At 70.7% G+C, this 56,518-nt stretch carries 52 protein-coding genes and 1 pseudogene (2 of these 53 running past the window's edge); 9 read left to right on the top strand and 44 right to left on the bottom strand.

The genetic code is table 11. The features are described from left to right. The 8 genes from ACNYS0_RS32405 to infC form a co-directional block, all read right to left on the bottom strand. On the bottom strand, window positions 1–1,071 hold the 5' portion of the coding sequence (locus ACNYS0_RS32405; RefSeq protein ID WP_422478661.1) for a PP2C family protein-serine/threonine phosphatase. It extends 15 nt beyond the left edge of the window; only the first 1,071 of its 1,086 coding nucleotides appear in the window; it begins with the start codon at window positions 1,069–1,071; the stop codon falls past the left edge of the window. A gap of 189 nt (window positions 1,072–1,260) precedes the next feature. Then, a complete protein-coding gene (gene pheT / locus ACNYS0_RS32400; protein ID WP_422478659.1) occupies window positions 1,261–3,762 on the bottom strand; it encodes a phenylalanine--tRNA ligase subunit beta in 2,502 nt (833 codons plus the stop codon). Next, window positions 3,762–4,892 carry a phenylalanine--tRNA ligase subunit alpha gene (pheS, locus tag ACNYS0_RS32395; protein WP_422478657.1) on the bottom strand — a complete coding sequence of 377 codons (1,131 nt, stop codon included), beginning with the start codon at window positions 4,890–4,892 and terminating at the stop codon, window positions 3,762–3,764. Before pheS ends, pheT begins: the two co-directional genes overlap by 1 nt. 152 nt (window positions 4,893–5,044) lie before the next feature. Continuing rightward, on the bottom strand, window positions 5,045–6,160 hold the full coding sequence (locus ACNYS0_RS32390) for a sensor histidine kinase (RefSeq protein WP_422478655.1): 1,116 nt from the start codon (window positions 6,158–6,160) through the stop codon (window positions 5,045–5,047). Between the two features lie 46 nt (window positions 6,161–6,206). Next, window positions 6,207–7,049, bottom strand: a complete 843-nt coding sequence (locus ACNYS0_RS32385; protein ID WP_422478653.1) for a TrmH family RNA methyltransferase — start codon at window positions 7,047–7,049, stop codon at window positions 6,207–6,209. A 247-nt stretch (window positions 7,050–7,296) separates the two neighbouring features. After that, a complete protein-coding gene (rplT, locus tag ACNYS0_RS32380; RefSeq protein WP_266721589.1) occupies window positions 7,297–7,680 on the bottom strand; it encodes a 50S ribosomal protein L20 in 384 nt (127 codons plus the stop codon). 99 nt (window positions 7,681–7,779) lie between these two features. Continuing rightward, window positions 7,780–7,974 carry a 50S ribosomal protein L35 gene (rpmI, locus tag ACNYS0_RS32375; RefSeq protein WP_004933563.1) on the bottom strand — a complete coding sequence of 65 codons (195 nt, stop codon included), beginning with the start codon at window positions 7,972–7,974 and terminating at the stop codon, window positions 7,780–7,782. Between the two features lie 124 nt (window positions 7,975–8,098). Beyond that, on the bottom strand, window positions 8,099–8,782 hold the full coding sequence (gene infC, locus ACNYS0_RS32370) for a translation initiation factor IF-3 (RefSeq protein WP_385759876.1): 684 nt from the start codon (window positions 8,780–8,782) through the stop codon (window positions 8,099–8,101). A 354-nt stretch (window positions 8,783–9,136) separates the two neighbouring features. On the opposite strand from infC, the gene ACNYS0_RS32365 reads away from it, so the two are divergent. After that, window positions 9,137–9,499 (top strand): DUF1844 domain-containing protein, encoded by a 363-nt coding sequence (locus ACNYS0_RS32365; RefSeq protein ID WP_385759727.1) that lies wholly within the window; start codon window positions 9,137–9,139, stop codon window positions 9,497–9,499. Window positions 9,500–9,539: 40 nt separating this feature from the next. Here the strand turns inward: ACNYS0_RS32365 and ACNYS0_RS32360 are convergent, their stop codons facing one another. After that, window positions 9,540–10,271: an SseB family protein gene (locus ACNYS0_RS32360; RefSeq protein ID WP_422478651.1), complete on the bottom strand. Its 732-nt coding sequence runs from the start codon at window positions 10,269–10,271 to the stop codon at window positions 9,540–9,542. A gap of 70 nt (window positions 10,272–10,341) precedes the next feature. Here ACNYS0_RS32360 and ACNYS0_RS32355 point away from each other — a divergent pair, with 70 nt between their 5' ends. After that, window positions 10,342–11,076: a serine hydrolase gene (locus ACNYS0_RS32355; protein ID WP_422478649.1), complete on the top strand. Its 735-nt coding sequence runs from the start codon at window positions 10,342–10,344 to the stop codon at window positions 11,074–11,076. Here the strand turns inward: ACNYS0_RS32355 and mycP are convergent. Then, entirely contained in the window at window positions 11,060–12,220 is a 1,161-nt protein-coding gene (gene mycP, locus ACNYS0_RS32350; RefSeq protein WP_422478647.1) for a type VII secretion-associated serine protease mycosin, read from the bottom strand. The genes ACNYS0_RS32355 and mycP overlap by 17 nt on opposite strands. A 5-nt stretch (window positions 12,221–12,225) precedes the next feature. Beyond that, entirely contained in the window at window positions 12,226–13,392 is a 1,167-nt protein-coding gene (locus ACNYS0_RS32345; protein ID WP_422478645.1) for a hypothetical protein, read from the bottom strand. A gap of 409 nt (window positions 13,393–13,801) precedes the next feature. Here ACNYS0_RS32345 and ACNYS0_RS32340 point away from each other — a divergent pair, with 409 nt between their 5' ends. Further along, window positions 13,802–15,004 carry an amino acid deaminase/aldolase gene (locus ACNYS0_RS32340; RefSeq protein ID WP_422478643.1) on the top strand — a complete coding sequence of 401 codons (1,203 nt, stop codon included), beginning with the start codon at window positions 13,802–13,804 and terminating at the stop codon, window positions 15,002–15,004. Between the two features lie 22 nt (window positions 15,005–15,026). On the opposite strand, the gene ACNYS0_RS32335 is transcribed toward ACNYS0_RS32340, so the two are convergent. The 4 genes from ACNYS0_RS32335 to ACNYS0_RS32320 are packed head-to-tail and all read right to left on the bottom strand — an operon-like array spanning window position 15,027 to window position 19,878. Then, window positions 15,027–16,313, bottom strand: coding sequence for a haloacid dehalogenase-like hydrolase (locus tag ACNYS0_RS32335; protein ID WP_422478641.1), 1,287 nt, complete (start codon window positions 16,311–16,313; stop codon window positions 15,027–15,029). 43 nt (window positions 16,314–16,356) lie between these two features. Continuing rightward, window positions 16,357–17,139 carry a 3-oxoacyl-ACP reductase gene (locus tag ACNYS0_RS32330; protein WP_422478639.1) on the bottom strand — a complete coding sequence of 261 codons (783 nt, stop codon included), beginning with the start codon at window positions 17,137–17,139 and terminating at the stop codon, window positions 16,357–16,359. 7 nt (window positions 17,140–17,146) lie between these two features. Further along, on the bottom strand, window positions 17,147–18,502 hold the full coding sequence (locus tag ACNYS0_RS32325; RefSeq protein ID WP_422478637.1) for an aldehyde dehydrogenase family protein: 1,356 nt from the start codon (window positions 18,500–18,502) through the stop codon (window positions 17,147–17,149). An 11-nt stretch (window positions 18,503–18,513) separates the two neighbouring features. Then, window positions 18,514–19,878, bottom strand: coding sequence for a glutamine synthetase family protein (locus tag ACNYS0_RS32320; RefSeq protein ID WP_422478635.1), 1,365 nt, complete (start codon window positions 19,876–19,878; stop codon window positions 18,514–18,516). Between the two features lie 191 nt (window positions 19,879–20,069). On the opposite strand from ACNYS0_RS32320, the gene ACNYS0_RS32315 reads away from it, so the two are divergent. Further along, entirely contained in the window at window positions 20,070–20,768 is a 699-nt protein-coding gene (locus tag ACNYS0_RS32315) for a gamma-glutamyl-gamma-aminobutyrate hydrolase family protein (protein WP_422482837.1), read from the top strand. Here ACNYS0_RS32315 and ACNYS0_RS32310 read toward each other — a convergent pair. Both ACNYS0_RS32310 and ACNYS0_RS32305 read right to left on the bottom strand, forming a co-directional pair. Further along, the gene (locus ACNYS0_RS32310; RefSeq protein ID WP_422478633.1) at window positions 20,722–21,708 is read right to left on the bottom strand and encodes an aminoglycoside phosphotransferase family protein; all 987 of its coding nucleotides are present in this window, start codon (window positions 21,706–21,708) and stop codon (window positions 20,722–20,724) included. The two genes, ACNYS0_RS32315 and ACNYS0_RS32310, sit on opposite strands and share 47 nt — an antisense overlap. A 229-nt stretch (window positions 21,709–21,937) precedes the next feature. After that, window positions 21,938–22,873: a LysR family transcriptional regulator gene (locus ACNYS0_RS32305; RefSeq protein ID WP_422478631.1), complete on the bottom strand. Its 936-nt coding sequence runs from the start codon at window positions 22,871–22,873 to the stop codon at window positions 21,938–21,940. 70 nt (window positions 22,874–22,943) lie between these two features. Between ACNYS0_RS32305 and ACNYS0_RS32300 the strand changes: the two genes are divergently transcribed. Further along, a complete protein-coding gene (locus ACNYS0_RS32300; protein WP_422478629.1) occupies window positions 22,944–24,107 on the top strand; it encodes a TDT family transporter in 1,164 nt (387 codons plus the stop codon). Here the strand turns inward: ACNYS0_RS32300 and ACNYS0_RS32295 are convergent. The 4 genes from ACNYS0_RS32295 to ACNYS0_RS32280 all read right to left on the bottom strand — a co-directional run bounded on the left by ACNYS0_RS32295 (window position 24,034) and on the right by ACNYS0_RS32280 (window position 29,288). Beyond that, window positions 24,034–24,750, bottom strand: coding sequence for a helical backbone metal receptor (locus tag ACNYS0_RS32295; protein WP_422478627.1), 717 nt, complete (start codon window positions 24,748–24,750; stop codon window positions 24,034–24,036). The genes ACNYS0_RS32300 and ACNYS0_RS32295 overlap by 74 nt on opposite strands. A gap of 11 nt (window positions 24,751–24,761) precedes the next feature. After that, window positions 24,762–25,349: a helix-turn-helix domain-containing protein gene (locus ACNYS0_RS32290; RefSeq protein WP_422406218.1), complete on the bottom strand. Its 588-nt coding sequence runs from the start codon at window positions 25,347–25,349 to the stop codon at window positions 24,762–24,764. Between the two features lie 194 nt (window positions 25,350–25,543). After that, the gene (locus tag ACNYS0_RS32285) at window positions 25,544–28,153 is read right to left on the bottom strand and encodes an ABC transporter permease/substrate binding protein (protein WP_422478625.1); all 2,610 of its coding nucleotides are present in this window, start codon (window positions 28,151–28,153) and stop codon (window positions 25,544–25,546) included. Beyond that, entirely contained in the window at window positions 28,146–29,288 is a 1,143-nt protein-coding gene (locus tag ACNYS0_RS32280; RefSeq protein ID WP_422478623.1) for a quaternary amine ABC transporter ATP-binding protein, read from the bottom strand. The genes ACNYS0_RS32285 and ACNYS0_RS32280 overlap by 8 nt, the downstream gene beginning before the upstream one ends. Window positions 29,289–29,582: 294 nt before the next feature. On the opposite strand from ACNYS0_RS32280, the gene ACNYS0_RS32275 reads away from it, so the two are divergent. The 3 genes from ACNYS0_RS32275 to ACNYS0_RS32265 are packed head-to-tail and all read left to right on the top strand — an operon-like array spanning window position 29,583 to window position 32,380. After that, window positions 29,583–30,491, top strand: a complete 909-nt coding sequence (locus ACNYS0_RS32275; RefSeq protein ID WP_422482836.1) for a 5'-3' exonuclease — start codon at window positions 29,583–29,585, stop codon at window positions 30,489–30,491. Window positions 30,492–30,541: 50 nt separating this feature from the next. Next, entirely contained in the window at window positions 30,542–31,375 is an 834-nt protein-coding gene (locus ACNYS0_RS32270; protein ID WP_422478621.1) for a siderophore-interacting protein, read from the top strand. A gap of 33 nt (window positions 31,376–31,408) precedes the next feature. Beyond that, window positions 31,409–32,380, top strand: a complete 972-nt coding sequence (locus ACNYS0_RS32265; RefSeq protein WP_422478619.1) for a pseudouridine synthase — start codon at window positions 31,409–31,411, stop codon at window positions 32,378–32,380. A 9-nt stretch (window positions 32,381–32,389) separates the two neighbouring features. Here the strand turns inward: ACNYS0_RS32265 and ACNYS0_RS32260 are convergent, their stop codons facing one another. The 17 genes from ACNYS0_RS32260 to ACNYS0_RS32180 form a co-directional block, all read right to left on the bottom strand. Further along, window positions 32,390–33,916 carry a cytochrome P450 family protein gene (locus ACNYS0_RS32260; protein ID WP_422478617.1) on the bottom strand — a complete coding sequence of 509 codons (1,527 nt, stop codon included), beginning with the start codon at window positions 33,914–33,916 and terminating at the stop codon, window positions 32,390–32,392. Window positions 33,917–33,991: 75 nt separating this feature from the next. After that, on the bottom strand, window positions 33,992–34,639 hold the full coding sequence (locus ACNYS0_RS32255) for a GTP-binding protein (protein WP_422406224.1): 648 nt from the start codon (window positions 34,637–34,639) through the stop codon (window positions 33,992–33,994). Then, window positions 34,620–35,027 carry a DUF742 domain-containing protein gene (locus ACNYS0_RS32250; RefSeq protein WP_422478615.1) on the bottom strand — a complete coding sequence of 136 codons (408 nt, stop codon included), beginning with the start codon at window positions 35,025–35,027 and terminating at the stop codon, window positions 34,620–34,622. Before ACNYS0_RS32250 ends, ACNYS0_RS32255 begins: the two co-directional genes overlap by 20 nt. After that, on the bottom strand, window positions 35,024–35,431 hold the full coding sequence (locus ACNYS0_RS32245) for a roadblock/LC7 domain-containing protein (RefSeq protein WP_266721521.1): 408 nt from the start codon (window positions 35,429–35,431) through the stop codon (window positions 35,024–35,026). Before ACNYS0_RS32245 ends, ACNYS0_RS32250 begins: the two co-directional genes overlap by 4 nt. Then, window positions 35,428–37,125: an ATP-binding protein gene (locus ACNYS0_RS32240; RefSeq protein ID WP_422478613.1), complete on the bottom strand. Its 1,698-nt coding sequence runs from the start codon at window positions 37,123–37,125 to the stop codon at window positions 35,428–35,430. Before ACNYS0_RS32240 ends, ACNYS0_RS32245 begins: the two co-directional genes overlap by 4 nt. A 359-nt stretch (window positions 37,126–37,484) precedes the next feature. Beyond that, entirely contained in the window at window positions 37,485–40,295 is a 2,811-nt protein-coding gene (locus ACNYS0_RS32235; RefSeq protein ID WP_422478611.1) for a DEAD/DEAH box helicase, read from the bottom strand. Window positions 40,296–40,338: 43 nt separating this feature from the next. Beyond that, the gene (locus ACNYS0_RS32230; protein WP_422478609.1) at window positions 40,339–41,253 is read right to left on the bottom strand and encodes a diacylglycerol kinase; all 915 of its coding nucleotides are present in this window, start codon (window positions 41,251–41,253) and stop codon (window positions 40,339–40,341) included. A gap of 42 nt (window positions 41,254–41,295) precedes the next feature. Beyond that, window positions 41,296–42,270, bottom strand: coding sequence for a twin-arginine translocase subunit TatC (gene tatC, locus ACNYS0_RS32225; protein ID WP_422478607.1), 975 nt, complete (start codon window positions 42,268–42,270; stop codon window positions 41,296–41,298). Window positions 42,271–42,321: 51 nt separating this feature from the next. Further along, a complete protein-coding gene (gene tatA, locus ACNYS0_RS32220) occupies window positions 42,322–42,615 on the bottom strand; it encodes a Sec-independent protein translocase subunit TatA (protein WP_327664193.1) in 294 nt (97 codons plus the stop codon). Window positions 42,616–42,875: 260 nt separating this feature from the next. Continuing rightward, a complete protein-coding gene (locus tag ACNYS0_RS32215; protein WP_422478604.1) occupies window positions 42,876–43,073 on the bottom strand; it encodes a G protein-coupled receptor family protein in 198 nt (65 codons plus the stop codon). A 9-nt stretch (window positions 43,074–43,082) separates the two neighbouring features. After that, window positions 43,083–43,328, bottom strand: coding sequence for a hypothetical protein (locus ACNYS0_RS32210; protein WP_422406232.1), 246 nt, complete (start codon window positions 43,326–43,328; stop codon window positions 43,083–43,085). A gap of 118 nt (window positions 43,329–43,446) precedes the next feature. Next, a complete protein-coding gene (locus ACNYS0_RS32205; RefSeq protein ID WP_422406233.1) occupies window positions 43,447–44,403 on the bottom strand; it encodes a helix-turn-helix transcriptional regulator in 957 nt (318 codons plus the stop codon). Between the two features lie 18 nt (window positions 44,404–44,421). Further along, window positions 44,422–45,375, bottom strand: coding sequence for a helix-turn-helix transcriptional regulator (locus tag ACNYS0_RS32200; RefSeq protein WP_422478602.1), 954 nt, complete (start codon window positions 45,373–45,375; stop codon window positions 44,422–44,424). Between the two features lie 129 nt (window positions 45,376–45,504). Further along, window positions 45,505–45,879, bottom strand: coding sequence for an FKBP-type peptidyl-prolyl cis-trans isomerase (locus ACNYS0_RS32195; protein WP_422478600.1), 375 nt, complete (start codon window positions 45,877–45,879; stop codon window positions 45,505–45,507). A gap of 75 nt (window positions 45,880–45,954) precedes the next feature. Further along, the gene (locus tag ACNYS0_RS32190) at window positions 45,955–46,965 is read right to left on the bottom strand and encodes an FKBP-type peptidyl-prolyl cis-trans isomerase (protein WP_422406236.1); all 1,011 of its coding nucleotides are present in this window, start codon (window positions 46,963–46,965) and stop codon (window positions 45,955–45,957) included. 155 nt (window positions 46,966–47,120) lie between these two features. Continuing rightward, window positions 47,121–48,482 (bottom strand): Pup--protein ligase, encoded by a 1,362-nt coding sequence (pafA, locus tag ACNYS0_RS32185; protein WP_385759633.1) that lies wholly within the window; start codon window positions 48,480–48,482, stop codon window positions 47,121–47,123. Between the two features lie 9 nt (window positions 48,483–48,491). Next, window positions 48,492–49,751 (bottom strand): MFS transporter, encoded by a 1,260-nt coding sequence (locus ACNYS0_RS32180; protein ID WP_422478598.1) that lies wholly within the window; start codon window positions 49,749–49,751, stop codon window positions 48,492–48,494. Between the two features lie 121 nt (window positions 49,752–49,872). On the opposite strand from ACNYS0_RS32180, the gene ACNYS0_RS32175 reads away from it, so the two are divergent. After that, window positions 49,873–50,919, top strand: a complete 1,047-nt coding sequence (locus ACNYS0_RS32175) for a LacI family DNA-binding transcriptional regulator (RefSeq protein ID WP_422478596.1) — start codon at window positions 49,873–49,875, stop codon at window positions 50,917–50,919. A gap of 84 nt (window positions 50,920–51,003) precedes the next feature. Here the strand turns inward: ACNYS0_RS32175 and prcA are convergent, their stop codons facing one another. The 6 genes and pseudogenes from prcA to arc form a co-directional block, all read right to left on the bottom strand. Then, window positions 51,004–51,774 (bottom strand): proteasome subunit alpha, encoded by a 771-nt coding sequence (gene prcA, locus ACNYS0_RS32170; RefSeq protein ID WP_422478594.1) that lies wholly within the window; start codon window positions 51,772–51,774, stop codon window positions 51,004–51,006. A 61-nt stretch (window positions 51,775–51,835) separates the two neighbouring features. Beyond that, window positions 51,836–52,681, bottom strand: a complete 846-nt coding sequence (gene prcB, locus ACNYS0_RS32165) for a proteasome subunit beta (RefSeq protein WP_422478592.1) — start codon at window positions 52,679–52,681, stop codon at window positions 51,836–51,838. Beyond that, a pseudogene (locus ACNYS0_RS32160) lies at window positions 52,633–52,821 on the bottom strand (endonuclease domain-containing protein); the annotation flags it as partial. The gene prcB and the pseudogene ACNYS0_RS32160, both read right to left, overlap by 49 nt. A gap of 95 nt (window positions 52,822–52,916) precedes the next feature. Next, on the bottom strand, window positions 52,917–53,135 hold the full coding sequence (locus ACNYS0_RS32155) for a ubiquitin-like protein Pup (RefSeq protein ID WP_327664184.1): 219 nt from the start codon (window positions 53,133–53,135) through the stop codon (window positions 52,917–52,919). A gap of 202 nt (window positions 53,136–53,337) precedes the next feature. Further along, window positions 53,338–54,849 carry a depupylase/deamidase Dop gene (gene dop, locus ACNYS0_RS32150; RefSeq protein ID WP_422478590.1) on the bottom strand — a complete coding sequence of 504 codons (1,512 nt, stop codon included), beginning with the start codon at window positions 54,847–54,849 and terminating at the stop codon, window positions 53,338–53,340. Window positions 54,850–55,129: 280 nt separating this feature from the next. Continuing rightward, on the bottom strand, window positions 55,130–56,518 hold the 3' portion of the coding sequence (gene arc / locus ACNYS0_RS32145) for a proteasome ATPase (RefSeq protein WP_422478588.1). It continues 378 nt past the right edge of the window; 1,389 of the gene's 1,767 nt are visible here — the last part of the coding sequence; the start codon falls outside the window, past its right edge — the gene reads right to left on this strand; its stop codon occupies window positions 55,130–55,132.

Raw genomic sequence — 56,518 nt, 5'->3', positions numbered from 1 at the left:
GGCGGTGCGCACCACGGGACCGGTGTGCTGCGCGGGCACCCTGCTCCGGTCGTTGCGCAGCACGAGCAGCGCGGCGTCGTCGCCGAGCCGGCCGCCGACGTGGCACAGGAGCCGGCTGTAGACGGCATGGATGACGGCCTGCGGGATGACAGGGCCGCGGCGCACGGCCGCGTCGAGCGTGGACCGCAGCGGGAAGAACCGGCCACGCGGATCGCGGGCGTCCTCAAGGCCGTCGGTGTGCAGCAGGAGCCCCTCGCCCGGCCGGATCCGCCCGCAGGGCACGGACGGCAGCTCGGCGGGCAGCGGGAAGGGGCCGAGCGGCGGCATCGGATCGCCCCCGCTCATCGGCTCCACACTGCGCACGGCGCCGGGGCGCAGGAGATACGGCCACGGATGCCCGCAGTTGAGCGCGTGCACCGCGCCGTCCCGCCGGATCTCCAGGAGCAGCACCGTCACGAACTCCTCGGCGAGCGGGTTCTCCGGCTCGCCTCCGCCCGCGGAGGGGTGCTCGTCGGGGGCGCGCTGGCGCAGGTAGCGGGCGTGCGCGCGCTCCAGCCGCCGCAGCAGCGCCCCGAGTTCGTCCTCGTCGTGCGCGGCCTCGCGGAAGCTGCCGAGGACGGCGCCGACGGTGCCGAGCGCGGCGATCCCGTGCCCTCGTACGTCGCCCATGACCACGCGGACGCCGTGGTCGGTGGCGACGACGTCGTACAGGTCGCCGCCGATGCGGGCGCCGGGGTCGGCCGAGAGCTGTCCCGCGGCGAGCGCGAGACCGTCGAGCCGGGGCGGCAGTGGGCGCAGCAGCGCGGACTGCGCGGCGTCGGCGACGGCCCGCGCCTCGCTCAACTCGCGTAGCAGCATGTGGCGTACACGTAATATGAGCCCGGTGCCGACGGCGAAGAAGACCGCGCTGGTCGCGATCCGCGCCCCCAGACCGTCCAGCTGCGCGAGCGGGCAGACGAACTTGTACGTCATGGCGACCGCGCCCCACACGGTCGGCAGGCCCAGCATCAACGTGCGCCGGGCGCGCCTCGGTTCGAGTCCGGTGGGCGCCCTGGTCTTGATACGGATCATGCCGACGGCTCCCTAGGCCCACTTCAGCGCGCTCGCCGGTCGGCCCGGCGGCCGCAATGATTCTGTCGACCGTCTGCCCGTTCGGGACCGGATCATCGAGAATCCTCACCCGAATGAGTGAGGGGTGCACCCGGTGTCCCGGATGCACCCCTCAGGTGCGGCTGCGCGCGCTGTCACGCGCCGGCGTGGTTACGCGCCGCGCAACACCGCGCCCGTGCGCTCGGCGGCCAGCGCCACCGCGGCGTCGCGGGCGGCCGAGGCCTCGTCGGCCTTCAGCGTGCGGTCGCCGGCCCGGAAGCCCAGGGCGTAGGCGAGCGACTTCTTGTCGTCCCCGAGCTGCTCCGCGTTCTCGTACACGTCGAACAGGCGGATGGACTCGAGGAGTTCACCGGCGCCCTCGCGCAGCGCCTGCTCGACCTCGGCGGCCGGGACCGCCTTGTCGACGACCAGCGCGACGTCCTGCGTGGCGACGGGGAACGTGGAGATCCGCGGCGCCTCGACGATGCCGCTGCCGGCCTGCTCCAGGAGGTCGAGGTCGAGCTCCATCGCGCAGGTGCGCTCGGGCAGGCTCAGCGCCTTGACGACGCGCGGGTGCAGCTCACCGGCGTGGCCGATCAGCTGCTCGCCCGCGTACAGGGCGGCGCAGCGGCCCGGGTGCCACGGCTCGTGCCGGTCGGCGCGGACCGTCAGCTCGACGTGCGCCTCGCGGGCGAGGGTGCGCGCGGCCTCGACGGCGTCCGCCCAGTCGGCCGGACGGCCCTTGCCCCACCAGCCGGCCTGCTCGCGGGCGCCCGCGAGGACGACGGCGGCGCGGCGCGGCTGCGCGGGCAGCGCGGCGTTCAGACCGGCGATCTCCTCGTCGGTCGGGCGGCGGTCGACGGGGAGGCGGACCGGGGCGGTCTCCTCGCCGGTCGGCCGGAACACCAGGCCGGTCTCGAAGAGCGCCAGGTCGTGGCTGCCGCGGCCGTCGTTGCGGCGCAGGGCGTTCAGCAGGCCCGGCAGCAGCGTCGTACGGAGCGCGGGCTCCTCGTCGTTGAGCGGGTTGATCAGCTTGACGACCTTGCGGCGGGCGTCGTCCGCCGCCAGGCCGAGCTGGTCGAAGACGCCCTCGCCCAGGAACGGGTAGTTGAGCGCCTCGACGTACCCGGCACCGGCCAGGGCACGGCCGGCGCGGCGGTGCAGGCGCTGGCGCGCGGTCAGTCCGCGGCCCGCCGGGGGCTTCGGCAGCGTGGAGGGCAGGTTCTCGTAGCCCTCCAGGCGGATGACCTCTTCGGCCAGGTCGTTCGGGTCCGCGAGGTCGGGGCGCCAGGACGGCACGGTCACCGTCAGGGCGTCCTGCCCGTACACGTCGCAGCCGACCTGCTGGAGGCGGCGCACCACGGTCTCGCGGCCGTACGCCACGCCCGCCACCTTGTCCGGGTGGTCGGCCGGGATCGTGATGGTGTGCGGCCCGGACGGGGCGACGACCTCGGTGACACCGGGCTCGACGCGACCGCCGGCGAGCAGTCCGAGCAGGTCGACGGCGCGCTGGGCGGCGGCGGATGCGGCCTGCGGGTCGACGCCGCGCTCGAAGCGCTTGGACGCCTCGGAGGACAGCTTGTGGCGGCGCGCGGTGCGGGCGATGGAGACGGCGTCGAAGTGCGCGGCCTCGATGACGACGTCGGTGGTACCGGCGTCCTCCGCGTGGTCCGCGATCTCCGTGTTGGCGCCGCCCATCACGCCGGCGAGGCCGATCGGGCCGCGCTCGTCGGTGATGACCAGGTCCTCGGCGTCGAGCTTGCGCTTGGTGCCGTCGAGGGTGGTGAGCTGCTCGCCCTGCTCGGCGCGGCGGACGCCGATCGCGCCCTGCACGAGGGAGCGGTCGTAGGCGTGCAGCGGCTGGCCGAGCTCCATCATCACGTAGTTCGTGACGTCGACGGCCAGCGAGATCGGGCGCATGCCGACCTTCTGGAGGCGGCGCTGGAGCCAGATCGGCGAGCGGGCCTCGGGGGCCAGGCCGCCGACCGTGCGCGCGGTGAAGCGGTCGCAGCCGAGGCGGTCGGTGATCTGCACCGGGTAGCCGTCGGCGTTCGGCGTCGGAACGTCGAGGAGCGCCGGGTCGCGCAGCGGCAGACCGTAGGCGATGGCGGCCTCGCGGGCGACGCCGCGGATGGACAGGCAGTCGCCGCGGTTGGCGGTGACGGCGATGTCGAGGACCTCGTCGACGAGTTCGAGGAGCTCGATCGCGTCGGTGCCGACCTCGTGCTCGGGCGGCAGCACGATGATGCCGCCGCTGCCGTCGTCGCCCATGCCCAGCTCGTCGCCGGAGCAGATCATGCCGTGCGAGGTCTTGCCGTACGTCTTGCGCGCGGCGATCGCGAAGTCGCCGGGCAGCACGGCGCCCGGCAGGACCACGACGACCTTGTCGCCGACGGCGAAGTTCCGGGCGCCGCAGACGATCTCCTGCGGCTCGCCCGTGCCGTTGGCCTGACCGACGTCGACCGTGCAGAAGCGGATCGGCTTCTTGAAGCCCTCCAGCTCCTCGATGGTCTTGACCTGACCGACGACGAGGGGGCCCTTGAGGCCGGCGCCGAGCTGCTCGACCGTCTCGACCTCAAGGCCCGCGGAAACGAGCTTGGCCTGCACGTCGCGGCCGGTCTCGGAGGCGGGGAGGTCGACGTACTCCCGCAGCCAGGAAAGCGGGATACGCATCAGATCTCCATCCCGAACGGCCGGGTGAAGCGCACGTCACCCTCGACCATGTCTCGCATGTCTTCGACGTTGTGGCGGAACATCAGCATCCGTTCGATGCCGAACCCGAAGGCGAATCCGCTGTACTTCTCGGGGTCCACACCGCAGGCGACGAGCACCTTCGGGTTGACCATGCCGCAGCCGCCCAGCTCGATCCAGCCCTCGGAGGAGCAGGTGCGGCAGGGGCGGTCCGGGTTGCCGACGGACTCGCCGCGGCAGACGTAGCAGACCATGTCCATCTCGGCGGACGGCTCGGTGAACGGGAAGAAGTTCGGGCGCAGCCGCGTCTTCATGCCCTGGCCGAAGAGCGCCTGGACCATGTGGTCGAGGGTGCCCTTGAGGTCCGCCATGGTCAGGCCCTCGTCGATGGCGAGCAGCTCGACCTGGTTGAACACGGGGGTGTGCGTGGCGTCCAGCTCGTCGGAGCGGTACACACGGCCGGGGCAGATCACGTAGACCGGGGGCTCCCGGTCCAGCATCGAGCGGATCTGCACGGGAGAGGTGTGCGTGCGCAGCACCAGACCCGCCTCGTCCTCGCCCTTCGACTCCTGGGCGCCCTCGACGAAGAAGGTGTCCTGGGTGCCGCGGGCGGGGTGGTCCGGGCCGATGTTGAGCGCGTCGAAGTTGAACCACTCGGCCTCGATCTCCGGGCCCTCGGCGACCTCGTAGCCCATGGCCACGAAGACGTCCTCGATGCGCTCGGAGAGCGTGGTCAGCGGGTGCCGGGCGCCGGCCTGCGCGCGGTCGTAGGGCAGCGTGACGTCCACGGCCTCCTCGACCAGGACGCGCGCGTCGCGCTCGGCCTCCAGCTCGGCCTGGCGGGCGGCGAGGCCCCGGCCGACGGCGGCGCGGGCCTGGCCCACGAGCTTTCCTGCCGCGGCCTTGGCCTGCGGCGGCAGCGCGCCGATCTCGCGGTTGGCGAGCGCCAGCGGCGAGGTGCCGCCGGCGTGCGCGACCTTGGCCTCCTGAAGCGCCTCGAGCGAGTCCGCGGCGGCGAAGGCGGCGAGCGCCTCCTCCTGCACGCGCTCGATCTCTTCCGGTTTCAGTGCCTCGACCTCGACAGGGTCGTACGACTTGTTCGGTGCCGACATCTCTTCCCGTGCTTCCGATTGGCGTGGCTGATGGTCCCGCAGACGCGTTCGACGGCCGTCGAGTGGCGGGGACGCAAACGTGCCAAAGGACGAGTCTAACGGGGGTGAGGTGTGCGGATGCGCCCGTGGTGCCCGACGGCCGGCTGCTTCGGTCAGCTGGTGAGATACGCCGGTGTCGCCACGGGCAACGTAAATCGGAACTCGGCTCCGCCCCCGGGCGCCCGGCCGACGGTGATCGTCCCGCCGTGGGCCTCGACGATGCCCTTCACGATGTAGAGCCCCAGGCCCGTGCCCCCACGCTTGCTGCCCCGCCAGAAGCGGGTGAAGACGCGGTTCATGGACTCCTCCGGGATGCCGGGGCCCTCGTCGGAGACGGTGACCGATGTGCCGGTGGGCGTGGTGGGCTCTACGTCAATGGTGACGGTTCCCTCGCCGTGGCGCACGGCGTTTTCCAGCAGGTTGCTGAGCACCTGGTCGACCTTGTCGGGATCGGCCCACGGATCGGGCAGCGGATGCTTGACGCGCAGCAGGAACCGGTCGGCCGACTGGCCCGAGGCGACGTGCGCCTGGATGTGCCGGGAGACGGCGGCCGCGATGTCGACGGGCTGGCGCCGCAGTTCGAGCCGCCCCGAGTCGATGCGCGAGATGTCGAGGAGCTCGGCGATCAGCCGGGTCACCCGGTTCGCGTCGGCGTCGACGGTCTCCAGCATCAGCCGCTTCTGCTCGTCCGTGAACCGCTCCCACTTGGCGAGCAGCGTCGCGGTGAAGCCCTTGACCGAGGTCAGCGGGGAACGCAGCTCGTGGGCGACGGTGGCGATCAGCTCGGCGTGGCTGCGTTCGGTACGCCGCCGGGCCTCGGTGTCCCGCAGCGACACGACGACGCGGCGCACGGGCCCCCTCGGCCGCACCCGCACGTAACGCGCGGTGACCAGGACCTCCCGGCCGCCCGGCAGCAGCAGGTTCCGCTCCGGCTGTCCGGCCCGGATGGCGAGCCCGCCGTACGGGTCGGTGAGCTGCCACCAGCGGCGGCCTTCGAGATCTTCCAGGGGCAGGACGCGGTCGAGCGGGGCGTCGAGGGCGGTGTCCGCGCGGACCGCGGTGATGCGCTGCGCGGCGACGTTGAAGCAGATGACGCGGCCGCGCTCGTCCGCGACGACGAGGCCGTCGGGCAGATCGTCGGGGTGCACGCCGAGCGCCGCGAGACCTTCGGGACCGGACGCCTCGGAGCCGGTCAGGCCGCGCGAGCCGCTGCCATTGACGACGCTCATCTCCCGCGCTCCCCCTCCCGGCGGTCGATCCGGAAGAGTCACCCTACTAGCCGGGAGTGACGGAGCGGCACCCTCCGGGGGCACGCTGCGCACGCGCTGAGGCGTACAGGCACACGGCCGCGGCCGTCGCGAGGTTGAGGCTCTCGGCCTTGCCGTGGATGGGCACGCGCACGACGGCGTCGGCGAGTGCGCGGGTCTCCTCCGGCAGCCCCCAGGCCTCGTTGCCGAACACCCAGGCGGTCGCGGCGCCCATGGTCCCCTGGTCCAGCTCGGCGTCGAGGTCGTCCTCGCCCGCCCCGTCGGCGGCGAGGATCCTCACCCCCGCCTCCTTGAGCCCGGCGACGGCCTCCTCGACGGGTACGCCGACGGCGACCGGCAGATGGAACAGGGATCCGACGGAGGCCCGCACGGCCTTGGGGTTGTACAGATCCACGGAGGCGTCGGTCAGCACGACGGCCTCGGCGCCGGCGGCGTCGGCGCACCGCAGCACGGTCCCGGCGTTCCCGGGGTCGCGTACGTGCGCGAGGACGGCGACGAGCTGGGGCCGCGCGGCGAGGATCTCCTCGAACGGTGTGTCCAGGAACCGGCACACACCCACGAGCCCCTGCGGGGTGACCGTCGTCGAGATGTCACCGATGACGTCCTCTTCGGCGAGGTGCACGCGGGCGCCCGCGTCCCTGGCCTCCCCGACGATGTCGGCGTAGCGCTCGGCGGCGTCGACGGTCGCGAACAGCTCGACGAGCCCGCCGTGCGCGGCAGCCTCCCGCACGGCCTGCGGCCCCTCCGCGAGGAACAGCCGCTCCTTCCCCCGGAAGTTCCGCTTGGCCAGCCGCCGCGCGGCGCTCACGCGGGGCGACTTGGGTGAGATCAACTCGGGCGTTGCGACCATGCGCCTAACTTTCAGCAGGATGACGGGGTTGGGGCCTGAGGAACTGTTGCGCGGCACCGCCTGGGCCTCAATCGCCGGCGGGGCTTGATGTGGGTCACCTGATCAAGCCCCTGCGGCGATTGAGCAGCCGGGGTCCGGGGCGGGAGCCCCGTGCGGTGCAGCATGCGGCGACGGGGGCCGGAACAACGTGGGACCCGCAAGCCACACGGCTTGCGGGTCCCACGTCACATCCGGCTCAGCGGAGCGTTCACGCAGCCTTGGGCGCGTTCACGTCCGCCGGAAGCGCCTTCTGCGCAACCTCGACGAGGGCGGCGAACGCGTTGATGTCGTTCACGGCCAGCTCGGCCAGCATCTTGCGGTCCACCTCGATGTTGGCGGCCTTCAGACCCTGGATGAGGCGGTTGTACGTCATGCCGTTCTGGCGGGCAGCGGCGTTGATGCGCTGGATCCACAGCTGACGGAAGTCGCCCTTGCGCTTCTTGCGGTCGTTGTAGTTGTAGACGAGGGAGTGGGTGACCTGCTCCTTCGCCTTGCGGTACAGACGCGAACGCTGACCGCGGTAGCCGCTGGCCTGCTCGAGGATCGCCCGACGCTTCTTGTGCGCGTTCACCGCGCGCTTGACGCGTGCCACTGTTAACTCCTTGTAGCGGGGCCGGGGTTGTCTTCACCCGGCCCGAATTCGATTGGGTCCCGGTCTAGCCGACGTACAGGGCGCTGATGCGCCCGTACATCACTTGCCGAGAAGCTTCTTGATCTTCGCGGCGTCGCCCGGGGCCATCTCGGCGTTGCCGGTGAGGCGACGCGTCACGCGGGACGACTTGTGCTCGAGCAGGTGGCGCTTGCCGGCGCGCTCACGGAGCACCTTGCCGGAGCCGGTGACCTTGAAGCGCTTGCTGGCACCGCTGTGCGACTTGTTCTTCGGCATGGCGCCGTTCTCTCCTCGTCAGTGGCATTCCCGGCCGGTCCGTGCGCGAGGCGCGAACCGGCCGTGGTGGAACGTCAGTTGTGTCAGTTGGTATCCGTGACGCACAGGCTGTGCGCCGCACGGATCATGCCTCGGCCGGAGCCTCGGCGGGGGCCTCGGCGACGTCCTCGTCGGCCTGGTCCTCGGCAACGTTCTGCGACTTGCCGGGGTTGGCCTTCGCGTCGGCCTTGCGCGCGGCCTGAGCCTCGCGGGCCTCGGCCATCGCCTCGGTCTTCTTCTTGTGCGGACCGAGGACCATGATCATGTTTCGGCCGTCCTGCTTCGGGTTCGACTCGATGAACCCGAGGTCCTGGACGTCGTTCGCGAGACGCTGGAGCAGTCGGAAGCCGAGCTCCGGCCGGGACTGCTCGCGACCACGGAACATGATCGTGATCTTGACCTTGTCGCCCTGCTTGAGGAACCGGACGACGTGACCCTTCTTGGTGTCATAGTCGTGCGGGTCGATCTTCGGCCGGAGCTTCATCTCCTTGATGACCGTGTGCGCCTGGTTCTTGCGCGCCTCACGGGCCTTCATGGCCGACTCGTACTTGAACTTCCCGTAGTCCATGAGCTTGCAGACGGGCGGGCGGGCGTTCGCCGCCACCTCGACCAGGTCGAGGTCGTACTCCTGAGCAAGCTCAAGGGCCTTGGCAAGCGGAACAATCCCGACCTGCTCGCCGCTAGGACCGACAAGTCGCACTTCGGGAACGCGAATCCGGTCGTTGATGCGGGGCTCGGCGCTGATGGATCCTCCTCGGTAGCACCACACGACGGCCTGGCGGACCGCCGCGTACGTTTGTGACGTAAGTACCAACCGCGCCGAAACACAAAAAATGCCCCGGCCGGTACACAGGCAGGGCTCCGAGAAATACCGGAGCACCACCACGGTGAACCGCGGGGCGCATCGGACGGTTCCGTCGTCCGTACGGAACGACGGTGACCGTCTGACCGGTGACCCACCGCCCTGGTCGGGCGGTCAGGTGGGAGATCGGAGCCTCCACTTGTGGGCCGGTCGCCGCATCCGCGAGTCCATCGAGAACAGGCGCCCGGCCGGTCGTTACACAAGGTTAGCAGGACTTGGGGGGTGCGCCCAATCGAGTGCGCGCGACATATCGTGGGGCCCATGAGTGACGCGACCCCCGCAACCGACAACCCCGACTACGACGCGCTGACCCGCGACATCGCCGAGGTGCCCGCCGTAGAAGTCATCGTGACGGTCGCGGTGAACCTGATGAGCGCCGCCGCGGTGAAGCTCGGCCTCACCGAGGAGGGCGACGCCCACAAGGACCTCGACGAGGCGCGGAAGCTGATCCACGCCCTGGCGGGCCTGCTCGACGGCAGCGCGACGGAGATCAGCTCCTTCCACGCCGCTCCCCTGAAGGACGGCCTGAAGTCGCTCCAGCTCGCGTTCCGCGAGGCGTCCGTCGTGCCGGACGAGCCGGGCAAGGGCCCCGGCGAGAAGTACACGGGCCCCGTGTACGGCTGAGCATCAACCGGCTGCGTATTCGAGTACGTGGCCGACGACATCACTGACGTACGTAGAGGGGCTCGCCCGGTGGCGTCGCCTCGACCGGCAGGATCGCCAGGTCGAGGCCGCGCACCAGGCGGGCCCTCAGTGTTTCGTCGGCGGCGATGCGGGTGGCGACGGCCTGGGCCGTGGCCTGGACGTCGGCGCCCGGGTCGAGGACCAGGGCCAGGATCCCGTCCGACCGGCCGGGGCCCAGGTGGGCGCGGGCCACGGCCGGCTCGGCGGCGACCGCCGCGCGCGCCGCGTCCCTGACGGCCGGGTCGGCGAGCGGGTCGGTGTCGCTGCGGCCCTCCGCGAGGGCGTACAGGGCCGGGCCCGTCAGCTCGTACGGGACGGGGCCCGCCACGTCGAGGACGACGGTGTCGGCCTTCTCGTGGGCGGCGGCCTGGAGCGCCTGGTGCAGCGGGACGGCCACCGGGCGGGCCTCGGGGTCCCAGAGGGCGAGCGACGCGGTCGAGGTGAAGGCGGGGAGCGCCTTGCGGCCCGCGGCCTTCAGGGTCGGGACCGCCATGTCACTGGTCTTCTCGCGGCGCAGCCCGTTCTCGTCCTCCTCGACCTCTCCGAGCACGGCGACCACCGGGACGAGCAGCCGGGTGTCCTTGAGCGCCGCCAGGACCGGGCCGTGGGCCGTGCGGTCCCGGGACCACGCGGCCAGGGCCTCGGTCAGGTGCGGGTCCGCCGTACCGTCGTCGTCGGAGAAGCCGGGGTCGGGAATGTTCTTGTTCGCCACGTTCACCGAGCCTACCGAGCGGGCCCGGCGGGGCTCCCGGCGGACCCGTGGACCGAAAGGGAGGTCGTCCGTGGCCGTGCGCAGGGACGTCGAGCTGGCCGGGGCGGTGGAGGCGGTCGTGCGCGGGCACGCGGGCGGGGTCTCCGTCGCCGTTCTGAACGAGGCCGCCGGGACGACCGCCTCGTACGCCCCGGGGCACGGGACGTACGCCACCGCGAGCATCGTGAAGGTCGACGTCCTCGCCGCGCTGCTGCTGCGGGCGCAGGACGAGGGGCGGGCACTGACCGCGCGGGAGCGTGCGTGCGCCGCCGCGATGATCGAGTGCAGCGACAACGACGCGACGACCGCGCTCTGGGAGCAGCTGGGCGGGGCCGACGGGCTCGACGCGGCGAACGAGCGGCTGGGGCTCACCGCGACCCGTGCGGGCGCCGACGGGCTGTGGGGGCTCACGCAGACCACCGCGGACGATCAACTCGCCCTGCTCGGGCAGGTTTTCGGGGTGGGCGGGGGTCTCGTGCTGGCCGAGGACTCGCGGGCGTACGTGCAGCGGCTCATGGGGAACGTGCGCGGCGATCAGGTGTGGGGCGTGTCCGCCGTGGGTGACGGGGCCGCGCTGAAGAACGGGTGGCTGCCGCGCAGTACCACGGGCCTGTGGGTCGTCAACAGCGTCGGACGGGTCCGGGTGGCCGGGCGCTGGCATCTGCTGGCCGTGGTCTCCCACGGGAGCGCCACCATGGACGCGGGCGTCGCGCTCGTCGAGGACGTGGCGCGGGCCGCCGTGCCGGTGGTCAGCGGCGGCGGATGAGGCGGTGGCCGCGCCACAGGTAACCGGCCGCGCCGAGCAGCAGCACCCCGACGGCGCCCGCGAGCGTCCCCGCCCAGGTGGCGAGCGAGCCGTCGGAGTCGTCGTCGGGCCCTGGGCCGAAGTACTTCCCGCCGTACGAGGCCGGGGTCAGGCGCTGCGGCTTCAGCTTCGCGCCCGCGGTGATCGCGGCGGCCGGGTCGACGAGGCCGAAGCCGCGGGAGTCGTCGCGGCCGCCCGCGGGCGGGTCGTCGGCCGTGTCCTCCATGAGCTTCTTGACCTGCGCGGGGCTCAGGCCCGGGTGGGCGCCGCGCACCAGCGCGACGGCCCCCGACACGAACGCGGAGGCGGCACTCGTCCCCCACGCCGAGTAGTACTTGCGGTCCGGGTCGGCCGTGACGATGCCCCGGCCGGGCGCGGCGACGGATGCGTACCAGCGGCGGGTGGAGAACGAGGCGCGGGCGCCGGTCGGGTCGACGGCCGTGGCGGTGATGACGCCGGGGTACGCGGCCGGGTAGGAGGCGCGGTCGCCCTGCTCGCCGCCGTTGCCCGCGGAGGCGACGACGGAGACGCCCCTCTTCAGCGCGTATTGGACGGCGGCGTCCTCGCTGGCCTCGGGGTGCGCGGTGTTCGAGTCGTCGCCGAGGGAGAGGTTGATGACGTCGGCGCCGTGGTCGGCGGCCCAGCGGATGCCGTCCGCGAGGGCGTTGCCGCGGGACTCGCGGGCCTTCGGTCGGGACGGGTCGCCGTCCTCCAGGATCACCCGGACCGGCAGGATCTTCGCCTCCGGGGCGACGCCCATGACGCCGTCGCCGTCGTCCTTGCCGTGCCCGTGGCCCGCGATGATGCCGGCGATGGCGGTGCCGTGCCGGGCCCAGGGGCGGTCGCCGCGCTCGGCGCCGAAGCCGATGAGGTCCTTTCCGGGCAGCACGTTCCCCTTGAGGTCCGGGTGCTCGTCGTCGACGCCCGTGTCCAGGACGGCGACGGTGACGCCCTTGCCGCGCGTCGTCTTCCAGGCCTCGTCGGTGTGCAGCGCGGTGAGGCCCCACTGCTGGGCGCGGACCGAGTCGGCGTGCGCCGCGGTCGAGGGGAGCAGCGCGAGGACGGCCGCGGTGCCGATCGCGGCGATCGTGTGCTGACGCTTCATGACGGCTACTGCTCCGTGTCCCGGTCCGCGGTCTTCTTGACCGTCTTGCGCAGGTCACGTTCGATCCGGTCGGCGACGCCCTGCGCGTCGTGGCCGAGGCCCGCCTGGGCGGGGGCGCTGGTGGCGCCGGGCTTCATGGCGTCGGCGGCGGGCTGCGGCTCGCTGACGGTGCGGCCGTCGGCGAAGCCGGAGACCGCGTAGACGACGACGGGGGCGTCGGTCAGGATGTCGATCGCCCACGACGCGCGCTGGCGGTCGCCGAAGCCGGCGGCGAGGGTGCCCTTGGCGGCGTAGGGCCGGGGCATGAGGTCGTCGCGCCGGTCCAGGCCCTGCTCCATGAAGCGGGAGCGCAGCGCCTGGGTGGCCTCCGCGTCCGCCTTGGTGAACATCAGGCCGACCGTGGTGACGCTGCTCTGCGTGGCGTCGGCGTACGTGGCGCGCAGCAGGCGCAGGCAGCCGGCCGAGCGCAGCGCCTTGTGCAGCAGCGGGTCGAAGGCGTCCGCGCAGGTCGTGTCGGGGGCGACGGCTATCCGGGTCCAGGTGCGGTCGGCCCGGCCGGGGCCCGCGCCCCCGCCCTTGAGGGTGCGCGGGAACAGCTCGTCGACGGGGACGCCGTGCCAGAGCTGGCCCGCCTCGCGGTACGCGGTCTGCACGGACGGGGGGCCGCTGTCGCCGCCGGTGAGCAGGGAGCCCGTGGCGGCGCCCCCGATGAGGCCGAGGCCGAGCACGAGGCAGGCCGCGATGGCCGCGGTCCGGGGCTTCAGGCGGGCACCGATGGGGCGCAGAAGCGTGGTGCGGTCGTCGTAGTGCTCGGGGGGCGCGAACCGCACGAAGGGCCGTCCGGCGGTTTCCGGGCGGGGGGTGAGGTCGACCGCGCCTATGGGGCGGCGCGGCGGCTGGGGCGGGGGCGGCGGTATGCGCGGCCCCGGCATCGCGGGCGGCGTCGCGGGCGCGGGCGGGCTCGCAGGCGCGGGCGGGCTCGCGGGCGCGGGCGGCACGGGGCGCAGCCGGGTGGTGGATTCGACGGGGGTCTCCCGCGGCGGGCCGGGCGCCTTGGCGGGCGCGGGCGGCGGACCGGGCTTGCTCGCAGGTGCGGGCGCGGGCTGCGGGCCGGGAGCCTGCGGGGGCGCGGGGCGGCGCTGCGCGGGCGGGGTCTCCGGGGGCAGCGGCACGCCGGAGCTCACCGGCGACACGGGCCGGGAGCGACCCTCGTCCGGGGCTCCGGACGAAGCCGTCGGCGTCTTTCCCTTGTCGCTCGGCGGCGGCCCGTCGGGCAGCCGGGAGGACGCGGTGGGCGGCGGGGGCGCGGAGGACGACGCCGCGGACCGCGACGGCGACGGGGATGATGTGGAGGGCAACGGTGGGGCCGTGGGGGGAAGTTCGGTGGGCTGGGGCGGGCCGGCAGGTCGCGGCGGAACGCGTCTGGCTTCCGTGCTCATGCCTCCCCCGTCTCCTTGAGCCAACGTGCGCGTCACTCTAACGGGCCCGACCAGGTCAACGCGTACCGCGCACACGGGATCGACCGATCCATCACCATCCGTCCCCCTACCCTGCGGTAATCCTGTCTGGCAGGCTTCGGCCATGACACCGCGCGCCGCCGATCGGGCCCGGTACGACCGGGCCACCGCTCATCTCGACGCCCCACTGGCGATCGTCGACCTGGACGCCTTCGATGCCAACGCCGACGACCTGGTGCGCCGGGCCGCCGGAAAGCCGATCCGCGTCGCCAGCAAGTCCGTGCGCTCCCGCGCCCTGTTGGAACGGGTCCTTGCGAGGCCGGGCTTCGCCGGGATCATGTCGTTCACCCTCGCCGAGTCGCTGTGGCTCGCGCGTTCCGGGTTCGACGACGTGCTCCTCGCATATCCCTCGGCCGACCGCTCCGGTTTCGCGGAGCTGGCGCACGACCCGAAGCTGGCGGCGGCCGTGACCGTGATGGTCGACGACCCGGCGCAGCTCAGGCTGATCGAGGGTGCGCGGGACGGGGGCCGGGAGGAGATCCGGGTCTGCGTCGAGCTGGACACCTCGTGGCGGACGCTCGGCGGCCGGGTCAGGGTCGGCGCGCTGAGGTCGCCCCTGCGTACGCCCTCCCAACTCGCGGACCTGGCCCGCGTCGTGACCCGCCGCCCGGGCTTCCGGCTCGCGGGGATCATGGCGTACGAGGGTCATGTCGCGGGCGTCGGGGACTCGCTGGCCGGGCGGCCGGTGCGGTCGCGGGCGATCCGGCTCATGCAGGCGGCGGCGCGCAAGGAACTGGCGGTGCGGCGGGCCGAAGTGGTGCGCGCGGTGCGGGCCGTGGCGCCGGACCTGGAGTTCGTCAACGGCGGCGGCACGGGGAGCGTGCAGCACACGGCGGCGGAGGCGGCCGTGACCGAGATCGCGGCGGGCTCCGGGCTGTACGTGCCGCGGCTCTTCGACAACTACACGTCGTTCACGGGGCGTCCTGCCGCGCTGTTCGCGCAGCCCGTGGTGCGCAGGCCGGGCGTCGGGGTCGTCACCGTGCTCGGCGGCGGCTACCCGGCCTCGGGCGCGGCGGGCGGCGACCGGCTTCCGGTGCCGTATCTGCCGGAGGGGCTGCGCTACGACGCGCAGGAGGGTCCCGGCGAGGTGCAGACGCCGCTGCTCGGCTCGGCCGCGGACGACCTGCTCATCGGGGACAAGGTGTGGTTCCGGCACGCGAAGGCCGGGGAGCTGTGCGAGCGGTTCGAGACGCTTCGGCTGGTGTCGGGCGACCGGGTCGTGGAGACCGTGCCGACGTACCGGGGCGAGGGCTACACGTTCCTGTAGCCCCCGCCCGGACACCCGGCCGTTATCCGTGGATGGAGTCGACCTGGTCGGGGACGACCGAACCGTCGTCCCTGAGCAGCGGTCCGAAGCCGCCCTCCGGCTTGTTGTAACCGGCCGTGGAGCACGGGTACGTGCCCGTCTTCTGCGGCAGCGGCTCGATGAACATCGGGTTGGCGACCCAGCGTCCGTCGGCGTTGTCGTAGGCCCGGCACATGATCTCGGGCTTGTTGCGGTTGAGGACGAGGTGCGCGCCGGTCGCGTCGCCGACGAAGGTCACGTCGGTGTCCGCGTCACCGCCGCCGAGCGCGATGCGCTTGTCCCAGCGCTGCTTCTCCCAGGCCGACTTCCCCTTGATGTGGAAGATGTCCTGGTTGATCCAGCAGCGCTTGCCGTCGATGTACGGGATGGCCTCGCCCTGGTTCACGCCGACGCCGCCGCAGCCCTCGTTGTACGTGGTGATGCGGCCCTCGCGGTCGAGGACGGAGCGGATCGCGATGGTGTGCTCGCGGTCGATGCCGACGCCCTTCGACCACACCTCGGTCACCGGCTCGGAACCGGCGGACACGATGTAGACGTCGAAGCCGGCCCGCTGCAACGTACGGATCAGGTCGCGCTGCTGGTCGTAATAGCGCACGTAGCCGGGGATGGTGTGCGTGCCCAGCTTCTGCGTGGAGCCGACGGGCGCGGCGAGCGCCTCGGCGCGGGCAGCGGCGGCGTACGACTCCAGCTCGGGCACGGTGTGGCCCGCGAACAGCTGCGGCACCCAGGCGTACTGGGGCACGGTGCGGCGGTGGTTCCACTCCCCCGCGAAGGCGGCGGCGCCGCTCATCGTCTTGCCGGACTCACGGATGTTGAAGATCTCGTCCGTGCAGTCGGTGTCGGTGGAGGTGGGCAGCGGGGCGCCGACGGGGACGTCCGTGCCGCAGGCGGCGGTGAGCGCCTTGTCGGCGTCGTCGGTCATCCACTTGCTGGTCTTCTTCCAGCTCGCGGGCCGCAGGATCTTGTCGTGCCTGAGCGACCAGGCGATGGTCGCGTCGGTGACGTCGTTCTTGCTGACGGTGTTGTCCCAGTCGAACGCGGCGACGGGACGCGGGCCCTTGTGCCCGCCGCAGCTTCCCCGCTCGTCGATCATGCGCTGGAGCTTGGCCCGGTTCTGGCCGTACCAGGGCAGCTTCGTCGACAGCTGGGGGCACTTGGCGGCGGTGGGCCGTGCGGACGTGGCGGCGGCCGCAGGTGTGGTGAGGCTCGCGGCCGCCATCAGGGCGGCGGCCGCGACCGAGGTCCACGCGGCAACATGTCTGTTACGCATGTGAGTGGACCGTACACGCGTGAGCCCGATGCTCACAGGCTTCTCACACTGGTGTCACGTACGCCCCCGAGATCCCGCCATCGACGAGGAAGTCGGTGGCGTTCACGAACGCCGCGTCGTCGCTGGCGAGGAAGGCGACGGCCGCCGCGATCTCCGTGGCCTCGGCGAACCGGCCGACCGGAATGTGCACCAGGCGGCGCGCCGCCCGCTCCGGATCCTTCGCGAACAGCTCCTGGAGGAGCGGGGTGTTCACCGGGCCGGGGCACAGGGCGTTGACCCGGATGCCCTCCCGCGCGAACTGCACGCCCAGCTCGCGGGACATGGCGAGGACGCCGCCCTTGGACGCGGTGTACGAGATCTGCGAGGTGGCGGCGCCCATCCGGGCCACGAACGAGGCCGTATTGATGATGGAGCCCCTCCCCTGGCGCCGCATGTACGGGATGGCGGCCTTGCAGCACAGGTACACGGACGTCAGGTTGACCTCCTGGACCCGCTTCCAGGCCTCCAGGCCGGTGTCGAGGATCGAGTCGTCGTCCGGCGGCGAGATGCCCGCGTTGTTGAAGGCGATGTCGACGCTGCCGTAGGTGTCGTACGCGGTCCTGAACAGCGCCTCGACCTGCTCGGCGTCGGTGACGTCGACCTGGACGAAGATCCCGCCGACGTCCTCGGCCGCCTTCTTGCCCGCGCCCTCGTCGATGTCGCCGCAGACGACATGCGCGCCCTCGGAGGCGAAACGGCGCGCGGTGGCGAGTCCGATGCCGCTGCCGGCGCCGGTGATCACGGCGGTGCGGCCGACGAGGCGACGGCAGATGATGTCTTCGCTCATGAGTGGTTCAGGCCTCCGTACTGATGAAGACGTTCTTGGTCTCGGTGAAGGCGGCGAGGGCGTCGGGGCCGAGTTCACGGCCGAGCCCGGACTGTCCGTGGCCGCCGAACGGGGTCCAATAGCGCACGGCCGAGTGCGAGTTGACGGACAGGTTCCCGGCGCGGACGGCCCCCGAGACACGCAGCGCGCGGCCCACGTCGCGGGTCCAGATCGAGCCGGAGAGCCCGTAGTCGGTGGCGTTCGCGAGGCGCACGGCGTCCGCCTCGTCGTCGAAGGGGAGGACGACGGCGACCGGGCCGAAGACCTCCTCGACGGCGGCGCGGGCGTCGGGGGCGATGCCGGTGAGGACGGTGGGCGGGAACCAGAAGCCGGGGCCCTGCGGGGCCGCGCCCCTGATCGCGGGCTCGCACAGCGGGACGTAGGACCGCACCCGCTCCAGCTGTGCCTTCGAGATGAGCGGCCCCATCTGCGTCTTCTCGTCGGACGGGTCACCGACGACGACCGATTCAATGGCCGGGGCGAGCAGCTCCAGGTACCGCTCGTACACGGACCGCTGGACGAGGATGCGGGTGCGGGCGCAGCAGTCCTGGCCCGAGTTGTCGAGGAACGACATGGGGGTGGCGAGGGCCGCGGCCTCGACGTCCGCGTCGGCGAACACGATGTTCGGGCTCTTGCCGCCGAGTTCGAGGGTCACGCGCTTCACGCGGTCGGCGCACTTGGCCATGACCTGCTTGCCGACGCGGGCGGAGCCGGTGAACACGATCTTGGCCACGCCCGGATGCTCGACGAGGGCGTCACCGGCGACCGGCCCCTCCCCCGGCAGCACCTGGAACAGGCCCTCGGGAAGCCCGGCCTCCAGGGCCAGCTCGGCCAGGCGCAGGGCGGTCAGCGGGGTCGTCTCTGCGGGCTTGAGGACGACCGCGTTGCCCGCCGCGAGGGCCGGGGCCGTGCCCCAGGCGGCGATCGGCATCGGGAAGTTCCACGGCGCGATGACACCGACGACGCCGAGCGGTTCGAGGAGCGTGACGTCGAGGCCGCCGGCCACCGGGATCTGACGCCCGGTCAACCGCTCGACTCCGCCGGCCGCGTACTCCAGCAGATCGCGTACGTTGCCGGCTTCCCAGCGGGCGTTGCCGATGAGGTGACCGGCCTCGCGGAGCTCCAACTGGGCGAGCTCTTCGAGGTGTTGGTCGACGGTGGCGGCGAAGCGGCGCAGCAGCCGGGCCCGGTCGGCGGGGGCGAGCGCCGCCCAGGCGCGCTGGGCACCGGTGGCGCGGACGACGGCCGTGTCGACGTCCTCGCGGGTGGCGGGCGGGACGGTGGCCACGAGCTCTTCCGTGGCCGGGTTCAGTACGTGCAGCAAAGCGCTCCCTTTCACAGCCTCTCGAATCCCCGGCGGAGTTCCCAGTCGGTGACGGCGGCGTCGTACGCGTCCAGCTCGACGCGCGCCATGTTGCGGTAGTGGTCGACGACCTCGTCCCCGAAGGCGGCCTTGGCGATCGGGCTGTTCTCCCAGAGCTCGGCGGCCTCGCGCAGGGTGGCGGGAACGTGCGCGTAGTCGGCGGTGTAGGCGTTCCCGGCGCAGGCCTCCGGAAGGGACAGCTTGTTCTCGACGCCGTACAGGCCCGCGGCGACGAGTCCGGCGACGGCGAGATACGGGTTCACGTCCCCGCCGGGGAGCCGGTTCTCGAAGCGGGTCGAGCGGCCGTGGCCGACGACGCGCAGCGCGCAGGTGCGGTTGTCGTGCCCCCAGGCGACGGCGGTCGGCGCGAAGGAACTCGGCTGGAACCGCTTGTAGGAGTTGATGTTCGGCGCGTAGAGGAGCGAGAAGTCGCGCAGCGCGGCGAGCTGCCCCGCGAGGAAGTGCCGCATGAGCTCCGACATGCCGTGCCCGCCGGGCCCGGCCATCACGTTCGCACCATCGGCGTCGGCGAGCGAGAGATGGATGTGGCAGGAGTTGCCCTCGCGCTCGTTGTACTTCGCCATGAAGGTGAGCGAGCAGCCCTCCTGCGCGGCGATCTCCTTGGCGCCGGTCTTGTAGATCGCGTGCTGGTCGCAGGTGGCGAGGGCCTCGGTGTAGCGGAAGGCGATCTCGTGCTGGCCGGGGTTGCACTCCCCCTTGGCGGACTCGACCGTGAGGCCCGCGCCCGCCATCTCGTTGCGGATGCGGCGCAGCAGCGGCTCGATGCGGCCGGTGCCGAGGACGGAGTAGTCGATGTTGTACTGATTGGCCGGGGTCAGCCCCCGATAGCCGGCGTCCCAGGCCTGCTCGTACGTGTCCTTGAAGACGATGAACTCGAGTTCGGTGCCGACCTGGGCGGTGAGCCCGAGCTCGGCGAGGCGCTCCAGCTGGCGGCGCAGGATCTGCCGGGGCGCGGCGACGACCGGGGAGCCGTCGTCCCAGGCGAGGTCGGCGGTGAGCATGGCCGTGCCCGCGTTCCACGGGACGCGGCGCAGGGTGGACAGGTCGGGGTGCATGGCGAAGTCGCCGTAGCCGCGGTCCCAGGAGGACATCGCGTAGCCGTCGACGGTGTTCATCTCGGTGTCGACGGCGAGCAGGTAGTTGCAGCCCTCCGTGCCGTGCTCGAGGACCTCGTCGAGAAAGAAGCGGGCGGCGAAGCGCTTGCCCTGGAGACGGCCCTGCATGTCGGGGAACGCCAGGACCACGGTGTCGATCTCGCCGCCGCTGACGAGGGCGTGCAGTTCCTCCACGGTCAGCGGGGATGTGCGGTCTGCCACGGGAAGATCCTCCTCAGGTCAACCGGAACCACAACGTAATCGCCGGACCGCCACCAGGGAAGCAGCCACGGGGCACGCCGAGTGGACACTGCCCCGGTGGCGCTGCCCGCATGCTGAACGCCCCGGTGGCGCGCTCCGTGATCTCGTACGCTCGGGTGCTCGGGACGTACGGCATCGGGGAGCGCGACACCATGGTGAGCAGGCCGCTGATCGGCATCAGCACCTACCTGGAGAACAAGGCCAGTTGGGGCATCTGGGAGCTGCCCGCGGCGCTGCTGCCCGTCGGCTACCCGCGGCTTGTGCAGGAGTCGGGCGGGCTCGCCGCGATGACACCCCCCGACGACCCCAAGCACGCGCCGTCGGTGGTGGCGCGGCTCGACGGGGTGATCCTGGCGGGCGGCCCCGACGTGGACCCGAGCCGGTACGGGGCCGAGCGCGACCCGCGCACGGGTCCGGCCGCCGGGGAGCGGGACACCTGGGAACTCGCCCTGATCCGGGCCGCGTTGACGTCCGGCACGCCGCTGCTCGGCATCTGCCGCGGCATGCAGCTGCTCAACGTCGCCCTCGGCGGCACGCTCACGCAGCACATCGAGGGCCACGTGAAGGAGACGGGCGTCTTCGGCACCCACACCGTCACCCCGGTGCCGGGCACGCGCTACGGCGACCTCGTCCCGGAGCCCGCCGAGGTGCCGACCTACCACCACCAGGCGGTCGACCGCCTCGGCAGGGGCCTGGTCGCCTCGGCCCACGCGGACGACGGCACGGTGGAGGCGGTCGAACTCCCCGGCATGTCCTGGGTGATGGGCGTGCAGTGGCACCCCGAGATGGGCGAGGACGCGCGGGTCACGGAAGGTCTGGTACGGGCGGCGGGTACGCCGCACGGCTTCTGAGCCGCGTCCTCAGCCAGGCCAGGGCGGCGGCGCCCTGCGCGCGCTGGAAGGGCCGCAGGGTGGGCAGTCCGGGCGGCGCGGGCCGGGCCGCGTGCTCCAGGAAGAACCCGGCGAGCGCGGCGAGCGTCCGCGTGACACCCTCCGGGTCGGCCGCACGCCCCAGCGGATGTCCGGCGAACACCACCTCGGGATCGGGCCCGCCCTGCGCCCGTACGCACGGCAGCATGAGGAGCAGGTCGAACCAGGCGGCGGCGCGCACGACGTGCGGCCAGTCGACGAAGACGACACCGCCATCGGTGAGCAGGATGTTGTCGGCCCGCAGATCGGCGTGCGCGAGTGTGTCACCGGAGGCGAAACCGCCCCAGGGCGCGGCGAGTTCGGCCAGCCACTCGGCGTTGCGGACGGCCCACGGGTCGAGGCCCGCGTCCGCCGTCCGCCCCTCGTCGAGCAGCACCCGCCACCCGTTGAACCGCTCCCCGAGCTCCTCGCCGACGGCGCGCGCGGGGAACGGGACGGGCGTGAGCACCCGGGCCAGCTCCCCCACACCGTCCAGCACCCGCGCCAACTCCCGCTCCCGCCACGGCACATGGGGCTGCCGTCCCGCCACGTCCTCGAAGGCGAGGGCGACCCAGGTCTCGTCGTCGTACACACCGAGCAGCCGGGGAGCGGGCACCTCGACGGGCAGCGCGGCGGCATTGCGCGCCTCCCGCCGGTGAAAGTTCGAACTGACGGGATTCACCTCGGCACTGACGGCCTTCACGAACGCCCGCCGCCCGTCGTCAAGCACGACCCGCACGGCAACCCCGGGCGAAAAACCCCCACCCTGCGTCACGGCCTCCACGATGCCCGCCCCGAGCACCTCCTCGACCCCGACACGGACAGACCCAGGGAGCGCACTCCAGGGAGTACGCACACCGGTGGCAGAGGGCGCTGAGGTCATGCCCCGATGGTGCCGCCACCGAACACCGCCCCGCCACCCGATTTCACCCGCACAACCCGGCGGCGAACGACCAATCAAGCGGCCTCGACGGCGAGCGACCAATCAAGCGGTCTCGACGGCGAGTGAGCGATCAAGCGGCCTCGACGGCGAGTGACCAACAATCAAGCCCCTGCGGCGATTGAGCAGCGGGGCCCGGGGCAGAGCCCCGCGACCGGGAGCCGGACCGGGCTCAACCGGACCGGGTGAGCGACAGCAGATCCCGCGCAGGGCCGACAGGCAGATGCCCCGTCGGCCACACCGCCCGCAGCTCCCGCCCAAGCTCCGCCCCCTCCAACGGAATCTCCACCAACCGCCGCGCCGCAAGCTCCTCCCCCACCGCCAACTCGCTCAGCACGGAGGGCCCCGCCCCGCTCACCGCCGCCGACTTCACCGCGGTCGTCGACGACAGCTCGATCAACGGCCGCGCGAGCCCACCGAGCGCCGCGTCCAGGACCTGCCGCGTCCCCGAGCCCTCCTCCCGCAGAATGAGCGGCGTCGCGGCCAGCTCCCCCGCGGCCAGCGGCTTGCGGCGACGCGCCCAGGGATGCCCCGGCGCGGTCACCACGATCAGCCGGTCGTGCGCGATGACCGCCGAGTCGAGCCCCGCGGGGACCGTGCGCCCCTCCACGAACCCGAGGTCCGCCTCGCCGCCGAGCAGCCGCTCCGCGACCGCCGTCGAGTTCCCCGCGAGCAGCGACACCGCCGTGTCGGGCCGCTCGGCGCGCAGCGCGATCAGCCAGCGCGGCAGCAGGTACTCCGCGATCGTCATGCTCGCCGCCACCCGCAGCCGCGAGTCGCGCCGGTCCCGCAGCGCCGACGCCCCCGCGTCGAACTGCTCGGCGGCCTCCACGATGGGCCGGGCCCAGTCGGTGACGAGCGCCCCGCTGTCGGTGAGCCGGGAGCCGCGCGGCGAGCGGTCGACGAGGGCGAGCCCGAGCTGCCGCTCCATCGACCGGATCCGGCTGCTCGCGGCGGGCTGCGTGATGCCGAGGGCGCGGGCGGCGGCGCCGAGGCTGCCGAGGCGGGCCACCGCGAGAAGCAGTTGCAGCGCGCCGAGTTCGGGCACACGGTGCGCGAGCCCCGCGTCCGGTGCCTGCTCCGTGATCCCTGTGTGCTCCTGGCTCATAAGGCCAGGTTATGCGCTCATAGCGAGATCGTCCCTGGTGGGGCCCGACGGTCGGCGGGACCGTAGAACCATGGTCACTGCCGCCCACCCCGCGCCCCGTCCCCGCCCCCTCCCGTCGACCGGCGTCCGCGCCGCCGTCCGGCAGCTCGGCCCGAACTGGTACGCCGCCGTCATGGGCACCGCGATCATCGCCAACGCGGGCGCCACGCTGCCCGTCGGGTTCCCGGGCCTGCGCACCGCCCTCACGGTGGTGTGGGCCCTGTCCTTCGTGCTGCTCCTCGTCCTCCTCGCCGCCCGCACCCTGCACTGGACGCACCACCGCGACCGGGCCAGGGAGCAGCTCCTTGACCCGGCGGCCGCCCCGTTCTACGGCTGCCTGTCGATGGCGCTGCTCGCGGTGGGCGCGGGCACGCTGCTCGTGGGACAGGACTGGCTCGGTCTGGACGCGGCCGTCGCCGTGGACACCGTGCTGTTCGTCGCCGGCACCGTCATCGGTCTCGCCGCGGCGGTCGCCGTCCCGTATCTGATGGTGGTCCGGCATCGCATCGCCGCCGATGAGGCCTCGCCGGTGTGGCTGCTGCCGGTCGTCGCGCCGATGGTGTCGGCGGCCGTGGGCCCGCTGCTTGTGCCGCATCTTCCGGCCGGGCAGGCACAGCAGACCCTCCTGTTCGCCTGCTGCGCCATGTTCGGCATGAGCCTGCTCGCGACCCTTGTCATGCTGCCGGTGATCTTCGCGCGGCTCGTCACGGCGGGCCCGCTGCCGCTGCTCCTCACCCCGACGCTGTTCCTCGTGCTCGGCCCGCTGGGCCAGTCGACGACGGCCGCCAACAAGTTCGCCGACGTCGCGGGCGGCGTGCTCCCCGCCTCGTACGCCCACGGTTTCACCGCGTTCGCCGTGCTGTACGGGGTGCCGGTGATGGGCTTCGCCCTGCTGTGGCTGGGGCTCGCCCTCGCGATGGTGCTGCGGGCTCGGCGCCGGGGCATGGGTTTCGCCATGACGTGGTGGGCGTTCACCTTCCCCGTCGGCACCTGTGTGACCGGCGCGGAGGGCTTGGGCGAGCACACGGGCCTCGCGGCGTTCGACGGCCTCGCGGTCGTCCTCTACGCGGGTCTCGTGGCGGCCTGGGCGGTCGCCGCGGTCCACACGGCGCGCGGCGTGCTCAGCGGACGGCTGCTCGCAGCGCCGCGCCGAGCTCTCCCGCCGCTTGTGCCAACGACGGCCCGTACCAGGTGAGATGGCGCCCGCCGACCAGCGCGCTCGGCCCCTCGAAGCACTCCGGGCCGTCGTCCTCGGCGAAGCGGTACGGCTCGTCCGGGAGGACCACCACGTCCGGGTTCCGGGCCCGGAGTTCGTCGAGCGGGATGCGCGGGTAGCGCTCGGCGTGGTCCGCGTACACGTTGTCGACGCCGAGCCGCGCGAGCAGATCCCCCGCGAAGGTGTCCCGGCCGAGCACCATCCAGGGGCGCCGCCAGATCGGCACGACGGCGGTGAACCGGCGTTCGGGCACCGGGAGTTCACCCCACGCGGCCTCCGCCGCGTCCAGCCACCGCGGCCGCGCCGCCGCCCCACAGGCCCGCAGCACGCGCTCCAACTCCCGTACGGCCTGTGGCAGTTCACGCACCTCGGTGACCAGCACCTCGACGCCCGCCGCGCGCAGAGCCGCGAGGTCCGGCTCGCGGTTCTCCTCCTCGTTCGCGACGACGAGGTCGGGGCGCAGCGCGAGAACGGACCGCACGTCGGGGTTCTTGGTGCCGCCGATCCGGGTCACGTCGAGACCCGCCGGATGCGTGCACCAGTCGGTCGCGCCGACGAGCACTCCGGGCAGCGTCACGGCGACCGCCTCCGTCAGCGACGGCACGAGCGAGACGACACGCACGGCGCCGCGGCCTACTTCGGGCCCGGCTCGTCGACCGCGTCGATGTGCTCGGCGACGGCCACGACCACCACGCGCGCGTCCGGCACGGTCGCCCGCCACCGGTGCCGCACGCCACCGGTCAGATACAGGGTGTCACCGCGGACGAGCCGGTAGGCGCGCCCCTCCGCCTCGACCTCGACCGCGCCCTCCGTCACATGCATCAGCACGTCGTTGCGGAGCTGGAACTCGCGGCCCGGATCGTGGTCGCCGACGAACTCCTGGGCGTGCATCTGGTGGTGGCCGCGGACCAGGGACCGTACGACGAACCCGTCCGCGTCCTCCCCCGAACGGCTCTCCACGGACGGATCGTCCGCCCGCACCAGGTCCACGGTGCGGGCCGGGTCGGCGGCGGCGAGGAGCTCGACGGCCGTGGTGCCGAGCGCGTCGGCGACCTTCTCCAGGGAGCGGCGGCTGGGCCGCGCCCGCTCGTTCTCGACCTGGCTGAGGAACGGCACCGACAGGCCGCTGCGCTCGGCGACGGCCGACAGGGTCAGCTCGAGGGAACGCCGACGGCGCCGGACGGCCGCGCCCACGCGGAGTGATTCCTTGTGCTCGTCCACGACTTCCGCTCCCTCCCGCCGGTTGCCCTGTGCGTTTCCCTGTTCGTGCGGCCGGCTCATCATGTGCCCGGTTCGTTTGAATGCACCCTACGCATGTTCACCCCGCGGTTTCATGTGAGCGCGGGAAACGCCGTGAGGGGCGGGCCCCCTCTCGGGAACCCGCCCCTCACGGCCGGTCATGCCTCACAAGGTGGTCAGGAAGCGGTCATCCGCTTCTCGACGTCCTGGTGCGACTCGAGCCACTTGGAGACCGCGGCCTCCTCGTGCCCCTGGCCCTGCTTCGTGATCTCGGACTCCAGGCTCGCCAGCTCGTCCTCACTCAGCTTGAACTTCTTGAACCACTTCGTGAGCTGCGGGTACTTGCTGGGGAATTCCTTGTTGGCGATGGTGCGGATCTTGTCGCCGGGACCCCAGGCCTTCTTCGAGTCCTTGAGCTTGGTGAGCTTGTAGTCGTTGTATGCCCAGTGCGGGGACCAGAGCACGACCGCGATCGGCTCCTTCTTGGCGTACGCACGCTTGAGCTGCGCCAGCATCGCCGGCGTGGAGCCGTCGACGACCTTGTACTCCTTGTCCAGGCCGTAGGCCGGGAGCACGTCCTTCTTCAGCAGGCTCATCTCGCCGGTACCGGCCTCGATACCGATGATCTTGCCGTCGAAGAGCTTGGACTTGCCCTTCAGGTCCTCGTAGGACTTGACGCCCTTCACGTAGGACGGCACGGAGACCTCGAGGGACGTCGGGCTGTACCAGCTGCCCAGGTCCTTGAGGTTGTTCTTGTTCTTGTCCCAGTAGTTGGACTGCGCGTGCGGGAGCCAGGCGTCGAAGTTGACGTCCAGGTCACCGCTGGCGAGGCCGGTGTAGACCGGGCCGACGTCCATCTGCTTCAGGTTGAGCTTGTAGCCCTTCTTCTCCAGAACGTGCTTCCAGAGGTGCGTGACCGCGATGTCCTCGTCCCAGGGGAACCAGGCGACGTTCACCGGGCGCTTGGCCTCGGCCGGGGCGCCCTGCTTGACCGGGGCGACCTTGTTGACGAAGCCGGGGTTCTTCTTCAGCCACGCCTTGACGGCGTCCTGCTGCTTGCCCTTGCCGACCTTGTTGATCTCGGCCTCAAGACTCGTGAGCTGCTTCTCGCTCATCTTGAAGTCCTTGACCCACTTGTTGACCTCGGGGAAGTCCTTGCCGAAGCCCTTGCGGGCCAGCGAGTGCACTCCGTCGCCCTTGCCCCAGGCACCCTTCGGGTCCTTGAGCTTGGTGAGCTTGTAGTCGTTGTACGCCCAGTGCGGCGACCACAGCGGAACGACGATCGGCTTCTTCGCCGCGTACGCGCGCTTCAGCTGCGCCAGCATGGCCGGCGTCGAGCTGTCGACGACCTTGTACTCCTTGTCGAGGCCGTACTCCTTGAGGACCTTGCTCTTCAGCAGGCCCGTCTCGCCGGCGCTCGACTCGATGCCGGTGATCTTGCCGTCGAACTTGTCGGCCTGGCCCTTCAAGTCCTCCATGGACTTGAGGTCCTTCATGTAGGACGGCACGGCCAGCTCCAGCGAGGTGGGGCCGTACCACGAGCCCAGGTCCTCGAGCTTGTCGCCGTACTTCTTCCAATACTGGGCGTGCGTCGTCGGCAGCCACGAGTCGGTCTGGAAGTCGACGCTGCCGTTGGCCAGCGAGGTGTAGAGCGGGCCGGCGTCGAACTGCTTGGCCTCGACCTTGAAGCCGCGCTGCTCGAGGATCTCCTTCCACAGGAACGTGGAGGCGACGCCCTCGTCCCAGGGGATGTAGCCGATGGAGATCTTCTTGCCCTGGCCCACGTTGGTGGACGTGGCGGTCGGGGAGGCCCCGCCGCTGTTCTGGCCGAACATGCCCATGCCGCCCGCGACGAGCGCGAGGACGACGACACCGACCACGGCGACGGCCGGGCGGGGGCGGTAGGACCAGATCTTCAGGCCGTGCGTGACCCGCAGCTTGTTGAGCGCGCGGCGGCCCAGCGGGGAGACCTGCTGGCCGAGCGAGCTCGTCATGCGGTCGAGGTAGACCGCGAGGATCACGATGGAGATACCGGCCTCGGCACCCAGGCCGACGTTCAGCTGGCCGATGGCCTCGTTGACCGAACCACCGAGACCGCCGGTGCCGACCATGCCCGCGATGGCGGCCATCGACAGGCCCAGCATGATGACCTGGTTGACACCGGCCATGATCGTCGGGAGCGCCAGCGGCAGCTGCACGCGCCACAGGGTGTTGCTGGGCTTGGTGCCGAACGCGTCGGCGGCCTCCACCAGCTCCTTGTCGACCTGCCGGATGCCCAGCTCGGTCATGCGCACGCCCGGCGGCACCGCGAAGATCAGCGTCGCGACGATACCGGCCGGGGCGCCCGAGCCGAAGAAGAGGATGGCGGGGATCAGGTAGACCATCGCCGGCAGCGTCTGCATCAGGTCCAGGACCGGACGGAACAGGTTGCTGATCCGGTTGGAGCGGGCCGCCCAGATACCGAGCGGCACACCGATGATCAACGCGATGATCGTCGACACGAGGACGAGCGACAGCGTCATCATCGCGTCGTCCCACAGCTCCAGGTTCTGGATGAACCAGAGCCCGACGAAGGTGAGTACGCCGCCGAGTGTGCCGCGCAGCCAGAAGGCGATCACGGCGAAGATGCCCGCGAGCAGCAGCGGCTCGGGGGCCTGGAGGACCTCGGTCAGGCCGTTGTAGACGCCGTTGAAGATGTCCTCGAAGAAGCCGAACAGCCAGTCGAGGTGGGTCAGCATCCACTGGACGATGCTGTTGACCCAGTCACCGAAGGGAATCCTAGGCACCGGCATTCACCTTCTCGGCAGACTCGTCGCCCTCGCCACGCGGCGACGGGACGGCGTCCTTCTCGTCCTTCGTGAGGCCGGCGGCCTCACCGTTCGTACCGTTCTCGACGGTCTTCGTCGGCTCGCCGAGCACGGCGAGCAGCCGCTCGCGCGGCACCACGCCCTGGAGTTCGCCGTCGTCGTTGACGACGGCGACGGGTATCTCGCTCGTCGAGCACGGCGTGAACAGCTCGATGATCTGCGCGTCCTGGTGGACCTTCGCCGGGGCGTCGGCCATGTCGTAGCCGTCTTCCGGCTCCGCCATGATCGCCCGCGCGCTCAGCACGCGGGAGCGGTCGACGTCCTGGGTGAAGGAGGCCACGTAATCGTTGGCCGGCGTGACGAGAATGTCCTCGGCCGAGCCGATCTGGACGATACGACCGTCGCGCATGACCGCGATGTTGTCGCCCAGACGCATCGCCTCGTTGAGGTCGTGGGTGATGAAGACGATCGTCTTCTTCAGCGTCTTCTGAAGCTCAAGAAGCTGGTCCTGCATGTCGCGCCGGATCAGCGGGTCGAGCGCGCTGAAGGACTCGTCCATCAGCAGCAGGTCGGCGTCGGTGGCCAGCGCACGGGCCAGGCCCACACGCTGCTGCATACCGCCGGACAGCTCGTCGGGGAAGGACTTCTCCCACCCCTCGAGGCCCGCGAGGCGCAGCGCCTCGATCGCCCGCTCCTCGCGCTGGGCACGCGGAACGCCCTGCACCTCCAGGCCGTACGCCGCGTTCTCCATGACGGAGCGGTGCGGGAACAGCGCGAAGTGCTGGAACACCATGCTGATCTTGTGGGAGCGCACCTGGCGCAGCTCCTTGGGAGCCAGCGCCGTCAGGTCCTGTCCGTCGAAGCGGACGTGTCCCGCGGTCGGCTCCAGGAGTCCGTTCAGCATGCGCAACAGAGTGGACTTACCGGACCCAGACAGACCCATGACGACGAAGATCTGGCCGGACTCCACTGTGAACGACGCGTCGATCACGGCGGCGGTGGTTCCCTCGGCGCGCAGCTCCTCACGGTCTGCACCGCTGCGGAGCTTCTCCACAGCCTCATCGGGTCGTCTGCCGAATACCTTGTACAGGTCTTCGGCTTCAAGCCTGGACACATACACCTCTCGGGTCGAAACAACACGGCCCGCCTCCCCCGCCGGCGGGCCGTAGAGCGATACGGATCTGTCCGCTTGACCGGTCGTCCTCAATAGTTGAAGTACGTACCGGCACCGCTCCGTGGCGGCGCCTGCCCCCGTTTATCTGAAACAAACGGGGGAGTTACCCAGTTCACAGCGTGTTCACTCATGCTGATCGCGTACTTACGGTCGGTGACTGTCAGTGGGGTGCGGCATGATGCGGACGTGACCCAGACGACATCCACGACAGGAGCGGCGGCGGACCGGCGCCTGATGCTGCTCGACACCGCGTCCCTGTACTTCCGGGCCTACTTCGGGGTGCCGGACTCGGTGAAGGCCCCGGACGGCACCCCGGTGAACGCGGTGCGCGGACTCCTCGAATTCATCACCCGGCTCGTGCACGACCACCGGCCCACCCACCTGGTGGCGTGCATGGACGCGGACTGGCGGCCCCAGTGGCGCGTCGACCTCATCCCTTCGTACAAGGCGCACCGCGTCGCCGAGGAGACGCCGTCCGGCTCGCCGGACGAGGAGGAGATCCCCGACACCCTCTCCCCCCAGGTCCCGGTCATCGAAGCCGTGCTCGACGCGGTGGGCATCGCGCGCGTGGGCGTGGAGGGGTACGAGGCGGACGACGTGATCGGTACGTTCACGGGGCGGGCCGAGGGCCCGGTCGACATCGTCACCGGGGACCGCGACCTCTTCCAGCTGGTCGACGACAAGCTGGAGCGGCGCGTGCTGTACCCGCTGAAGGGCGTCGGCACGCTCCAGGTGACGGACGAGGACCTGCTCCGCGAGAAGTACGGGGTGGACGGCGCGGGATACGCGGACATGGCACTGCTGCGCGGCGACCCGAGCGACGGGCTGCCGGGCGTGCCCGGCGTCGGCGAGAAGACCGCGGCGAAGCTGCTCGCGACCTACGGGGACCTGGCCGGGATCATGGCGGCTGTCGACGACCCGAAGTCGAAGCTGACGCCGACGCAGCGCAGACGGCTCGACGAGGCGCGCCCGTATCTGGCGGTGGCGCCGACGGTGGTGCGCGTCGCGGGCGACGTACCGCTGCCGGAGGTGGACACGGCACTGCCGCGCGCGCCGCACGATGCCGCGGCGCTCGAGGAGTTGGCGGCCCGCTGGGGCTTGGGAGGTTCTTTGCAGCGGCTCCTCGGCACCCTCTCGGAATGAGGTGTTAGCTTAGGTATACCTAACTAGCTGTGATTCGAGGGAGACCGCCCATGGCCGAGCGCCCCGCACGCCCGCCCCGCAAGGCCCGCTCCGCGCAGGTCGTGCGCGCCGAGAGCCTCACACCTCACATGCGGCGGGTGGTGCTCGGCGGTGAGGGGCTCGCGGACTTCCCGCAGGAGCTCGAACACACCGACCACTACGTGAAGTTGCTCTTCGCCCCGGCCGGGGTGACCTACGAGGAGCCCTTCGACATCGCCAGGATCCGCGAGGAGCTGCCCCGCGACCAGTGGCCCGTGACGCGTACGTACACGGTGCGCACCTGGGACCCGAAGGCGCTCGAGCTCACCCTGGACTTCGTGGTGCACGGCGACCAGGGCCTGGCCGGGCCGTGGGCCGCCGGCGTCGAAGGGGGCGAGACCATCCACCTGATGGGCCCCGGCGGCGCCTACCACCCCGACCCCACGGCGGACTGGCACCTGATCGCCGGTGACGAGAGCGCCCTGCCGGCGATCGCCGCCGCCCTCGAAGCCCTGCCCGAGGGCGCGCGGGCACACGCCTTCATCGAGGTCGAGGGCCCCGAGGAGGAGCAGAAGATCGACTCCCCCGTCGAGGTCACCTGGCTGCACCGCGCGGGCCGCCCGATCGGGCAGGCGCTCGTCGAAGCGGTGACCGGGCTCGACTTCCCCGAGGGCCGCCCGCAGGCGTTCGTGCACGGCGAGGCGGGCTTCGTGAAGGAGCTGCGACGGCACCTGCGGATCGACCGCGCGATCCCCCGCGAGGACCTGTCGATCTCCGGCTACTGGCGCCTCGGGCACAACGAGGACGGCTGGCAGGCCTCGAAGCGCGACTGGAACGCGCAGGTGGAGGCCGAGCAGGAGGCCTGATCCCCGGCCCCGGCCGCCGTACCCTTTCCCTCTGTGAGAAGACGCAAGCGCCCCGCACCGCCGCCCTCCCCGCTCCCGCAGCGCGAAGGCATCGACGCCGTCCGCGTACGGATGCCGGAGGGCGGCCCGGGGCGCACCGTCCGCGATCACCTCGTGCACACACTGCCCGCCGAGGACACGGTGATCGACCGGATGATCGCGCAGGGGGCGTTCGTGACCGCGGACGGCCTCCCGGTCACCGCGGACAGCCCCTACGAGGTGGGCGGCAGCGTGTGGTTCCACCGCGAGCTCGCGCCCGAGGTCCCGGTGCCGTTCCCCGTCGAGGTCGTGTACCGCGACGAGCACATCGTGATCGCCGACAAGCCGCACTTCCTCGCCACGACGCCGCGCGGCAGCCATGTCACCGAGACCGCGCTCGCCCGGCTCCGCCGCGACCTCGGCATCGAGCGGCTGAGCCCGGCCCACCGCCTGGACCGTCTGACGGCCGGGCTCGTCCTGTTCGTGGTGCGGCCCGAGGAGCGCGGCCCGTACCAGACCCTGTTCCGCGACCGGCGGGTCACCAAGCGGTACGAGGCCGTCGCCGCGTACGACCCGGCGGTGGAGCTCCCCGTCACCCTGCGCGGCCGGATCGAGAAGGAACCCGGAAGGCTCCCCGCCTTCGAGGTGCCGGGCGGCGAGCCGAACGCCGAGAGCCGCATCGAACTCGCCGAGCACAAAGGGGACCTGGCGCTGTACCGCCTGACCCCGCACACGGGCCGCACGCACCAACTGCGCGTCCACATGAACCGCGTCGGCCTGCCGATCCTCGGCGACCCCTTCTTCCCGGAAGTCGCCGAGCGCGCGGCGGACGACGACTTCCGTCGCCCCCTGCAACTCCTCTCCCGGACCCTGGAGTTCACGGATCCGGTGAGCGGCCGCGAGCACCGCTTCGTGAGTCGAAGGGAACTCACGGCCTGGACCTCGTACGAGGAGTGGGAGCGGGGGCCGGCCGGGAAACCGGTCTAGGCAACCGGCTCACTCACCGCGCCACCAGCGCAGGAAGCGCTGCCACACCCCGGGCTTGGCCTGCCCCTGCGGGTTCGGATGCGCGTACGCGTACGGCGGCTGCGCGGCAGGTTCGGGGGCCGTCGGCTCGGCCACGGGCGGGGTCGCCGCCGGCGGTGGCATGGGCGAAGAGCCCGAAGTGATCTTCCAGTCCGGCCGCTGCGACGGCAGCTGGCCCGGCTGGGACTTCACGTCCTGCGGCGGACGCGGCGAGAAGTCCACCGGCAGCTCCACCAGGTGCCGCCCCATGATCGTCGAGGTCCACCGCAACTCGCTCTCGGGGATCTCGAGTTCGGCATCGGGCAGGCGCATCAGGAACGCGTCGACCCCGATCTCCGCCACCGCGCGCCCGATGTCCTGCCCGGGGCACTCGTGCGGTCCGCCACCGAACGCGAGGTGCGAGCGGTTGCCCATCATGTGGGCGCCGGGTTCGGGCCGCACCCTCGGGTCCGCGTTGCCCGGCTGGATGCCGAAGATCAGGCCGTCCCCCGCACGGATGCGCTGCCCGCCGAGCTCCGTGTCCGCCTTGGCGAAGTAGCCGATGTTGGCGCTGAACGGCGGCTCGTCCCACAGCGACTGCTCGACCGCCTCCGGCACGGTCATCTGCCCGCCGTTGAGCCGCGCGCGGAACCGGGGGTCGGTGAGCACCACACGCAGCACGTTCGCGATGAGGTTGGCCGAACCCTCGTACGTGGCGATGAGGATGAGCCGCAGCGTCTGCGCGACCTCGTCGTCGGTGAGCGCGGAGGGGGAGCTGATCAACGTGCTGGTGAAGTCGTCCTCGAGCGGCTCGGCGCGGCGCCGCACGGCGAGGTCCATCAGGATGCCCATCAGGTACTCGTTGCACGCGATCGCCGACTCGCCACCCTTGAGCAGATCGCGGGTGGCCTGCACGATGCGCTCGCTGTAGGCCTCGGGGGCGCCGAGCATCTCCAGCATCACCATCATCGGGAGGTGCTCGGCGAACTCGCTGACGACCTCGCAGCGGCCACGCTCGGAGAACCGGTTGATGATCTCCTGCGTGGCCCTGTTGATGGAGCGGCGCAGCTCACGGTGCTCGACGGTCTCGACGGCGGCGGTGACCGGGCTGCGCAGCCGCAGGTGCTCGGCGCCCTCCTCCATCGCGCACATGGGCTGCCAGGTGAAGACCGGGGCGAGCGGGTGCGTGGGCCCCGCGGTGCCGTCCTTGACGGCGGTCCAGTTCCGGGAGTCCCGGTTGAACAGGGAGGTGGTGCTCACCATCTGGAGGTTCTCGGTGTGCCCGAGCACCGCCCACATGGGTACGTCCTCGTGGATGAGCGCCGGGGCGACGGGGCCGTACTCGGCGCGGAGTTTCTCGTAGACACCGGCGAGGTCCGCGTCCGCCTCGGGGCCGTAGAGCCGGCGAAGGCCGTCGGGGCCGAGGGCGTGGGCGGGGCAGCCGGGCGGTGCGAGCGGGGAGTCTCCGAGTGCGTCGAATGCGGTGGGCGACTGTGGAGGCTGGGAGGGTGACGTCACGGGAATGCTCCGGTCGGTGTGGTTCGACGGAAGAAGAAGCGAACTTCGTGCGGCGACAGGTCTGTTGATGAAGCGTCAGGCGTGGTGCAGGGCCATCTCGTGCAGGAAGCGCATCAGCGTGAGCAGCACCTCGCGGCTCGACGCCCTGCGGCGCACGTCGCACTCGACGATGGGGACCTGCGGGTCCAGGTCGAGCGCCCTGCGCAGTTCCTCTGTGGGGTAGCGCGGCCCGTCGGGGAAGGCGTTGTTGGCGATCACGAACGGCACTCCGCGCTCCTCGAGCCGCCCGATCACGTCGAAGCTGACCTCGAGGCGGCGGGTGTCGACGAGCACGACGGCGCCGAGCGCGCCCTCGAACAGGCCGTTCCACAGGAACCAGAACCGCTCCTGCCCCGGCGTGCCGAAGAGGTACAGGACGAGTTCCTCGGTGATGCCGATGCGGCCGAAGTCCATGGCCACGGTGGTGGCCGTCTTGGTCTCCGAGCCGTAGTTGTCGTCGACGCCGATGCCCGCCTGCGTCATGGTCTCTTCGGTGGTGAGCGGCCGGATCTCGCTGACGGAGCCGACCATGGTGGTCTTGCCGACACCGAAGCCGCCCACGATGACGATCTTGACGGCCGATGTGACGGTGTCGGGCAGTCGTTCCTCGGCCCGGGGTCCCGGGATGTGCACGCTCATGGCGGTGTCGGACCCGGCCGTGCTGTCAGAGCTTCTGTAGTCCATGCATCACCGCTTCGAGAAGGGAACGGTCCGCGACCGCGCCGCGGATCACCGGCGCACGCGCCTGGACCAGCTCGGCCGCGAGGAGTTCGCCGAGCAGCACGGTGACCACGCTGAACGGCAGATTGAGGTAGGCCGAGATCTCAGCCGTCGACAAAGGCGTCTTGCACAGGCGGATGACGGCGGCCTGCTCGGGCGGCGAGGCCGGCGGCGGATCGCCGCGCGCCACGACCAGGGTCACCAGGTCGAGCGGGGCGCGGTCGCTTCCGTCGGTGCCGCCCGTGATCACGTACAGACGCTCGGGATCGGGCTTTGCGTCGCCCTGCTGCGCCCTGCGTTCGCGCTTGGGCGGCGGTTCCCTGAACGGGGGTTCGGGAGGACGGTGCGTCATACGGTCTGGCCGTTGCGCCTGGGCGGGCTCGTCAGATGGGCGCCGATCCGGATGACGAGATCGCGCATCTGGTGGCTGACGAGGCCCGCGTCGACGAACTGGTCGGCGAGCACGGCGAGATACGCGCCCTTGCCCGCGGCCATCAGATAGAAGAAGCCGCCGTCGACCTCGATGATGACCATGTTCATCTTGCCGCTGCTCTCCGGGATCTCCGTGGCGACGGCGGAGGCGAGGGACTGAAGTCCCGCGCAGGCGGCGGCGATCCGGTCCGCGGCATCGGGGTCACCGCCGTACCGGGCGATGCGCAGCCCGTCCGAGGAGAGTACGACCACCTGCTTCACATTGGGCACGCACTCGGCGAGCTCCTTGAGCATCCAGTCGAAATTGGCCCGTTGCTGGATCACTGACGATCTCCCTCGTCGACCTGCTGGTTGTACGCGTCGTCATGCGGCTTGGCCGAGGACTCCGGGTCCTGAGCGGCGTGCCCCACCGCGTCGGCCGCCTCGACCTGGCCCCCCTCGGGCTTCAGTCCGTTCATGAACGCCTCGACCCACAGACCGGGTTCGGGCTGCTCGGCCCCGCCGTGCTCCTGTTCCCCGGGCGGGGCGGAGCCGGGTGCCGGAGTCCCGTACGCCGCCGGGGCGGGCTCCGCCGCGGGGGGCGGCGTCGAGAGGTCCGGGTTGCGGGGCGTCACGATGATCTGGTCCTCGATGACCTTCGTGTCGTACTTCCTGCGCCGCTGCGGCAGGCCGTTGGCCCGCCATTCCGTGACCACGGGTACGTCGTCCTCCATGGCGGCGACGAGCGGGGCGGAGGGGCGCGGGCCGGTGACGGGGCGGGGTCCCGTGGTGGGGCGGCGCGTCTTCTTCAGTCGCGGCTCCTCCTTGACCGGCAGGCCCTTGTGGTCGACGCGGGGCACGGCGGAGGCGCCGATGCCGTGGGCGAGACCGGGGGCGTGCTGGGTGCTCATCATGTCGCGCGGCACGACGAGCACCGCGCGCACGCCGCCGTACGCGGACTGGCGCAGCGAGATCTGCATGTCGTACATGGCGCAGAGCCGGCCCACGATCGCGAGGCCGAGCCGCGGGTTCTCGCCGAGGTCGTTCAGGTCGTAGCCGGCCTTGGCCTTGTCCAGCATGCCCTCGGTCTTGCGGCGCTGCTCCTCGCTGAGGCTGACGCCGCCGTCCTCGATCTCGATGGCGACACCGGTCTGCACCTCGACCGCGGTGACGTGCACGCGGGTGGTCGGCGGCGAGTAGCGGGTCGCGTTGTCGAGGAGTTCGGCGCAGGCGTGGATGACGGGCTCGACGGAGACGCCCTTGATGGCCACGTCACAGATCGCGTGCAGGTCGATGCGCGGGTACTCGAGGATCCGCGACATGGCCCCGCGCAGCACGCTGTAGAGCTTGACCGGCTTGGGCCACTGCCGCCCGGGGCGGGCGCCGCCGAGGACGGTGACGGAGTCGGCGAGGCGGCCGATCAGGGCCGTGCCGTGGTCGACGCGCAGCAGGTCGTCGAAGACCTCCGGGTTGCGGCCGTGGTCCTCCTCCATCTCGCGGAGTTCCTCGGCCTGCTTGTGCACGATGGCCTGGACGCGACGGGCGACGGAGACGAAGGCGCGCTGCGCCGCGTCCCGCATCGTGATCTCCCGGTCGATCTGCTTGAGGGCCACGCTCATCAACTCGCGCTCGCCGGGCGTGACATCACGGAACTCGGGTTCGGCGTCGCAGGTGTTGCGGACGGCGTCGTAGGGCCGGTCGCCGGCGGACATCCGGTACAGGGCGTGCGGGAAGACCTCCTTGGCCACCCGCATCGTGCGGTGTTCCTGGGCGGCTATCCGGGCTTCCAACTCGGCTACGTGCCGGGCGTATTGGGCGCTCTGTGCCCTGTTGACGCGACCGCGGCGGACCGCCTCGGCCGAGACGGCGAGCACGAGGAGCACGCCGAGCGCGCCGCACAGGGCGACGGCCGGGCGGGCGGGCTCCGTGACCAGGGCGGCGGCTGCTCCGGTGGCGGCCGCCAAGACCATGGCGGGCAGCAACAGCACGCGCAGATAGGGGACTTCTCGGCCACCGGGAGGCGATTGAACACTCACCATGTATGCCCTCTGAACGGTCGGGTCTGGGAACGTCGGAGATTCAGGATGGGTCGGCACACTTGACGTACGCCGCATCACGGAACTTCGGCGCAGAAAAGAACAAGCGGCCGAATTCATCCCAACTCGGTGCGCTGTGAGCGAGCTTAGTCCCGCCGGATCATCGCCGTGTCATATTCAGCAAGGCCCTGAAATCGGCCCCGTGACAGGAATACACTCGCTCCATTTACACGCTCGGTCGTGATTCGCACACATGGAGCAATGACGTCCGCGCGCACGAACGCGCCCGAAAACGCGTCGGCGGGCCCACCTGGCATCCAGGTGGGCCCGCCGACGTATGTCCCGCTTCCGCTCCGGGGCCGCTACCCCACCGAGGAGTAGGCGACGACTCCCCTGCGCACGGCGTCCACGGCCTTGCGCGCGTTGCGCCCCACCGTGGAACCCTCCGTGGGTGCGGCCGCCGCGATCTGTCCCAGCACGTCGATGACCTGCTTGCACCAGCGCACGAAGTCGCCGGCCGGCATCTCCGCCTCCCGCAGCACCTCGTCGAGCCCCTTGCCGGAGGCCCACTGGTACGCGATCCAGGCGAAGCCGAGGTCGGGCTCGCGCTGGCCGACGCCCTCCGCCTGGTTGATCCGGAACTCCTCCTCCAGGGCGTCGAGCCGCCCCCAGATCCGCACCATCTCGCCGAGCGCCGCCTTGGCCTTGCCGGCCGGCAGCTTGGGCGCGAGCGCATCGTCCGAGACGCGCGCCTCGAAGACCAACGCCGAGACGCACGCCGCGAGTTCGGCCGGGTTGAGGTCTTCCCAGACGCCGTCCCGCAGGCACTCGCTGGCGAGCAGGTCCAGCTCGCCGTAGAGGCGGGCGAGCCGCTTGCCGTGCTCGGTCACCTCGTCGCCGCGCAGATAGTCCATCTCCGTGAGCAGCTTGACGATGCGGTCGAAGGTCCGCGCGATCGTGTTGGTGCGCCCCTCGATCCGGCGCTCCAGCTGCCCGGTGTCCCGCTTGAGCCGGTAGTAGCGCTCGGCCCAGCGCGCGTGGTCCTCGCGGTCGGAGCAGCCGTGGCACGGATGCGCCCGCAGCTCGGCCCGCAGCCGCGTGATCTCCCGGTCGTCGGCGGCCTGCGCGCGGCCCTTCTTCTTGTGCCGGTCCGGCACGATGTGGCCCGCCTTGGTGCGCAGCGCGGAGGCGAGGTCGCGCCGGGACTGCGGCGAGCGCGGGTTGAACGACTTCGGGATCCGCATCCGCTCCAGCGCCTCCACGGGCACCGGGAAGTCGATCGACGCGAGCCGCTTGACCTGCCGCTCAGCGGTCAGCACCAGCGGTCTCGGACCGTCGTGGTGCTCGAACCCGCGATGCCCGTTGGACCGGCCGGCCGGGATGCCCGGGTCGAGGACGAGCGCGAGGCCCGCGAACTTCCCGGTCGGCACATGGATGACGTCGCCGGGCTTGAGCTTCTCCAGCGCGGCCGCCGCCTGCGCGCGCCGCTGCGCCGCGCCCTGCTTGGCCAACTCGGTCTCGCGGTCCTTGAGTTCGCGCCGCAGCCGGGCGTACTCCTCGAAGTCGCCGAGGTGGCAGGTCATGGACTCCTTGTAGCCCTCGAGCCCCTCCTCGTTCTTCTGCACCTGCCGCGAGATGCCCACGACCGAGCGGTCCGCCTGGAACTGGGCGAAGGAGGTCTCGAGCAGCTCCCGGGAGCGGTGCCGGCCGAACTGCTCGACCAGGTTCACCGCCATGTTGTACGAGGGCCGGAAGCTCGACTTGAGCGGGTACGTGCGCGTGCCCGCGAGTCCCGCCAGGTACTCGGGGCTGAAGCCGCGCTGCCACAGCACCACGGCGTGACCCTCGACATCGATGCCACGGCGGCCTGCGCGGCCCGTGAGCTGTGTGTACTCGCCGGGCGTGATGTCCGCGTGCTGCTCGCCGTTCCACTTGACGAGCTTCTCCAGCACCACCGATCTGGCGGGCATGTTGATGCCGAGCGCCAGGGTCTCCGTCGCGAACACGGCCTTCACCAGGCCGCGCACGAACAGCTCCTCGACGACCTCCTTGAACGTCGGCAGCATGCCCGCGTGGTGCGCGGCGATGCCGCGCTCCAGGCCTTCGAGCCACTCGAAGTAGCCGAGGACGTGCAGATCCTCGTCGGGGATCGCCGCCGTGCGCTCCTCGACTATCGAACGGACCGTGGCCCGAGCGTCCTCGTCGTTGAGCCTGAGGCCCGCGTACAGGCACTGCTGGACGGCGGCCTCGCACGCGGCGCGGCTGAAGATGAACGTGATGGCGGGCAGCAGGCCCTCGGAGTCGAGCCGCTCGATGACCTCGGGGCGGCCCGGCGTCCAGATCCGGGAGCGCTGTCTGCGCTCCCGCTCCCGGTCGGCCTCGCGCATGTGCCGGCCGCGTCTGCGGTCCTGGTACGAGGGGCGGCTGGCCTCCATGCGCGCCATCCGCGTCAGGTCGGGGTTGACCGCCTTCTTGCTGCCCTCGCCCTCCTCGAAGAGGTCGTACATCCGGCGCCCGGCGAGCACGTGCTGGAACAGCGGGACGGGCCGGTGCTCGGAGACGATCACCTCGGTGTCGCCGCGCACGGTGTCGAGCCAGTCGCCGAACTCCTCGGCGTTCGACACCGTCGCCGACAGGGAGACGAGTGTCACGGACTCCTGGAGGTGAATGATCACCTCTTCCCAGACGGCGCCGCGGAAGCGGTCCGAGAGGTAGTGCACCTCGTCCATCACGACGTAGCCGAGCCCGAGGAGCGACTGCGAGCCCGCGTAGAGCATGTTGCGCAGCACTTCGGTGGTCATCACGACCACGGGCGCGTCGCTGTTCACACTGTTGTCGCCCGTGAGCAGGCCGACCTTGTCCGCGCCGTAGCGCTTCGAGAGGTCCTGGTACTTCTGGTTCGACAGGGCCTTGATGGGGGTCGTGTAGAAACACTTCTTGCCCTGCTGGAGGGCGAGGTGTACGGCGAACTCGCCGACGATCGTCTTGCCGGAGCCGGTGGGCGCCGCGACCAGGACGCCCTTGCCCGCCTCCAGCGCCTGGCACGCCTCGATCTGGAAGGGGTCGAGGCCGAAGTCGTACATCTCGCGGAAGTCCGCGAGCGCGGTGGCCTGCTCGGCGGCCCGCTGACGGGCTGCCGCATACCGCTCGGCCGGGGAGAGGTCCTCTGTCATCGTGCTTTCCAGCCTACCGACGACCACTGACATCGGACGATCATTATCCGGCAAGGCCCACGGCGGGGTCTCCGGCGAGGATCCGCACCGCCCCCGGCACGCACTGCGCGACCAGCGGCAACGCGCCGACCGGCTCCCCGTCCGCGTAGCCCGTGATGCCCTCGGCGGCCAGCTCGACACGCGCGGCCCGGTACACGCTCACCGCCGGGTGGTCGAGGTGGGTCCCCTTGTAGACACGCGGGAACACCTTCAGCAGGGTCGTACGGGAGCAGTCCCCGACCACGGTCACGTCGAAGAGTCCGTCGCCGGTGTCGGCGTCCGCGCAGATCCGCATGCCGCCCCCGTACGAGGTCCCGTTGCCGACGGCGATCAAGGTCGCGGGGACCTCGCGCACGCGGCCGTCGTCGAGGGTCAGCTTGAACGGCACCGCCGTGAAGGTGGCCAGTTCCAGGGCGATCGCCAGGTCGTACTTGAAGCGGCCGAGCGGGAGCCGCATCCGGTTGCCGCGGTCGTTGACGCGGGAGTCGAAGCCGGAGGCGAGCACGGTGCCGAACCAGTGGTCGCCGATCCTGCCGAGGTCGGTCTCGCGGATCAGCGAGCCCTTCAGTGCCTCGGCGACGAGTCGCCCGGCCGCTGCCGGGTCGCGGATCGGCAGCCCGAGGGTGCGGGCGAAGTCGTTGCCGGTGCCCACGGCGACGATCCCGAGCGGCGTGTCGGTCCCGGCGACCGCCTGGAGCGCGAGGTTCACGAGGCCGTCCCCGCCGACGGCCACCAGCGCCCCGGTACCCTCCGCCACCGCGGCACGCGCGCGTGCGAGGGCGTCACCGGCGTCCGTGCCGACGACGGTGCGCACCTGGAAGCCGGCGGCCCGCAAAGCAGAAGCGGCCGGCTGCGCAGCATGTGCGCCCCGGCCGCGTCCCGCGGTGGGATTGACGAAGAGGGTGATCTCACAGCTCACGGGCGGACACTAACAAGTGCCCCGCTCCGAACTGGAGTTACCTCAGGTCACATCGTCGTAACCGTTGACCCGGTCCGTTCGGGTCGCCACGTCCCCGCGCTCGGAGGTCGCCTGCTCCGGGAGCGCCCGGCTCGCCGGGACGGACTCGATCTCGCCGATGTCCTCGGGCGTCAGGTCGAGCTCGGATGCCTCGTCGTCATCGGGCCCCGCGGCCTCGCTGATCCGCCTGCGCCGGTCGTTGAGCAGCGAGAAGCACACCGCCGCGAAGTAGAGGACCCAGATGGGGCCCGCGAGCGCCAGCATGGTCAGCGGGTCGGTGCTCGGCGTCGCGACGGCGGCGAACACCGTGATGCCCATGATCATCGCGCGCCACCAGCCGAGCATCCGCTTGCCGGTGATCGCCCCGATCAGGTTGAGGAAGACGAGCAGCAGCGGCAGCTCGAAGGCGAGGCCGAAGACGAGCACCATGCGCAGCACGAGGTCGAGGAGGTCGTCGAGCGGCAGCAGGTTCTGGGCGTTGCCCGGAGTGAACTCGATGAGGACCTTCGCCGTCGTCGGCAGCACCGAGTAGGCGAAGTAGGCGCCGGCCACGAAGAGCGGCGCGCCCGTGCCCACGAACGCGTACGCGTACTTCTTCTCGTGCCGGTGCAGTCCGGGTGCCACGAAGCCCCAGAGCTGGAAGAGCCAGACGGGGGAGGCCGCCACGACACCGGCCATCAACGACACCTTCAGCGCCAGCGTGAAGGGGGTCAGCAGACCGTTGAGCGTGATCTGGGCGCAGGGCTTGTCCGACGTGGACCTGGCCAGCTCCGAGAACGACTGCTCGCAGCCGACCGAGTCGAGGATCGGCCGGGTGATCAGGTTGATGATGTCGTTGTAGAAGAACGCGGCGACGATCGTGATCGCGACGATGGCCAGGAGCGCCTTCGCGAGCCGGTTGCGGAGCTCACGCAGGTGCTCCGCGAGCGGCATCCGCCCCTCGGGATCCTTCTCCTGTTTGCGGGCAGACTTGAGCAACCCACGTCCTCATCTCGTGCGGCAGGCCGCCATGGCAGGGGCGGCCTTCGATCAGCTCTTGGTCGTCTGGTTCGTCTGCTCGTTCACGGGACGCGAGCTGTCCACGTCGCCGGGGGCCGCCTTGATGGTGCGCTGCGCCGGGGGCGTCGAGGCGTCCTGCGGCGGGTCCGAGGGGGCGGCCGACTTGTCGCCGCCCTCGCTCTTCATGGCCTTGGCCTCGCTCTTGAGGATGCGGGCGGACTTGCCCAGCGAACGCGCCATGTCGGGAAGCTTCTTCGCGCCGAACAGCAGAATGACCACTACGAGGATCAGGATGATCTCGGGTGCACCGAGCCTTCCGAACATATCCGTTTACCTTCTCACTGAGGCGGCAGGGGGCGGGGCTGCCGGTACCGATCGGACCTCGGACTGTTGTCCGACCACCGTGCTGGCAGCGATCGTATCCCGTGGGGGTAAACACGAAGCAATGCCCGTGCGTCCACCCAATTGCGGACCGCGCCTCACTACCGGACCGCCAAAGGGAGCGTACCCGCCGACCACGACCACAGGACAGGCCGCGGCGGTAAAGCGCTTTCCACGCTCCCGCCGATGGCGCCCACGGGCCGTCAGACCACGTCGCCGCCGGCCTTCGCGACCCCCACGGCGGCCTGCTCGAGATCCTCCGCCGCACGGTTGATCCGCTGCGTGGTGTCGGCCACTTGACGCCCGAGGCGCTGCGCCTCGACGAAGACCCGCACCGCGAGGACCGCCAGCACGGCGAGCCCCACGAAACCCACAGCAACCGCCAGCATCGCCCAGAACATGCGCCGAGCCTAGACGGTCTGATGGAGGCGCAGCGTACGCACCCCGCCACCGGTGAGGAGTTCGATGATGCGCTCGCCGGCGGGCTTGCGCACCGAGGTCTCGCACTCGGGGCAGGTGAACGAGTAGAACGTGGTGCGGCTGCTGCCCCCGATCGCCAACCGGATCGCCGAAGCGGCCAGTTCGAAGCGGGCACGGCAGTCGGGGCAGCCGGCCCTGAAGACGACGGGCGCCACAGTGGACGCCGTGGCGGGCATTTCGGCAATGTCAGTGAAACCGGCCACACCAGTCATGTCACACACCTCGTACCTTTTGTCCGTTCTGCACCGTACGTCGCGCCGCGTCGCCGGGGATCCGGGGGCTCGTCCAACTCCCTCACGCCACCCCGTCGTACGCCGCGAGCGCCTCGCGCGCCGCGTCCCGCGCGCTGGTCGCCAGCTCGGCGGGCGCCACGATGTGCCCGTCCCTGCCGAGCCGCAGCGCGAGCCTGCGCAGCGAGGACGGGTCCGGCGTGCGCAGCGTGATCCGCAGCCCGCCGTCCGGCAACTCCTCCGCGCTGTCGTGCGGGTAGTACTCGGCGACCCAGCGCCCGCCGGGGCCGACCTCGACGACCACCTCGGGATCCTCGGCCGCGGGCTGCACAAGCCCCTCGGACAGGTCCCGCAGCTCGACCTCCGGCGGCGCCGACGGCTCGTCCAGGACCTTGATCTCGGCGACCCGGTCGAGACGGAACGTCCGCCGCGCCTCCGAACGCCGGCACCACGCCTCTACGTAGGTGTGCCCCACGCTCACGAGCCGGATCGGGTCGATCTCCCGCTCGGTCACCTCGTCGCGGGCCGGCGAGTAGTAGCGGATCCACAGCCGGCGCCGCTCCGAGATCGCCCGGTCGACGTCCGCGAAGACGCCGCCCTCCGACTCGAAGGTGACGCTCAACCGCGCGCTGGCGCCGGCCACCTCACCGGCCGCGGCCTCCAGCTTCGCGGTCGCCCGCAGCAGCGCGAGCCGGTCGCTCTCGCGAAGGCCGGGCAGCGTCGCCACCGCGCGGGCGGCCACGAGCAGCGCGGTCGCCTCGTCGGCCGCGATCCGCAGCGGCTCCGCGACGTCGTCGGGGTTGTGCCACCAGATGCGGTCGCCGTCGGTGTCGATGTCCAGCAGATCACCGCCCCGGAAGCTCGTCCCGCACAGCGGCAGCACGTCCAGGTCGGAGATCAGCTCGTCCTCGGTGATGCCGAAGGCCCGCGCGACATCCTCCACGCGCGCGCCGGGGCGCTCACGCAGATACGTCACCAGGGACAACATCCGCCGGGTCTGGTCAATGGCGTTGGAAGCCATGCTTGTCCGTACTCCCCCTCAGCCCTTGGCCACGGCGCGCAGCCGGTCCACGACATCGGCCCGCAGTTCGGCGGGCTCCAGCACCACCACGTCGGGGCCGAACTCCACGAGCCAGGCGTCGAGCCCGTGCCCGTACGGGACCTCCACCTCGTCCCAGCCGTCACCGAGCTCGCGCACGGAGGCGGCCTTGGCGCGCAGCGGGTAGCCCGCGCCCGCCCGCAGCCTGATCAGCGCGGAGCGGTCGGCGGTCTCCCCCGCCCAGCTCGCGACGGTCTCCCGTACGGTCACCACGTCCGGTACCCGCACCGTGAACTGTCCGGCACGCGAGCGCACCTTGCCGGTGATCCGGGACAGCCGGAACACCCGCTCGGCCTGCCGGTCGCGGTCCCAGCCCGCGAGGTACCAGTGACCGCGCCAGCACTCCAGGGCCCACGGCTCGACGTGCCGCTGCTCGGGGCGGGCGGCCGTGGCCTTGCGGTAGTCGAAGACGACGGGGCGCCGGTCGCGGCAGGCCAGCATCAGCGGCTCGAAGGACGCCTCGTGCGCGGGGATACGGGGTTCGAGGGCGCCATGGCTCTCGTACGGGTCCACGTCCTCGGGCATTCCGGCGGCGCGCAGCTTCTGGAGCGCGCCGCTCGCCGCGCCCGCGAGCCGGGCCTGCTGCCACACCTTCGCGGCGAGCCCGAGGGCGGCGGCCTCCTCCGCGTCCAGCGTGACGGGCGGCAGCCGGTTGCTGTCGCGGCCGGCCAGATAGCCGACCTCGCCGTCCAGGTTCTCCACGGTCTCGATGACCAGGCCGAGTTCGCGCAGATCGTCCTTGTCGCGCTCGAACATCCGGTTGAAGGAATCGTCGCTGCCCGCTTCGAGGTAGGCCTCGATGGATCCGCGCAGCTCCCGCTTGCTCAGCGGGCGCCGCGTCCCGAGCAGACACAGCGCCAGATTCATCAGCCGCTCGGCCTTGGCAATCGCCATCGACGCCCTCTCCTCAGGTGACTCCCGACGGACGACCGTACCGCTCGGGCGTGTCCTGGCAAAAGCCGAAGGCCCATGCCAGACGGCATGGGCCTTCGGTTGACCGCTCACGGTCGGGTGTGACCGGACTCAGACACCCATCAGGTCACACACGAAGATCAGCGTCTCGCCGGGGGCGATGCGGCCGCCACCGGCGCCACGGTCGCCGTACGCGAGGTGCGCGGGGATGGTCAGCCGACGGCGGCCGCCGACCTTCATGCCCTGCACGCCCTTGTCCCAGCCCGCGATGACCTGACCGGCGCCGAGCTGGAACTCCAGCGGGTTGCCCCGGTTCCAGGAGGCGTCGAACTCCTCGCCGGTGGAGAAGGACACACCCACGTAGTGGACCTTCACGAAGTCGCCGGCCTTCGCCTCGGCCCCGTCGCCCTCCCAGATCTCCTCGATCTGGAGGTCCGTCGGTGCGTCACCGATCGGGAAGTCGACCTCGGGCTTGTCGATGTTCACGTGAAGCGCTCCTGCTTGTTGACTGCTCTGCAACCGGGACAGTCTGCCATCTTCCCCGGCGCGGTGCGCGACGGCTCAGTGCGCGGCGAGGATGTCCACCGTGAAGACCAGCGTCGAGTTGGCCGGCAGCGTCTTGCCCTGGGCCTTCTTGCCGTACGCCTGCTCCGGCGGGATCACCAGGAGCACCCGGTCACCGACGTGCTTGCCGACGAGACCCTGGTCCCAGCCCTTGATGACCTGACCGCCGCCGATCGGCGTCGTGAACGGCTGGCCGCTCTTCCAGGACGAGTCGAACAGTTCGGCCTTCTTCTTGCCCTCGTTGATCTTCCAGGCGGCACCGCTGTACTGCATGGTGACCGTCTGGCCCTTCTTGACCTCGTCACCCTTGCCCTGGATCAGGACCTTGTCGACCAGGTCCTTCGGCGGGTCGCTCTTCGGGATCGAGATCGTCGCCGGCTCCTCCTTGTCGGCCTGGATCTGCGGCAGGTCCGAGGGGATCGAGGCCTGCTTGCCCTCGGCCTTCTTCGGGATCACCTTGCCGACGTCCAGGGCGAAGACGAGCGTGTCCGAGCCCTTGATGCCCACCTGCTGGTTGCCCTGGCTGCCGAAGCCCGCGGCCGGCGGCGCCACGACGAGGACCCGGCTGCCCTCCTTCTGCCCGAGCACGGCCTGCGAGAACGCCGGAAGCTGACCCTCGGCACCGGCGGTCACCATCTGGTCACCACCGCCCTGCGAGCCGTACGTGGAACCGAGGTCCTTGCCGCCCTTCCAGACCTTGCCGGTGAAGTTCATCGACACCAGGTCGTTCTTCTTCACCGCCGGGCCGTCGCCCTGGGACAGCGTGTGCACGACGAACTTGTCGCTCGGGTCGCCCTTCGGCAGCGAGATCTTCGCCTGCTTGCCGTACGCCCCCGACACCTTCGGCATCGGGTCGGCCTTGTCGACCGCCTTCGGTACCGCGGCCGCCTTCGGCGAGGACGAGTCGGCCTTGTCCGCCGAATCCTTCTTGCCGTCGTCGCTGCCGCAAGCCGTCGCGGTCAGCGCCAGTGCCGGCACGATCAGTAGTGCTGCAAGTCGGCGTCGCACAGTGGTCCTCAAGTCGCTCGAATAGGGTCCGGCCACTCTAGGCCCTCCCCCTGTCAATCCAAGTCATTCCAAGGGGACGGCCAGGGGCCTCGTACGAATGATTCGTACGAGGCCCCTGGCCGGATTGCTCAGCGTGTGCGCCCACATACCGGCGATCACATACCGGCGATCAACTTCTCCACCCGGTCGTCCACACTGCGGAACGGGTCCTTGCACAGCACCGTGCGCTGCGCCTGATCGTTCAGTTTCAGATGCACCCAGTCGACCGTGAAGTCACGGCGCTGCTCCTGGGCCCGGCGAATGAAGTCACCGCGCAACCGCGCGCGCGTGGTCTGCGGCGGCACCGACTTGCCCTCGAAGATCTTCAGATCGTTGCAGATCCGCTTGGCCTGGCCCTTCTTCTCCAGGAGGTAGTAGAGACCGCGCTGCCGGTGGATGTCGTGATACGCGAGGTCTATCTGCGCGACCCTCGGGTGCGACATCGTCATGTTGTGCTTCGCGCGGTAACGCTCGATGAGCTTGTACTTCATGACCCAGTCGATCTCGGTGCCGACCCGGTCCAGGTCCTCGCTCTCGATGGCGTCGAGCGTGCGGCCCCACAGCTCCAGGACCTGCTCCACGGTGCCGCTGCGGATACCCCTGCGCTCGCAGAAGTCCACGGCCTTCTCGTAGTACTCGCGCTGCACCTCGAGGGCCGAGGCCTCCCGGCCACTGGCGAGCCGCACCTTGCGCCGGCCCGTGATGTCGTGACTCACCTCGCGGATCGCCCGGATCGGGTTCTCCAGGGTGAGGTCGCGCATCACCGTGCCCGCCTCGATCATGCGCAGGACGAGGTCGGTGGCACCGACCTTCAACAGCATCGTCGTCTCCGACATGTTCGAGTCACCGACGATGACGTGCAGCCGACGGTAGCGCTCGGCGTCCGCGTGCGGTTCGTCCCTGGTGTTGATGATCGGCCGGGAACGCGTCGTCGCGGAACTGACGCCCTCCCAGATGTGCTCGGCGCGCTGGCTCACGCAGTACACGGCACCGCGCGGAGTCTGAAGCACCTTGCCCGCACCGCACAGCAACTGCCTTGTGACCAGGAAGGGGATGAGAATGTCCGCGAGCCGCGAGAACTCCCCGTGCCGCGCCACCAAGTAGTTCTCATGGCAGCCGTAGGAGTTACCCGCCGAGTCGGTGTTGTTCTTGAACAGGTATACGTCGCCCGCGATTCCCTCCTCGTGCAGGCGGCGTTCTGCGTCGACGAGCAGGCCTTCCAGAATGCGCTCGCCCGCCTTGTCGTGCGTGACCAACTCGGTCACGTTGTCACATTCGGGAGTTGCGTATTCCGGATGTGACCCGACGTCAAGGTAAAGGCGGGCGCCGTTCCGCAGAAAGACATTGCTGCTGCGGCCCCATGACACGACACGGCGGAAGAGGTACCGCGCCACCTCGTCAGGAGACAGGCGGCGCTGTCCCCTGAACGTACACGTGACGCCGTACTCGTTCTCCAGCCCGAAAATGCGGCGGTCCATGACTGAACATTACGCCCGATCCCCCGAGCTGAAACGGGGTTCGACGGCACGGTTTGGATCATTTTCCGACGAGCGCGCGACACGCCCGGACGTGCGCGGCTCCCCGAGGACCCGAGCCGTTGAAAGCAGCACGACCAGTGCAAGCGCGCCAGTGACGGCCGGAACGGCGAACCCCCACCGCGTACCGGCCCACTCGACGACCGGACCCGCCACCGCCGTTCCCACACTGGAGCCGACCATGAACGTCGTCACGAGCCAGGAGAACGCCTCCGTCACCGTGCCGCGCGGCGCATGCCGGTCCACGACGATGAACGCACACGCGATGCACGGCGCCAGGAACACCCCCGCCACCACCATCAGGGCCACCATCGCGACCGGCCCCGGCATCAGCACCAACGGCACGTAGAACAACGCGAGCAGCGCCACCAGCCACCGAAGTCGCCGCTCCGCGGCGCCACTCCACTGACGCGCCCCGTAGACGCTGCCGCCCACCAGAGCGCCCAGCCCGATCGCCGCCATCAGCCAGCCGTACACCGCGTCGCCGCCCCGCCCCTCCGCGTACGACATCGCCGCCACGGTGATCGAACCGAGCGCCGTCCCGATGAACAGGAAGGCGACGAGCAGGACCAGCAGCCCCGGCGAACGCAGCGCCCCCAGCCAGTGCGCCTCGCGGGGCGCCGAACGCCACGCGCGCGAAGGCTTCGACAGCACCACGGAGAGCGCGCCAAGCACACCGACCACATTGAGCACCACGAGCGCGGCCTGCGCCGACCACAGCGACACGCACAGCGTCACCAGCAACGGCCCCACCGTGAACATGACTTCCTGCGCGATCGCGTCCATCGCGTACGCCGTGTGCACCTGCTCCTCGCGCGGCAGCACACTCGGCCACAGCGCGCGCAGACCGCCCTCGAGCGGCGGTGTGAACAGCCCCGCCAGGGCCATCGCCGCGTACGCCAACGGCAGCGATTCCGTCCCGACGAACGCGAAGACCGTCATGGCGAGCCCCGACAGGACCGCCGCCGGCAACTGCACCCTCGGCTGGCCCCGCAGATCGACGAGACGGCCGAGGAGCGGCTGCCCGATCGCGTTCGCCACCCCGTACACCGCCGCGAGCGCGCCCGCCAGGCTGTACGTGCCGCCCTCCGCCCGGATGAACAGCACGACGGCGATCGGGGCCGTCGCGTTCGGCAGCCTGCCCACCAGCGTCCCCGTGAGCAGCCGCATCGCATGCCGCGCCCTGAGGATCTCCGCATAGCCCGCGGCCATCGCCCCGCCCCCGCCCTGAAGTTTTACGTATAACGTCCGGGGGTTATACGTACCACGTGCCCGACCGGCAGAGCCACCCGATAACGTCGAACACCCTGGAACGACACCCACGGAGGCACCAGTGACCAGCGGCCCGGACGGCACCACGACCGCCCGCCCCACCAGCAGGGACGTCGCCCGCGCCGCCGGCGTCTCGCAGGCCGCCGTCTCCCTCGTCATGGGCGGCAAATGGCGCGGCCGGGTCTCCGAACCCACCGCCGAACGCGTACGCGCCGCAGCCGACCACCTCGGCTACCGGCCCAACCTCGCCGCCCGCAACCTCCGCACCGGCCGCACCCGCACCGCCCTCCTCGTCGTCCCCGCACTCACCAACGAGTTCTTCGCCGGCGTCTACACGGGCGCCGCCCGCATCGCGGCACAACACGACTTCGGCGTCGTCCTCTACCCCTCACCCGAGGGGATCGGCCCGGCCCGCGACCCCTTCCCCTCCGCCCGCGCCGCCCTCGACGGCATCCTCGCCTCCTCCATGGCCGCCGACGCCCTCACCGACCTGCGCGGCGCCGGCACCCCCGCCATCCCCCTCGTCATGCTCGACAGCGACCCCACGGGCAGCCCCGGCGCGACCACCGTCAATCTCGACCTCGCCGACGGCATCCGGCAGATCACCGACCACCTGCTGGAATTCGGCCACAGGAACTTCCTCCACCTCGCCTCCGCCGTCGAATCCTGGACCTTCGACGTCCGCGCCCGCGAACTCGCCCACCGCACGGCGCAATTGCCCGGCACCACCGTGCGCACCGTGCGCTCCGCCCTCACCGTCGAGGACGCCGTCATCGCCACCGAAACGGCGCTGCGCACCTCCGGCATCACCGAACCCACCGCCATCGTCTGCGACGACGACAAACTCGCCGCCGGCGCCTACAAGGCCGCCCGCCGCATGGGCCTGCGCATCCCCGACAACCTCTCCATCACCGGCTTCGACGACCTCTCCCTCGCCACCGCCATCGAGCCCGAACTCACCACCGTGCGCCTGCCCGCCGAGGAGGTCGGCGCCCACGGCATGCGCGCACTCCTCGCCGTGCTCGACGGCCACGGAGCCGAAACCACCCCGCTCCCCGTCGAACTGATCGTGCGCGGCTCCACGGGACCCGCCGCACCCCGCCCCTGACACACGTGTGCCCCGACCGGTTCACCGACCGGCCGGGGCACACGACACGCTACGAGCTACACGCCGTCGACTACTTGTCCTCGACTACTTGTCCTCGGAAGGACCCTCGTCGTCGGACACCGCCTCCGACTCGGCCTCCGTCGTCGCGGCAGCCCCCTCGGCCGTGAGCAGATTCGACAACTGCCGACCCACGATCCGCTTGAACTTCCGCTGCTGCGGCCGCGTACGGTCCAGGACCGCCACCTCCAGGCGCTCCGCGGGAATCTCCCGCTCGCCCCCATTGGTGTCCCGCGACAGCGCCGTCACCGCCAGCTTCAACGCCTGCGACAGCGTCATGCCGTCACGGTGCTGCTGATCCAGATAGTTGCTGATCTGCTCCGCACTGCCACCGACCGCCACCGAGCCGTGCTCGTCGACGATCGAACCGTCGTGCGGAAGGCGGTAGATCTGGTCGCCGTCGGCCGACTGCCCGACCTCCGCGACCACCAGCTCCACCTCGTACGGCTTCTCCCCCGCGCTGGAGAAGATCGTGCCCAGCGTCTGCGCGTACACATTCGCCAGACCACGAGCCGTCACATCGTCACGGTCGTACGTGTAACCCCGCAGATCCGCGTAGCGCACGCCACCGATCCGAAGGTTCTCGTACTCGTTGTACTTACCGGCGGCCGCGAAGCCGATCCGGTCATAGATCTCGCTGAACTTGTGCAGAGCACGGGACGGGTTCTCGCCGACGAACACGATGCCATCGGCGTACTGCAGCACGACAAGGCTGCGACCGCGAGCAATGCCCTTGCGCGCGTACTCCGCGCGGTCGGCCATCGCCTGCTGGGGTGAGACATAGAACGGCGTCGACACCGGCTATCCGTCCCTTTCTGTCAGTGGCTCGATGAGTAGGCAACCAAGGAGACTCGGACCGCTAGAGCAGAGCGGCCCGCGGACCGTCCGGCTCCTCCATGCGGCGCTCCAGGATCGCGCGGGCGATCCCCGACGACTCGTCGTCCGACAGCCGCCGGAACCCGTCCTCGGTGATCACCGTGACGATCGGGAAGATCCGCCGCGCCATGTCGGGACCACCCGTCGCCGAGTCGTCATCGGCCGCGTCGTACAACGCCTGCACGACCAGCATCGTCGCCTGCTCCTCCGTCAGATCCTCGCGGTAGAGCTTCTTCATCGCCCCACGCGCGAACACCGAACCGGAACCCGTCGCGGCAAAGCCGTGCTCCTCGCTGCGGCCACCCGTGACGTCGTACGAGAAGATCCGACCCCTCTCACGATCCACGTCGTAACCCGCGAACAGCGGCACCACGGCCAGCCCCTGCATGGCCATCCCGAGGTTCGACCGGATCATGGTCGACAACCGGTTCGCCTTGCCCTCCAGCGACAGCTGCGCACCCTCGACCTTCTCGAAGTGCTCCAGCTCCAACTGGAAGAGCTTCACCATCTCGACGGCCAGACCGGCGGTGCCGGCGATGCCCACGGCCGAGTACTCGTCCGCCGGAAAGACCTTCTCGATGTCGCGCTGCGCGATCACATTCCCCATCGTGGCCCGCCGGTCACCGGCGAGCACGACGCCGCCGGGGAAGGTGATGGACACGATGGTCGTGCCGTGGGGGGCCTCGATGACGCCCTGCGTCGGCGGCAACTGCCGGTTGCCCGGCAGGATTTCGGGCTGATGCTCGGACAGGAAGTCCATGAACGAGGACGATCCAGGCGTCAGGAAGGCAGCCGGTAGACGCCCGGTGCTACGAGGGTTGGCTTCCACGCGTTTCCTTCCAAGTAGGCTGCGGCCCGACGGACGGTGTCGGGATCGTCTCCCAACAAGCCGATGGCCGAATTGCAGTTGAAGCACAGTACGCCACGGACCCTACCCATCTCGTGGCAGTGATCCACATGTAGTTCCGGTACGCGCGGGCGCAGGACCTGCGAGGCCCTGCGGCCCGTCGCGATCACCCGAGTGGCGCGAGCACGGCGCACGCGACGCCGTTCACATACGTGGACTACTCTCCACCCTTTTGAACGAAGGACCTCACGAAGTCCTCCGCGTTCTCCTCCAGGACGTCGTCGATTTCGTCCAGGACGGAATCGACGTCATCGCTCAGCTTCTCCTGGCGCTCCTTGAGGTCCTCGGTCGACTGCTCGTCGACCTGCTGCTCCTCGACCTCCTCGGTGGAGCGCGTCGCCTTCTGCTGTCCGCCGCCGGTGTCCTTGGTTGCCATGTCCAGCTCACCCCGCTCGGTTCGACATCCACGCCGTGGACGACGTGGTTCGCTCAGGTCGTTCGTGATCAGAACCCTACGCGTCGGCTCTGACATCGGCCCCGCACTTTGTGCAACGTGCGGGGCCCACCTCTGTGATTCCCCTGCCGCCGGCTTTTCAGCCCCGGATCGGTGATTGATCATCGGCGGATCGGGGCGCCCCTTACTGCCCGGACAACACCCTGACCAGGTCCTCGGCCGTGCGGCACCGGTCCAGGAGCTCCTTCACGTGGTTACGCGTTCCGCGGAGGGGTTCCAGGGTTGGGACGCGCTGGAGCGAGTCCCGGCCGGGCAGGTCGAAGATGACCGAGTCCCAGGAGGCCGCCGCGACGTCGTCCGCGTACTGCTCCAGGCAGCGTCCGCGGAAGTACGCGCGGGTGTCCTCAGGCGGCTTCGTACGGGCGTTCTCGACCTCTGTCTCGTCCAGGAGGCGCTTCATCTTGCCGCGCGCCTCCAGGCGGTTGTAGAGGCCCTTCTCGGCCCGTACGTCGGCGTACTGGAGGTCGAGGAGGTGGAGCTTCGCGGCGTCCCATTCGAGGTTGTCGCGGCGCCGGTAGCCCTCCATGAGTTCGCGCTTGGTGACCCAGTCGAGTTCGCCGGAGAGGCCCATCGGGTCCGTCTCCAGGCGTCCCAGTACGTCCTCCCAGCGGCTCAGGACGTCCTTGGTCTGGTCGTCCGCGTCGGCGCCGAAGCGCTCCTCCACGTACTTCCTGGCGAGTTCGAAGTACTCCATCTGGAGTTGCACCGCGGTGAGCGTGCGGCCGCTGCGGAGCGTGATCAGGTGTTGCAGGGACGGGTCGTGCGAGACCTGGTGGAGGGTGCGGACGGGCTGGTCCACGGCCAGGTCGACGGCGATGAAGCCGTCTTCGATCATGGACAGAACGAGTGACGTGGTGCCGAGCTTGAGGTAGGTCGAGATCTCGGAGAGGTTGGCGTCGCCGATGATCACGTGCAGGCGGCGGTACTTCTCCGCGTCGGCGTGCGGCTCGTCGCGCGTGTTGATGATGGGCCGCTTGAGGGTCGTCTCGAGGCCCACCTCGACCTCGAAGTAGTCGGCGCGCTGGCTGAGCTGGAAGCCGTGCTCGTGGCCGTCCTGGCCGATGCCGACGCGGCCGGCCCCCGTGACGACCTGGCGTGAGACGAAGAACGGGGTCAGATGGCGCACGATGTCCGAGAAGGGGGTCTCCCGCTTCATCAGGTAGTTCTCGTGCGTCCCGTAGGAGGCGCCCTTGTTGTCGGTGTTGTTCTTGTAGAGGTGGATGGGCTGGGCGCCGGGCAGCTGGGCCGCCCGGTCCGCGGCCTCGGCCATGATGCGTTCGCCGGCCTTGTCCCAGAGCACGGCGTCGCGGGGGTTGGTGACCTCCGGGGCGCTGTACTCGGGGTGTGCGTGGTCTACGTAGAGGCGCGCTCCGTTGGTGAGGATGACGTTGGCCAGGCCGATGTCCTCGTCGGTGAGCTGGCTGGAGTCGGCGGCCTCGCGTGCGAGGTCGAAGCCTCGGGCGTCGCGCAGCGGGTTCTCTTCCTCGAAGTCCCAGCGGGCCCTGCGGGCCCGGTGCATCGCCGCGGCGTAGGCATTGACGATCTGGGACGAGGTGAGCATGGCATTGGCGTTGGGGTGGCCGGGGACGGAGATCCCGTATTCCGTCTCGATGCCCATTACTCGCCGTACGGTCATGCGGCCCTCCTTGCCCGGCAGCGCCCTCGGTCGGGGGCGCCGCTCAAGTACCGCTCATTCTCCGGTGCGTGTGCGGTGCCCGTCCCCGCACTGCGCGACTCGGCGGCATGGAAGAGCCTAGAACGCCTTTGCGCTGGTGGGGAGATCATTTGCGTCATTGGATTCGCTCCGGCTTCGAGCGGTGGGTGGCGTGGTCGGTTCCTGTGGTGTGCCACGGAGTGCTGCCGCAAAACAGTCGGCTGCGGGTACCCGGTTCGGGCACCCGCAGCCACCCTGTCTTTTACAGGTACTGACCGGTGTTCGCCACCGTGTCGATGGAGCGTCCGGTGTCCGCGCCCTGCTTTCCGGTGACGAGCGTGCGGATGTAGACGATCCGCTCGCCCTTCTTGCCGGAGATTCGGGCCCAGTCGTCCGGGTTGGTGGTGTTGGGCAGGTCCTCGTTCTCCTTGAACTCGTCGATGCAAGCCTGGAGGAGGTGCGAGACCCGAAGGCCCTTCTGGTTCTGTTCGAGGAAGGCCTTGATGGCCATCTTCTTGGCGCGACCGACGATGTTTTCGATCATTGCGCCGGAGTTGAAGTCCTTGAAGTAGAGGACTTCCTTGTCGCCGTTTGCGTACGTCACCTCGAGGAAGCGGTTTTCCTCGGATTCGGCGTACATCTGCTCCACGGCCGTCTGGATCATGGCGTGGACGGTGGCGGCCCGGTCGCTGCTGTGCTCGTCGAGGTCGTCGAGGTGCAGCGGCAGGCGTTCGGTGAGGTACTTGCCGAAGATGTCCTTGGCGGCTTCGGCGTCCGGGCGCTCGATCTTGATCTTCACATCGAGTCGTCCGGGCCGCAGGATGGCCGGGTCGATCATGTCCTCGCGGTTGGAGGCACCGATCACGACCACGTTCTGCAGGCCTTCAACGCCGTCGATCTCGGCGAGCAGCTGCGGGACGATGGTGTTCTCCACGTCCGAGCTGACGCCGGAGCCACGGGTGCGGAAGAGGGATTCCATCTCGTCGAAGAAGACGATGACGGGGGTGCCCTCGCTGGCCTTCTCCCTTGCACGCTGGAAGACGAGGCGGATCTGCCGCTCGGTCTCACCGACGTACTTGTTGAGGAGCTCGGGGCCCTTGATGTTGAGGAAGTAGCTCTTGCCCTGGGCCACGCCGGTCACTTCTGCGACCTTCTTGGCCAGGGAGTTGGCTACCGCCTTGGCGATCAGGGTCTTACCGCATCCGGGGGGCCCGTACAGCAGGACGCCCTTGGGCGGCCGCAGTTCGTGCTCCCGGTAGAGGTCCGGGTAGAGGTAGGGGAGCTCGACGGCGTCGCGGATCAGTTCGATCTGGTTGCCCAGGCCGCCGATCTGCTCGTAGCCGATGTCCGGGACCTCTTCGAGGACCAGTTCCTCTACTTCGCTCTTCGGTACGACTTCGTAGACATAGCCGGAACGGGGTTCGAGAAGAAGGGCGTCGCCGGGGCGGATGGTGACGTCAAGCAGCGGCTCGGCGAGCCGTACCACCCGTTCCTCGTCGGTGTGCCCGACCACGAGGGCTCGATCGCCGTCCTCAAGGATTTCCTTGAGGGTGACGATGTCGCCGACGCTCTCGAACTCCATGGCCTCGACCACGTTGAGCGCTTCGTTGAGCATGAGTTCCTGGCCGCGCCGGAGCTCTTCGAGTTCGAC

Source organism: Streptomyces anthophorae, from assembly GCF_049310305.1.
GTDB lineage: Bacteria > Actinomycetota > Actinomycetes > Streptomycetales > Streptomycetaceae > Streptomyces.
This window is presented reverse-complemented; position numbering and strand designations above follow the sequence as displayed.

What these genes read in the sequence shown, in the direction of transcription:
- pheT (WP_422478659.1), bottom strand. Translation starts at nt 3,762, where the DNA reads ATGCGTATCCCGCTTTCCTGGCTGCGGGAGTACGTCGACCTCCCCGCC.
- pheS (WP_422478657.1), bottom strand. Translation starts at nt 4,892, where the DNA reads ATGTCGGCACCGAACAAGTCGTACGACCCTGTCGAGGTCGAGGCACTG.
- ACNYS0_RS32390 (WP_422478655.1), bottom strand. Translation starts at nt 6,160, where the DNA reads ATGAGCGTCGTCAATGGCAGCGGCTCGCGCGGCCTGACCGGCTCCGAG.
- ACNYS0_RS32385 (WP_422478653.1), bottom strand. Translation starts at nt 7,049, where the DNA reads ATGGTCGCAACGCCCGAGTTGATCTCACCCAAGTCGCCCCGCGTGAGC.
- rpmI (WP_004933563.1), bottom strand. Translation starts at nt 7,974, where the DNA reads ATGCCGAAGAACAAGTCGCACAGCGGTGCCAGCAAGCGCTTCAAGGTC.
- ACNYS0_RS32365 (WP_385759727.1), top strand. Translation starts at nt 9,137, where the DNA reads ATGAGTGACGCGACCCCCGCAACCGACAACCCCGACTACGACGCGCTG.
- mycP (WP_422478647.1), bottom strand. Translation starts at nt 12,220, where the DNA reads ATGAAGCGTCAGCACACGATCGCCGCGATCGGCACCGCGGCCGTCCTC.
- ACNYS0_RS32340 (WP_422478643.1), top strand. Translation starts at nt 13,802, where the DNA reads ATGACACCGCGCGCCGCCGATCGGGCCCGGTACGACCGGGCCACCGCT.
- ACNYS0_RS32335 (WP_422478641.1), bottom strand. Translation starts at nt 16,313, where the DNA reads ATGCGTAACAGACATGTTGCCGCGTGGACCTCGGTCGCGGCCGCCGCC.
- ACNYS0_RS32330 (WP_422478639.1), bottom strand. Translation starts at nt 17,139, where the DNA reads ATGAGCGAAGACATCATCTGCCGTCGCCTCGTCGGCCGCACCGCCGTG.
- ACNYS0_RS32315 (WP_422482837.1), top strand. Translation starts at nt 20,070, where the DNA reads ATGGTGAGCAGGCCGCTGATCGGCATCAGCACCTACCTGGAGAACAAG.
- ACNYS0_RS32310 (WP_422478633.1), bottom strand. Translation starts at nt 21,708, where the DNA reads ATGACCTCAGCGCCCTCTGCCACCGGTGTGCGTACTCCCTGGAGTGCG.
- ACNYS0_RS32305 (WP_422478631.1), bottom strand. Translation starts at nt 22,873, where the DNA reads ATGAGCCAGGAGCACACAGGGATCACGGAGCAGGCACCGGACGCGGGG.
- ACNYS0_RS32300 (WP_422478629.1), top strand. Translation starts at nt 22,944, where the DNA reads ATGGTCACTGCCGCCCACCCCGCGCCCCGTCCCCGCCCCCTCCCGTCG.
- ACNYS0_RS32275 (WP_422482836.1), top strand. Translation starts at nt 29,583, where the DNA reads ATGCTGCTCGACACCGCGTCCCTGTACTTCCGGGCCTACTTCGGGGTG.
- ACNYS0_RS32270 (WP_422478621.1), top strand. Translation starts at nt 30,542, where the DNA reads ATGGCCGAGCGCCCCGCACGCCCGCCCCGCAAGGCCCGCTCCGCGCAG.
- ACNYS0_RS32255 (WP_422406224.1), bottom strand. Translation starts at nt 34,639, where the DNA reads ATGGACTACAGAAGCTCTGACAGCACGGCCGGGTCCGACACCGCCATG.
- ACNYS0_RS32250 (WP_422478615.1), bottom strand. Translation starts at nt 35,027, where the DNA reads ATGACGCACCGTCCTCCCGAACCCCCGTTCAGGGAACCGCCGCCCAAG.
- ACNYS0_RS32240 (WP_422478613.1), bottom strand. Translation starts at nt 37,125, where the DNA reads ATGGTGAGTGTTCAATCGCCTCCCGGTGGCCGAGAAGTCCCCTATCTG.
- ACNYS0_RS32235 (WP_422478611.1), bottom strand. Translation starts at nt 40,295, where the DNA reads ATGACAGAGGACCTCTCCCCGGCCGAGCGGTATGCGGCAGCCCGTCAG.
- tatA (WP_327664193.1), bottom strand. Translation starts at nt 42,615, where the DNA reads ATGTTCGGAAGGCTCGGTGCACCCGAGATCATCCTGATCCTCGTAGTG.
- ACNYS0_RS32215 (WP_422478604.1), bottom strand. Translation starts at nt 43,073, where the DNA reads ATGTTCTGGGCGATGCTGGCGGTTGCTGTGGGTTTCGTGGGGCTCGCC.
- ACNYS0_RS32210 (WP_422406232.1), bottom strand. Translation starts at nt 43,328, where the DNA reads ATGCCCGCCACGGCGTCCACTGTGGCGCCCGTCGTCTTCAGGGCCGGC.
- ACNYS0_RS32205 (WP_422406233.1), bottom strand. Translation starts at nt 44,403, where the DNA reads ATGGCTTCCAACGCCATTGACCAGACCCGGCGGATGTTGTCCCTGGTG.
- ACNYS0_RS32200 (WP_422478602.1), bottom strand. Translation starts at nt 45,375, where the DNA reads ATGGCGATTGCCAAGGCCGAGCGGCTGATGAATCTGGCGCTGTGTCTG.
- pafA (WP_385759633.1), bottom strand. Translation starts at nt 48,482, where the DNA reads ATGGACCGCCGCATTTTCGGGCTGGAGAACGAGTACGGCGTCACGTGT.
- ACNYS0_RS32180 (WP_422478598.1), bottom strand. Translation starts at nt 49,751, where the DNA reads ATGGCCGCGGGCTATGCGGAGATCCTCAGGGCGCGGCATGCGATGCGG.
- ACNYS0_RS32155 (WP_327664184.1), bottom strand. Translation starts at nt 53,135, where the DNA reads ATGGCAACCAAGGACACCGGCGGCGGACAGCAGAAGGCGACGCGCTCC.
- dop (WP_422478590.1), bottom strand. Translation starts at nt 54,849, where the DNA reads ATGACCGTACGGCGAGTAATGGGCATCGAGACGGAATACGGGATCTCC.